Below are 57671 nucleotides of genomic sequence, written 5' to 3' on the forward strand. Positions count from 1 at the left end.
TCCTTTAAGCCTCTAAATCTTTGATTTAGTCAGGCGAACTTACTCATTCGAATGAATATGAGAAGGAGTTTCCTTTAAGCCTCTAAATCTTTGATTTAGTCAGGCGAACTTACTCATTCGAATGAATATGAGAAGGAGTTTCCTTTATATTTTAGGAATTACGGATGAAATTTATTTGTTTACTCAGTAAGTTTTACAAAGTAAAAGAGCTAATTTGGAATATAAATAGGAAACTAAGCAAGCTGAGTAAGTTCGATTAGCCAAATGTAAAATTTGGAATGGAAATAGGAAACTAAGCAAGCTGAGTAAGTTCGATTAGCCAAATGTAAAATTTGGAATCTCACTTAAGTTGACGAGGTTGGGGAGTATCGATACTTCGGCGGGTGCCCCACGGTATTGCACACTACCGTTAACGGCTAATAAAACTGTGAAGTGATTTGCAGGACAAGATTAGCTTGGTGTTAAAGCCTTCAAGGTGCTATCACACAATTTAGAATTAATAATTAAAATGTAGAATTAAGGAATAAACTTTGGAAAGAGTCTTTAAAATATATACATTATAAATTTAATTTAAAAGGTTTGTGATAGTTCTAAATTAAAATCAGAATAATATATGAAAAAAGGAAGGAAGAAAAAATATGTGCGGAATAGTTGGATTCGTAGGAAAAAAAGAAGCATCTCCAATATTAGTTGAGGGATTATCAAAACTTGAATATAGAGGATATGACTCAGCAGGAGTAGCTGTATTAGAAGATGGAGAAATAAAGGTTAGAAAATATAAAGGACGTTTAAAGAATTTAGAAGATAATTTAAAACAGAGTCCTTTAAATGGAAATATAGGAATAGGACACACTAGATGGGCAACTCATGGAGAACCATCTGATATAAATTCACATCCTCATACAAATGGGAATGCTACAATAAGTGTTGTTCATAATGGAATTATAGAAAATTATATGAAGCTAAAGGAATGGCTTAAGGGAAAGGGATATGAATTCTACTCAGAAACTGATACTGAAGTTATTCCTAACTTAGTAGATTATTATTATAAAGGTGACTTATTTGATGCTGTTGTAAAAGCAACTTCTAAAATGGAAGGAAGCTATGCTATAGGAGTTATCTGCAAGAATGAACCAGATAAAATAGTAGCAGTAAGAAAAGATAGCCCATTAATAGTTGGACTTGGAGAAAATGAATACTTTATAGCTTCAGATATACCAGCAGTTCTTAATCATACTAGAGAAGTTTATTTATTAGAAGATAAAGAGTTTGTAATAATGACTAATGAAGGTATAGAAATTAAAACTGAAGATGGTGAAGTAGTAAATAAGGAAATTTATCATGTTACTTGGGATGTTGATGCAGCAGAAAAGGGTGGATATGAAGATTTCATGTTAAAAGAAATCCATGAACAACCAAAGGCTATAAAAGATACACTAACATCTAGAGTATTAAAGAACTCAAAGGTTCAATTAGATGATATAAATATTACAAAAGAAGAATTAGAATCTTTTGATAGAGTATTTATAGTAGCTTGTGGAACAGCTTATCATGCAGGATTAGTTGGAAAAACTATAATAGAAAAATTAGCAAAAATACCAGTTGAAGTAGATATTGCTTCAGAATTTAGATATAGAGATCCATTAATAACAGATAAATCATTATTAATAGTTGTAAGCCAATCAGGAGAAACAGCAGATACATTAGCTGTTTTAAGGGATGCAAAGAGAATAGGAGCAAAAGTTTTAGCAATAACAAATGTTGTTGGAAGCTCAGCATCAAGAGAAGCACACCATGTACTTTATACTTGGGCAGGTCCAGAAATAGCAGTTGCTTCAACAAAGGCTTATGAAACACAATTAATAGCAATGTATATTTTAGGAATATATCTTGGAGAAGTTAAGGGAACAATTAGTAATGAAGATGCAGAAGCTCTTAAAGAAGAGTTAATGAACTTACCAGAAAAGGTAAATGAAATATTAGTTAAGAAAGAAGACTTACAAAAGTTTGCATCTAAAAACTATATGGATAAGGATCTATTCTTCTTAGGAAGAGGATTAGACTATGCTGTTGCATTAGAAGGATCATTAAAATTAAAAGAAATATCATATATTCACTCAGAAGCATATGCTGGAGGAGAACTTAAGCATGGTCCAATAGCTTTAATAGAACAAGGAACTCCTGTAATAGCATTACTAACAGAAGACAGATTAAAAGATAAGATGATAAGTAACATTAGAGAAGTAGTTACAAGAGGAGCAAGAGTGCTAGCAATAGCAAATGAAGGTGATGAAGATGCTAAAGAAGTTTGTGATGATGTAGTATACATTCCAAGAACACATTCATTATTAACACCAGTACTTTCAGTAGTTCCACTACAATTAATATCATATTATATGGCTAAACAAAAGGGTTGTGATGTTGATAAGCCACGTAATTTAGCAAAATCAGTTACTGTTGAGTAAGCTAAGATTTGAGGAGAGAATAATTGTAGATTTACAATAAAGTTTGAACCTTTACAACAAAGTTTGAACTTTTACAACAAAGATTGAACCTTTACAATAAAGTCTGATGTAATTGTCTAAAAAATAAATTATATTAGAATAGACTTTGCCAAAAAGTCCTGAACTAAATAATATATGGGATGAATAGATAATACTATATTTTAAAATAAGATGCTGAGTCATAAAATAAAAAGAAGGTTATATGGAGTTGATATATATGAATGAAGAATTAATAAAGACATTAATAGATGAATATAAAGAAACAGAAAAGGCATTAGAACTTGGAATTGATTGGTTAAATGAAAAGGACTATGCTAAAGGAAAATTAGACTTAGTTAAAGTGATAATAGCTGATTTGCAAGAATTAGCAGAGAAGACTATTAATTAAAAAAATTATGCACTCTTACATTTTTATGTAGGAGTGTATTTTTATATAAATAATATCACAAGAGAGAACTGTAGTCGCGAAAAGCTTATAGCTATGCTTAGGAAAAGTAGAACCTCCAAGTTATTATAATAGTAGGCTTTCATACGAAAATCTAATAAGCGTAGGTATATCAACAGCAGATAATAGTAGTTTATCTATTTTCTTATATAAAGTGTAATCAATTATTTCTTTAGAATGAATGTGAAGAAATGAGGCTAAATAACATTAAAAATATTTGATAGTATTATATAGAATATCTCCTATTCGATTTTCATTTTTGGGGTTTAATAATAAAATTTGTTTACTACTTTAAAAAATTGTGGGGATCTTTAAGATCATAAGATTATTTTAAGTTTAAGACTTTTTTAGATAACTAAATTTGAATCTCAATAAAGTTGAAATCATTTATAAAAAATCATATATAATATTATTAGTGTATGATATACTTTAATTAAAAAATATGATATAACATATTTTTTGATATAGAGAATTAAATATTTTTAACTGATATTTTATATCAGCAGTAGGAAAAATTTTTTTTGTATGAAATCTTCAAAGTTTAATATGCTTTGGGGATTTTTTTATTTTTTTGAAGCATAATAAAGTAATATTAGTAAAAATGTGTAAATGGTCTTATGAAGTTAGGAATTGAGATATATTTTTATAATAAGGATTGATTGAATATGGCAAAGAGAGTTAGAATGCAAAATTATGAAAAAAGAATAAAGCAAGGGAAAGGAATTGGTAAAGGAAGTGAATATAAGCCTTGGATAACTATTCAAGATGTCTCTTCTAAAGGTAGGGTGACAAGAGTTAATGGGATACTCACTGGAAGACAACACGAATTTTTATCAGATATGGAGAAAAATTATTTTTATATAGTAGAATTTTCAGACAACGTTATAGATATTAGAGAACAATATCCATTATTGCCTATCGAAGATACTATTTTAATAGCAAAGGAATTGGGGATTAAACATCCTAAACATCCTAAAACTGGAGAAGATATTGTAATGACTACAGACTTTTTAGTCACAGTATCTACTGGAGATGAAATTAAAGAAATGGCTAGAACAATAAAAAGCAAAGATGATTTATCCAATAAACGAGTATTAGAGAAGTTTGAAATAGAACGTGTATTTTGGCAGAAAAGAGGTGTAGATTGGGGAATTGTAACAGAAGAAGAAATAGATAAAACTATCTCATTCAACATAAGTTCTATTCATAGTTATAAGGATATAACAAGTATAGATAGCTTAAATGATATGAATTCTTTACATATTAAAGATTTAATATACGAATTTATAAGTAGAATAGTTGATGACAAAAGGAGTATGAGAGACATTTGTTTTGAATTTGATAGTGATATGTTATTAGACAATGGAACTGCAATAGCGATATTTAAACATTTATTAATAAATAAAATTATACAAATAGAAATGAAAGAAAGAATTGATATTAATAAACATATAGTAATCAAAACTATATATGAGAATAATATGAAAAAGGTAGATTTTATATGATTACTGTTAATTCTGTGTACAAATACATGGAAAATGAAGAAAGAATAAGAATTATAGAGATTGATAAAGAGAATGTATATATTGTGAATATTGATACAAATATGTCTATGCCTAAAATTGAAAAGATGGATAGATTACAAGAAGAAATAGAGTCGAATAGGTTAATTTTAATTAAAGATCCCTTCTTTAGAGTTGTTGAGGATAAAAATCTTACCCAAGTTCAAATAAAAAAAAGAGATGCTGATTGGAATTTAATAAATATATATTATGTTGACAATAAATTAAAATTGTTAGAAAAATCTTATAGAAATAAAATATTTAATATGATTAGTGAGGAAAGTAACATAAGTTTAGCAACTGTAAAAAGACTATTTGGTAGGTATTGGCAGAAAGGAATGAATAAAAATTCATTATTACCAGATTACTTTAAGTCAGGAGCTAAGGGAAAAGAAAGAAATTTATCTAAGATTAAAGTTGGTAGACGTAGGAATCCTACTTACTATGGAGAGGTAGTTGAAGGAATAAATATAACACATGATGTAAAAAAACATTTTGAGTTTACTATTAATAAATATTATAGGAATAAGAAAAAAATAAGTCTTAAAGAAACTTATACATTAATGTTGCGTGATTTTTATTCAGATATATATATAGAAAATGGTGAAAAGGTATATGTAGTTTGGGATAAATGCAAAATACCTACTTATAGACAATTTACATATTGGTATTCTAAGACAGAAAATATACAAAAGGATATTTATCTAAGAGAAAGCGAAAAAGAATATAATCTAAAACATAGAGAGTTATTAAGCAATTCAAAACAGGAGACTGATGGACCAGGTACAAGGTTTCAGGTTGATGCAACAATAGCAGATATTTACTTAGTAAGTTCTTTAAATAGAAATAGGATAATAGGTAGACCTATTATTTATGCAATTATAGATGTTTATTCAAGAATGATTACTGGAGTTTATGTAGGATTAGAAGGACCATCATGGACTGGAGCTATGATGGCTTTAGATAATATGATTTTGGATAAGGTTGAATATTGTAATAAGTACGGTATTGAAATAACAGAAGAACAATGGCCATGTAAACATCTGCCTGAAATTATTATTGCTGATAGAGGAGAATTTGAAGGATATTCAGTTGAAAATTTAATTAATAATCTAAATATTAGAATAGAGAATACTTCTCCTTATAGGGGAGACTTAAAGGGTATCGTAGAAAGGAATTTTAGAACTACGAATGAAAAAATAAAACACAAAACACCAGGTGCTATTCAGAAAGAATATAGAACACGTGGAGATAGAGACTATAGATTAGATGCAACATTAACCTTAGAGGAATTTACCAAAATATATATAAATATTGTTTTACATCATAATAATAAAATAATAGATAAATATCCTATGGAAAAAGAAATGATAGAAGATGAGATAGTTCCAACTCCAATTAACCTTTGGAATTGGGGAATAAAAAATAGAAAAGGAAGATTAAGGGTTATTGATAGAGAAATTTTTAGGCTAAATGTATTGCCAAAAGGGAAAGCGGGTATATCAAGGGCTGGGATAAGATTTAAGGGCTTATACTATAGCTCAGACAAAGCTATTAGAGAACAGTGGTTTATAAAACAGAAAGTAAGAAATATTGAGGTAGTTTATGATCCGAGGAACATGAACAAAATATATATTCCTTTTAATAATGGTAGAGATTATGATGAATTTTATTTAATTGATGTGAGTTTACAATATAAGAATTCTTTATTAGAAGAAATAATTTTTCAGAGAGAGTTAGAATCAGAATTAGCAAAAGAGTCTTTAAAGGAAAAAAATCAAAATGATATAAATTTAGAAAATGAAATAGAAAATATTGTTAAACAAGCAGAAAAAGCTAAAGAAAAAGAAATTGAATATAATAAATCATCTAGACAAAGGATTAAGGGAATTAAAAATAATAGATTTATAGAAAAGGAGCTTAACAGAGAAGAAGAAGCATTTATATTAGGTGAAGAATCAAAAAAAATCACTAAAACTTCAGAGATTATCGAATTACCTAGTTTCCACCAAGACAAAAAGAAAAGTACAAATAGCAAGTTAATGGAGAAGATAAAAAAAGTAAGGAGAAATATTTATGAATAATAATATAAGAATGACAATTCTTATAGGCGATGTTATAGAAGCTGATTATAAGAAACAAGAGCTTGATGAATATTCCAATAACCCTTTAATAGAGGCTTTGCCAGATATAGTAGGAGATGATGAAATTATTAATAGATTTACTGTATCACCAGAAATTACAGATAATGATCGAAATAAATCTGAAACGTTAAGATATCATATTATTAAAAGAACTAAAAATTTTATACAACCATTACCTGAACATCTTCTCTTAGGAAGAAGATTAGGCATTCTTATAAGAAGGGGCTATTTATGTAGAAATCCGTTGAGTAAGGAATTTTTAAAGAGAATAAGAGTTATTAATCAACTTAATGATAATTCAATTAAAAAAAATGATATGGAAGATTATTTATCTGATATTAGAACTACTGCAGATAGCATATCTGTTGTGGGGATTTCTGGAATAGGAAAAACTACAGCCATTGAAAGACTGTTACTTATGTATCCGCAGGTAATAAGGCATTCGAAATATAAAAATCAAAATCTTACAAGAACGCAGATTGTTTGGTTGAAAATAGATTGCCCTTATGATGGAAGTTTGTCAACATTATGTAAAAGTTTTTTTAAGGCAATTGATGATATATTAGGAACTAGATATTTGGAAAAGTTTGGATACTCAAATCGTGTTGCGTCAAATATGCTAATTAATATGAGTAAATTAGCATGGATATATGGCATAGGAGTATTAGTTATAGATGAAATACAAAATTTATTAAATTCAAGAAATGACGAACAAGAGATGCTTAATTTCTTTGTAACTTTGACTAATACAGTAGGAATACCAACTGTTTTGATTGGTACTAGTAAGGCACAAAAAATTTTTGATGCGAATTTTAGACAAGCAAGAAGAGCTGCTAGCGAGGGTTCTATTATATGGGATAGGATGAAAAAAGAAAGTGATGAATGGAATTATTTTATTGAAAGTATGTGGAGAATTCAAGGCTTAAATAAAATAGCTAAATTAACAGATGAAATTAAGAATGCACTTTATGATGAATGTCAAGGTATTACAGCAATAGCAGTTAATTTATTTATTTTGTCTCAGGAAAGAGCCTTACAAGAAGAAGAAGAAGAATTAACAGTAAGAGTAATAAGAGAGACTGCTAAAGAGGATTTACATATGATTCAACCAATGATTAAAGCATTAAAAAACAATAATTTATCAGAAATAATGAAATATGAAGACATATCAATAAATTTTGAGGAAATTAGCAATTTATATCAAAGAAATATAGAATTTAAAGGTATATTGAGAGAGATTTATAAGGAAAAGAGCAATAGTGTAGAATTAAAGAGAAAAAGTAGAATAGAAAATTTGATATTAGAACTTACGGAAATTATGGATATATTTAATAATTTAAAGCTGATTGATATAAGAAAAATTTGTGAAAAAATAGTTGAAACGTCTGATACTAATGAAGATTATACTAATCATAAAAAGGAAGCGTTAAAGAAAGCAATAGAACTTAATGAGAGATTAGAATCCCAAAAATCTAATAAGACTAGTGAAAAATTAGGTAGCGGATTAATGAAAATATATAATTTTGCTATAGATAGAAAAGTACATCCATACGAATTGTTAAAAAATAATGGATACATAAAAAATCCTATAGACGAATTTTTTAAATTAGGTTGAATTTTATATAAAATAGTAATGCTGATTAGGAGATAATATTTTGATAGATTTTTTTACTGATCCGTATAAAGATGAATTAATTTATTCTGCTATAGCTAGATTTCATTTTTATTCAGGAAATATTGATTTTAAAGATACAATAGAAGAATGTTTTGGAAAAAGAACGATGATACCAACGTTGGAATTTGGTGGGAGGTTAGAATATCTAGCAAATGAACTAGGAGGAACATATACAGCTGATGACATAATAAATAAAAATACTATATTTCCATATTATGCTCCATTTATAGATTACAAAAGAAGAGATGAAATATTAAGAGATATTAAATTTAACGGAAGTGGTACAATTTATACAAAGTTAGGAATAATAGCTGGTTCAATATGTAAGAAAAATTATATATACTATTGTCCTATATGTGCAATGAAAGATATTCAGCAGTATGGTGAAGCCTATATACATAGAGAACATCAACTACAAGGAATAATGATATGTGCTCATGACGGTAATGTACTAAAAAGATATTCAATTAGAAAATTAGATTCAAGTAGAATTAAATATATAAAATTAGATAAAGAATTATTAAGTCTAGAAATAGGTAGTGAAAAAGTAAATAATTATGAAAAACATCTGAAGTTAGCTAAGGATGCACATTATTTATTTACAGAAGATTTAAATGAAATAAATAAAAATAATATATCAAGTAGATATAAATTTTTTCTATTTAGTAAAGGGCTTGCTAGAAGAAATGGTACTATTAAGCAGAGAAGACTGTATGAAGAATTTATAGATTATTATGGTGTGGGGTTTTTAGAATCATTAGAATCATATATAGACTTTGATGATGAATATAATTGGTTAAAGATAGTAACTAGAAATTCAGAAAGAGTTACTCATCCAATAAGACATCTGCTTTTAATAGGATTCTTGTGCAATAATATAGAAGAATTTTTTAAAACTAAGATAATATGGATAGATAAAAAGGTTGAGAATAGTAAGTATAATATTGAAAATGCTAATTTGAATAAACTATCAGAATATAAGAGGAATTTTATTAAGATAATTGATGAAAATAAGGGGATGAATAGAACCACTTTAAGAGAGCAGCTTAAAAAAGAATATATATATCTTTATAGATATGATAGAGAATGGTTATTTAGTAACTTGCCTAAGAAAATTAAAGAAGAAAAGCAAATAATAAGAATTGATTGGGAAAAAAGAGATAAACTTTATTTTGAGATACTACAGAAAAAATATATAGAGATAAAATCATTAGAAAAGCCTGTGCGGATAACTAGAACTTCTTTGGCTAAGTCTTTAGGTATATTAGATAATATTGAAAAGAAAATAGAAAAATTACCGCTTACAAGGAATTTTTTAGAGAAAGTATTTGAAAGCACTAAAGATTTCCAATTAAGAAGGTGTAAAGTTATAATTGATAACCTTATTCAAAATAATGAAGAAATTAAATTATGGAAGATACAAAGAACTGCTGCTATTAGAACAAACCAATTTAACGATATTAAAGATTGCTTGATTCAATATATTGAAATAAAAAGTGATTGTATAGAAAAAATTATATAAAGATAACTTAAGATAAGTTAAGGGAGAAATTAATGTTAACATTTTTTACTGATCCATATCCTGATGAAAGTATAAGACATATATATGCAAGATATCATTTTTATTCAGGAAATTACAAGAATGAGGATACAATTGAAGAACTTTCAGGAAGAAGAAGTAAGCTTGTAGCAAAGCTTTTCCCAGCAGGATTAAATTATTTAGAACTTCAATTAAATAATGAAGAGTACACCTCTGAATATTTTATTTTTAATCATACTGTATTTATAGCATATGCACTATTTTGTTCTGAAAAAATACAAAAAGAAGTAATAAGCTATATGAAATATAAGGGAAATGATAAGATATATACAAAATTTTCAATTAATAAAAGTAAGTTGAGAGATTATATAAAGGATAGATATTGTCCATTATGTGCTAAAGAGGATTTCCATAAGTTTGGTGAAGCGTATTTTCACAGAATACATCAGTTTGAAGGATATTTAATATGTTCAAAACATAAATGTAAATTAAATTTTTATCCAATTAAAATAGATGAAGAAAATAAATTTATTACGCTTAAATATGAAGAAATAAAAAGTGAAGATATTTCTTACTATGAAAGTGATTTGGAAGAAAAGTTAATAAAGGTTTCCAATGGAATAGAATATATTATGAATATTAATAATTTGAAATATAATAAAGAAACTATTATAGAAAGATATTATGATATTCTAAGAATTAGAGGTTATACAACAGAAAAGGAATATATAAAGGAAAAAAAACTAATAAATGATTTTAATATTTTTTATGGGAATAGTTTTTTAAAAATATTTTTTTCTGAATCAGATTGTGAGGATTATTCTAACTGGATTAAGGGAATATTTAGAAAAAAGCTCAATTCTATTAACAGTATAAAGAGTATTTTATTAATGATATTCTTATCAGGAGAAGTTGAAGAGTTTTTTAAATATAAAAGGAATAAAAAAGTTTTTGGAGATGGACCATGGCCATGTTTAAACCCTATATGTATTAATTATAGAAAATTGGTTGTTAAAGAATACCAAATACGAAATTCATATAGAAGTGTGTTAATGAATGGAATATTTAAATGTAAGGAATGTGGTTATACATATAGAAGAAAAGAAGGCTTTAATGGAAAAGATAATATTTATAGCAAGGATAAAGTAATAGATTTTGGTAATGCATGGAGACATGAATTTATAAAATTGATAAATTTAGGATATAGTAATAATTATATAGGAAAGAGATTAGGAGTTAAATATGAAGTTGTAGATTATTATAAAAAACATAATAAGTTCAAAGATAAACCTAAGTATAGCATCGAAAAAAGGAGAGATTTTTTTAGTGTTTATACAAGCGATATTCTTGCATTTATTAAGAATAATCCGGAATGTTTAAGAAGTGATATTTCTAAAAAATTTAAAAAACAATATTCATGGCTAATGAAAAATAATAAAGAATGGTTAAGTGAAAATTTACCAAAGGCTAAAGCTAATAAGATGCATGTAAAAGGGATTGATTTTAAGGAACAAGATAAAATAATTTTAGAAAAAATAAAGGTTGCTTACGAAGAAATAATTAATGAGAATAAACCTATTAAGATTACTTTCAGATCTATAGAAAAAAGAATTGAACAGAGAATAAGATTTAAAATAGATAAGTTGCCAAAATCAAAAAAATATTTACTTAATATAATTGAGAGTGTTGATGAGTTTAGAATAAGAAGGGTCAGAAATTTTTGTGAAAATGATGATAATATAAGAAAAAATTTTTCAAGGGCAGCAATTCTGAGAAATAATAATATAAATATTAATAAAATATCTATAGGAATAAAAGATGAGATAGAGAATATTATAATAATATATCGAGAAGAAGTTGATAGAACTTAAAATGAATTTAATTAATACGATTCTAATAAAAATAAGCAATAATACTGAATATTTAGTATTATTGCTTATTTTTCATTAAAAAGTTCTTCAATTTCTACATCTAGTGCCTTTGCTATCTTAAATGCTTCATAATCATAAACTTCTCTTTGTTTCAATTCAATTCTAGTAAGCATTGGTCTATCAATATCTAATCCTACTGTTTGAAGTTTAGCAGTAAGTTCTTCTTGTGTAAGTTTTTGTTGTTTTCTTAATCTTCTAACATTATCACCAATAATATTTCTTTTTTCCATAATATCAGTCCTAATTCATTTTTTATGTATTAATTGTAATAAAATGAACAAAATAAAATGTGTGGTAACCACACATTTTGAAAATTTTATTTGAGGTGATATAAATGGAAGTCTATAGACCGTTAGTTAAGGATATATCTTTATTTCAAGAAATAGTTAAAAATTTAATAGATCCATTAGAAGTAACTAGAGAAGCAATAAGTAATTCAGTAGATGCAGAAGCAAAGAATATAAATATTGAAATCTATAGGGATTTAGATGGAGTATTTTGTATATCTTTTACTGACGATGGGTGTGGAATGAATAAAAATGAATTAGAAAGTTTCTTTAATTTAGGTGATTCAAGGAAAGATAAAAGAAATATAGGAGAAAAGGGATTAGGAACTAAGATATTTTTCAAAAGTAGAAAAATAACGGTAATAACACAAAAAAATAATTCAAAAAGACTGATAGCAGAAATGAAGGAACCTTGGTTTTTCCTAATCAATAACGAAATTCCTACATATACAATCGAGACTGAAGATTCCATAATTGGAAAGGATGGTACTAAAATAATTATTGAAGGATATTTGGTTGATAATCCAGAAAAATACTATAATTTAGAAACAATAAAAGATTATATTCTTTGGTTTACTGCAGGGGGAAGTTTCAAGAATATATTCGCTACATATCCTGAATTAAACTGCTATGTAAAGAACATGCAAGTTGCTCCAAGAATATTTATAAATGATTGCATTCTTGATATTAGAGAAGAAATCGCTGGTGCGCATCAATTTTTTCCTCCCCAAGAAAATCCATTAGTAGATAATAATGAAAAGATATATGAAAGATCTGTAAACTATTGTAGACATTTTGGACCCTATCATAGGAGTACAAATATAAATGGAGAATATGTTTCTTTTCAGATGTATGGTACTGTGTCAGGAGTCAATTGTAGAAAATCAATATGTAAGTTAAGACAAAGTGAAAGATTAAAAGGAAGATTTGGAATATATTTGGCAAAGGATTTTATTCCATTTACTAAAAAATCAAGTCTTATATCGGATCCGAATTATCATCATTTTCATATATTAGTTAACTCACAAAATTTTGAGCTTACTGCAGATAGAAATAATGTAAGTAATGACGATGATCCTAAAGTAAAATGGATTTATTTAATGGTTAAAGAAATAATAAATAATGATATTTTACCAAGTACACAATCAACATATTTTAAGATGAGAAAACAAGAAGAAATAAATTTTACTATTAAAGAAAAAAGTATAAATCTAAAACAAAGAATTAAAGACTTTAGTAAGTTAGAAAATTTAAATTTAGAAAATATATCTATAAAACGTATTCCAGATAATGAAGCTCAAGTAGCTTTGTTATTGTCAGCATTATTAAGTAATCCTAAGTTTAAAAGATATATAAATATAATTGATTCTATTGCACATTATTCACTTCAATCTACTACTGATTTGATATGTTTAAATAATGAAGGTGAAACTTTACTTGTTGAAATAGAATATCTTTTAAGTAATTTATTTAAACATGAGCATCCTTACATGACATTTGATTGTATTGTATGTTGGAAAGTTGATTTGGAAATAAATGACAGAAAAACATTAGTTGATGGGATTGAACTAAAATTATGTTTCGAAAAGGGACAATGGCTATTAAAATATGGAACGGAAAAAATAATACCTATTATAGAATTATCAAGTGTTATTAATTTCTTAATAAATGATAAAAATAAGCAAATTAATTAATTATGTATTATAATTAGTTTCAGAAACGTTCATGTATATTTTATTTTTACAATTGTAAGCTAAGATATCATAAGCGTTTCTATTTAATTTAAATACAAATGTTTTTATTTATAGTGTTATAGCTTATTGAAATGTATGATAAAATTATTTTAAAGGATGGTGCGAATTTTATATGAATAATAAAGAATATAGTGCAAAACTAACTGGAGAATCATTTTTATTATATGAATTTAAAATTATAGCAAAATTAAAAAGAGAAGGTTTTTCTGATAAAGATATAAGAAAAATAGTTTTAGAAGAAAATTTATTTCAATATAAATTTAAATCTAGCATAACTAGAAGATTAACTCCATTATTACAACGAGTAAATGTATTAGACAACACGTTAATTGATATACTAATTGATGATCCTTTAGTGGATGGAGTTGTAATAAATTTATATGCAATTATGAAGAATGATAGACTTTTCTTTGAATTTATGAATGAAGTGGTAAAAGAAAAGTTACAAAATAATTCTGAAATAATAGAAAAAAAGGATATAAATATTTATTTTGAACATAAGGCTGAACAAAATGAAGAGATCACAAAGTGGTCTGATGCAACTATTCAAAAATTGAAGCAAGTAATTAAAAAAATATTAAGTGAGGCGAAGATTCTTAATTTAAAAACAGGAGAAGTACATAAATTAATTATGTCACAAGGGTTAAAGGAATACCTAGTAAAGAAAGGCGATGCAAAATATGTATTAGCCATGGGAGAAAACCTATAGATTAGGGAGGGACAGCTTTTGAAATTGGATGATAGATTTAAGGAAGTTCGGGAAAAACTTAAAGATGATAAATTTCTAAATGGAAGGGGTACTGGAAATGACTTAAGTTTTTATGTTTTTGATTATAATCCTAAGGATGAAATTAAAGTTAGATATTATAAGGATCTAATAATAAAGGATTTTAATAGAGCAGATGATAATTATATAAAAGAGTATGATTTGTATAAAATGTTTATACAGTTTTTAAATGAACAGGATATATTTGAACAGATAATGGATATGGAAAAAACAGATGATAAGGATTATATATTTAGGGCTATAACTTCATTTATTAGTCAAGAAATGTATGTAAATAAGATAAAAGAAGATTTTGATTCATATAAAGTAATATTTATTACTGGAGTAGGTAAAATATATCCATTTATGCGTTCACATAACATTTTAAACAGATTACATTCAGTATTAGGGAAAAAACCGTTAGTCATGTTTTATCCAGGGGAATATACTGGGCAGGATTTAACTTTGTTTAATAAATTTATGGACGACAATTATTATAGAGCATTTCCAATAACTGATTAGGTATATAGGGGGATTAAATAATGAAAATAGAAAATATGTTTTTAAGAGACATTAAAAGAGATATTGATGGAGTTATAAAAGTAGATTTTACAGATAAAATAGATAATGAACTTGAAGAGTATGTTGTAACTAAAGAAATAGCAAAGCATTTATCTAAGTTTTACAATAATTATGCCAAGGGAGTAGATGGAGATACTACTAAGATGGGCGTGTGGATATCAGGTTTCTTTGGAAGTGGTAAATCACATTTTTTAAAGATTTTATCATACCTTTTATCTAATAAATCTGTAGGTGAGAAAAAAGCTATTGATTACTTCAAAAGTAAGATAGAAGATCCAATGTTACTTGCAGAAATACAAAGGATTAGTAAAATAGAAACTGAAACTATATTATTTAATATAGATTCAAAATCACCAGTAGATAATAAGGGTAAGGAAAATGCTATTTTAAAAGTATTTATAAAAGTATTCGATGAACATAGAGGTTTATGTGATACTATTCCAGGTGTTGCTAATATGGAAAGAACCCTTATAAAGGATGGTGTATATGATAAGTTTAAGCTTGAATTTGAAAGAATAAGAGGATTTAAGTGGATAGATAGGAGAAATGGTTTTTTCTTAGATAAAAAGTATGTAGCAGAAGCTATAGCAGTTTCAATGAATATACCGAATGAAGATGCTATTGAATACTTAGAAAATTCTGTAGTTAACTATTCTGTTGATATAGAAACATTTGCAAAAGAAGTTAAAGAATATTTAGATACTAAAGGTGATAATTTTCATTTGATATTTTTAGCAGATGAAATTGGTCAGTATATTGGTAATAATGGAAGTTTAATGTTAAACCTTCAAACTATTACTGAGAAATTAAGTAGTGAATGTAAAGGAAAAGCATGGGTTATAGTAACATCACAAGAAAAAATTGATGCTGTATGTACTAATGTAAAAGAAGATGACTTCTCAAAAATACAAGGAAGATTTGACACTAAGCTATCTATGTCTTCAATGAGTGTTGATGAAGTTATAAAAAAGAGAATTCTAGAAAAAACAGAAAATACTAAAATGCTGTTAAGTAATATTTACAGAGAAGAAAATACAACATTAAGGAATATTATAAGCTTTGACGGAGCAAGAAAGGATTTGTTAAGTTATTCAGATGAAAATGATTTTATTGAAACATATCCATTTGTACCATATCAATTTAAAGTTTTACAAAGCGTATTTGAGCAAGTAAGAAAGCATGGTAACTCTGGTAAGCATTTATCAGAGGGAGAACGTTCAATGCTATCAGCTTTTAAGGAATCAGTTCAAATTTATAGTAATAGTGATGAAGGTTTATTAATACCATTTGATATATTCTATGAAAGTATAGTTGAATTTTTAAATCCAACAATAACAAGAGTTATTGATAGAGCAGCAACAAAGAATGTATATTTGAAAGATGATAAATTTAATATAAGAGTATTAAAGCTTTTATTTATGCTTAAATATCTAAATGATGAATTACCAGCTAATTTAGAAAATATAACAACGTTAATGATTGATAATATAAATGTTGATAAGCAAGGCTTAAGGCTAAAAGTAGAAAAAGCATTAAAAAAGATCGAAGATGAAAACCTTATCCAAAAAAGTGGAGATGTTTATGTATTCTTAACTGATGACGAACAAGATGTTAATAGAGATATTGCTTTAGAAAAGGTAGAGGATATCAAAGTAAGTAAGGAGCTTAGTGACTATATATTTAAGCAAATATACGATCAAAAGAAATTTAGATTTATAACAAATAATAAGCTTAAATATGATAAAGATTATAATAAGAAAATGGATGGAATACCAAGCGGAAACAATGTACACGAGTTTGGAGTAAGTATATTATCAAGACTTGCAGATAACTATTTTAAAAGTGATGAAGCACTAAAAATGGATTCCTATAACAATAAGGAAGTTATTATTAAGTTAAAAGATGGTGAGTATATTGATGAGTTAACTCAAGCTATGAAAATAGAGTCATATATAGATAAAACTAATATAGATAACTTACCAACTAATAAGCAAAAGATTATTGCAGATAAGAAAGATGAAAGAAGACAAAGAAGAACTACTTGCTTGTCAAAATTAGAAAATGCAATAATGGAAGCGGAGTTTTATATTTATGGTGAAAAAGTAGATATAAAAGGTGCTTCAGCAGCAGATAAGATTAAGAATGCATTAAGTAATCTTTGTAAGTTTGTTTATTTAAATATTGATTATATTAAAACTAAAACTGAAAGTATAGATGATATTATATATATATTAAAAACAAGTGAAGAACAAACAACATTAGGATCAGTAGAATCGTATAATAATGAAATAGCAGAAAAAGAAGTTGATGATTTTATAAAGCTTACAGAATCAATGGAGCAAGTTAGAGTAAAATCTTTAGTTAACAGATTTACAACACAGCCATATGGTTGGGATTCATTAGATGTTGCAGGGGTTTTAGCTAAATTATTAGTTGATGAAAAGATTAGATGTAAGTTAAATGGCGAATTCTTAACTGTTGATGAACCAAGAAAGACAGCAGAAGCTTTAACACAAACTTCTAATATAGATAGAGTTATTGTGAATAAAAAAGTTAAAGTTGATGAAAGAATAGTAAATCAAGTTAAAAACATATCAATGGAGCTTTTTAAAGAAACGTCAGATAGTAGAAATGAAGATGAGATAGCTAAGGAATTAAGAAAAAGTATAGAAAGAAAGCTGGAGAATATTGAAAGTAACTTACAACTATACACTAACAAAAAGTATCCAGGAAAATCATTATTTGAAAAAGGTAGAAAGTTATTTAATGAATCAAAGGAATTTAGGGAGAATATATCACTATTTAATTGGTTAATTAATAATGAACTTGAACTTTTAGAATGGGTTCAGGATGTAGAATTACCTATAGATTTCTTTAATAATCAAAGAGAGATATTTGATAAAGGGTTATTAACATCAGAAAAGTGCCAAAATAACAAAGATTATTTAACTGAGGATATATTAATCAATTTAGAAAAGCTAAATAAAATATTAAACAATCCAATTCCTTATAAAGATATAAGAAAAATAATATCATTTGTAGATGAAATTGAAGCCGAATTAGAGAAAAAGCTTGAAGAAAAGAGAGAAGAAGCAATAAGCTCTGTAAATTCTGATTATGAATTCTTAAAACTTCAATCAAATCAATATGGGGTTTCTTATAGTACGAAGGATAGATTAATAAGTGAATATGATTTATTAATATCAGAAGTAAGAGAACAAAAAGATATTTATAGAATTGATGCTAAAATAACTCAAAGTAGTAGAAAAAGGGAAAACTTTGAGAAGATAATAGCTAAAGATATTAAAGCGACAGAGGAAAGGGATAAGCAGTTACAAACTAAATCTTTAAATACTACTAATACAGCCACAATTTGTAATGTTCCTGTTGAAAGACCTAAGAAAGTAATAGAAAAAGTTAAAGTATCAAGTTTGTTAAATGTTAAATCTATTAAAACCGAGCAAGAAGTTGATGTTTATATAAGAGAATTATCAATGCAGCTTAAAAAGATTATAAGAAGCAATAAAGAGATTGAAATAGAAGATTAAAAGATTATAGGAGGGAAGAGTATCATCTCCTTACTTATAAATATTGGAGGATAATATGAGCGAGACTTTAAACAAAGCTTTACTTAAAAAGTTTGCTGTTGATGCAAGAAATGAGTTAAGAGATAAAATATCATTAAAAGCATCTTTATATGGTATAACAAAAGATATTTCCGATAAAGACAGGGAAACTAAAGGAGATAAAACCTTTATAAAAAATGAAGATGTTATAATAGAGTTTAATAATCAAAAAAGAACTTTATCTAAAGAGGAAGCAAGTCAAAGAACTGCATTAATTGATAAAATTCAAAAGATAAATAAAGAAGATAGAGACGGATTTAATGAAGTAATAGAAGAAGTTGCTTATACTTGGTTTAATAGATTTGTTGCATTAAGATATATGGAGGTAAACGGGTATCTTCAAAGTAGGGTGAATGTTTTAGCTTCAAGGGATGGAAGTAATACTCCAGAAATTATAACAGAAGCGATGAATGTTAATTTACCAATTGATAAAAATTTAGTTTATGAGTTAAAGGTTGCTAATAAAAATGAAGAACTATATAGTTATTTAGTTGAACTTCAATGTAGTGAATTAAATAAATCATTACCATTTATGTTTGAAAAAATAGGACATTATGCAGAATTATTATTTCCTACAGGTGTTATAAGTAGCAAATTCTTTAAGACTTTAATAGATATTGAAAGTATAACAGAAGATGATTGGAGTAATGTTGAAATAATAGGATGGTTATATCAATATTATATCTCAGAAGAAAAAGATAGGGTTATTAAGGCCAAAAAAAAATATAAAAAGAATGAAATACCATTTGCAACTCAATTATTTACACCAGATTGGATTGTAAGATATATGGTTCAAAATACACTTGGTAGATATTGGATAGAATCGCATAAAGAAGATGAGGATTTAAAAGAAAATTGGGAATTTTATTTAGAAAATCCTGAAAAAGAACCAAATTTTGATGAAAAAATAGCACCTTATTTAAATAAAGAATTAGAAGTTGAAGATATTAAATGTTTTGATCCAGCTTGTGGCTCTGGGCATATACTTGTTTATATGTTTGATGTTCTTTATGAGATATATAGTAGATGTGGATACTCAAGAGGAGATATACCAATGCATATTATAGAGAAAAATCTATATGGACTTGATATAGATAGAAGAGCTTATCAGTTAGCTTGTTTCTCTGTAATAATGAAAGGTATGTCATATGATAAACTTCTTTTGAGAAAAATAGAAAGAACGGTTGATAGAGACGGAAAATACATTAAATTAAATGTAGCTTGTATACAAGAAACTAATATTTTATATGAAGATGAGAATTCATCATTACATGATAATATAGCTTTCTTAGCTGGTGAAGAAAGTGGAGAAAATTATGATAATTTAAAAGCATTTGTAGAGAGCTTGAAAAATGCAAATACATTTGGTTCTTTGACTAAAATAGAGGGGTTTGATAGAGAATTTTTAGAAAAAAGATTAGAAGAAATAAAAGAAGAATCGCAGTTGGATGGGTTTGACAATGAAATTAACAAAAATATTGAAATAGTAGATATTTGGGGAGAAAATACTAAAAAGAATTGGATAGGTATATTAGAAGAATTGATAAAACAATCTAATATAATGGAGAAAACATATGATATTTTAGTTACTAATCCACCATATATGGCGAGTAAATATATGAACCCTATATTATCAAATTATATAAATAAAAAATACGAAAATACGAAATCAGATTTGTTTTCAGCGTTTATGGAGCATTGTTTTAGAAAAGTTAGTACAAATGGACAATTAGGATTTCTAACACCATATACATGGATGTTTATAACATCGTATACTGAGTTAAGAGAGTTTGTAATTGATAATTTGGAAATTTCTACTTTGATTCAATTAGAATATAATGCATTTCCAGAAGCTTGTGTGCAAGTATGTACATTTACTACTAGAAAGTATAAAACTGACACTTTGGGTGAATATATTAAGTTATCAGATTTTAGAGGAGCAGACAACCAACCTAAAAAAGTATTAGAAGCAATAAAAAATCCAAAAGTAAGCTATAGATATAGCACAAATAGTAATAGCTTCAGAAATATACCTGGAAGTCCAATAGCTTTTTGGGCAAGTAGCAAGATTAATGAAATATTTAAAAATAATAAAAAACTTTCAGATATTACACTAGCAAGAAGAGGATTAGAAACTGGTGATAATAAAAGATTTTTAAAGTTTTGGTTTGAAGTATCAAATAAAAATATAGGATTTGATATAGTTGATACGGAAATGAGCAAGTTATCGAAATTAAAATGGTTCCCATATAATAAGGGAGGTGCATTTAGAAGGTGGTATGGAAATAATGAGCTTATTGTAAATTTTTATAAAAATGGTGAGGAAATCAAAGATACAGGAGTTCTTAATGGTTATGATAAATATTTTAATAAAGGTATAACTTGGACTGGGCTTACTGCAGGTTTAAATTCGTTTAGATATAGCAAAAAAGGATTTTTATTTGATTCTAATAAGGGGCCTATGATGTTTCCTAAAGAAGAAAATATGTTTTTTATTCTTGGTTTGACAAATTCAAAAGTTATTCAAAAATTCTTAGATATGCTTAATCCAACTATTTCTGTCCAAAATAAAGATATTAATAATCTACCATATATTAATGAAGAAAGAATAAGTGAAAATACTAAAATTACTATTAAAGATTTAGTTGAACAGAATGTAAAAATAAGTATAAATGATTGGGATTCTTTTGAAACATCATGGGATTTTAAGAAGCATTTTTTATTGATATATAAAAGTAATGGGAAGATAGAAGAAGCTTTTAATAATTGGAGTAAAATCACTGAAAATGAATTTTATATTATAAAGAATAATGAGGAAGTTTTAAATAAAATATTTATAGAAATATATGGTCTTGAAAAAGATATAACCCCAGAAGTGGAAGAGAAGCATATAACAATAAGAAGAGCAGATGTTGATACAGATATAAAATCACTTTTATCATATTTTATAGGTTGTGTATTTGGAAGATATTCACAAGATAAAGATGGACTCATTTTCGCAGGTGGGAAATTTGATCTTAGTAAGTATAACAAATTTATGCCAGATGAAGATAACATAATTCCAGTTTTAAATAGTGAAACTAAATATTTTGAAGATGATGTTATGTTTAGATTTGAAGAATTTTTAAAAGTTACATTTGGTGATGAATATTTTTCAGAAAATATAGATTTTATTGCTGAATCTATTGGAAAGAAATCTAATGAAAGTTCAAAAGAAGCTATAAGAAGATATTTTGCTAATGAATTCTTTACCGAGCATTGTAAAATGTATAAGAAACGTCCTATATATTGGCTATTTACTTCTGGTAAGAATAAAGCCTTTAATTGCTTAGTTTATATGCATAGAATAGATAAAAATTTATTATCTAAAATGAGAATTGATTATGTTCAACCTCTCCAAAATAAATTAGAAGTAGAGCAAAAAGATTTAATGGATACTTTAAATAGCGACGCAACTATTAAGGATAAAAAGGATGCTAAGAAAAAGCTTGGAATTGTAGAAAAACAAATTGATGAACTTAAGGTATTCCATGAAAAATTACGTCATATGGCAGATAAGCAAATTCAAATTGATTTAGATGATGGGGTTATTTATAACCATGGATTATTTGGTGATTTAGTGAGTAAAATAAAATAGAGCAATAAGAGAAGGGGCTTTTTGGCTCTTTTTCTTTGTATTTGTTAATACATTCTATATAATATTAAGTAGTGATGTTGGATAAAATATGAAAAGGAATTATTATAATGGGAGGAAATAATGAGTGAACTAAATAATATTGTTAAGGCTTTAAAAGAAGAATTTTCAAAGCCTCCAGAGTATTGGGAAACAAGAAAAATAATCATTTGGTATGATTATGATAAAGATTTTTTAGATATTATAGATAAAGTTGTTATAGATAATGTGAAAATTCATAAGTTATCAGATGATAATTACTTTTATACAAAGTATCTTTTAGAAGAAGAAGATACAGAAAGTAATTACTTAATATATATTAATAAACTTGAAGAAGAAAATAATAACTGGATTACTGATATAACATTATATAGTCAGAGCTTTTATGCTGATAAAACTTCTATGATTATGAGAGATTTAAATATAGAAGATAATTTAAGGCATGTATTTTCAAAATATAAAGGATTTTTCTCAATAGATAAAAACTGTAGTAATTTTGGAAAGTTAGTAAGTAGTGTAAATGAAAATAAAACTTTAGAGCTAGGAATACTAGCATCTATAAGTAAAGTTAAAATATTAGATTTTGAAGAGATAGTTAAATCAATACTTTGTGAAGGAATAAACGAAAAAGAAAACCCTATGTATAATGATATTAAGAACTATGGAGTAGAAGAATTATTCTGGGATTATTGTAAGTTATACTATGGATATAACCTTAAGGGTAATTGCTTAAGTAAATTATTTAACTTAATAGTTACTACGGCTTTAAGCAGTTTCATAAAAGAAGAAAAATTAAGTAGTTTAAAAAGCTATATAGGAAGTAGTAAACCTAATTGTATAGTATTTATAGATCATTGGATAAATCATAAATCACAATCATACTATTATATTGAATATGCTGATAACTATGAAAAAGATTTAAATATATCTAGTGTTATAGAAAAGCTCGATATAGAAGAATTTAAAGATATAGATATATTGAAAATTTTTGATAGAGAAATAATAAAATATATCCTTTCTGGTCTTGAAGATGAAAGAGAAGATTATGAATATTTCATTAGTTTAATAGGTTCAAGAAGAACTAAAAATTTCTATGATGACTATAAAAATATTTATGAAGCGTTGTTGAGCTACTTGGAAATGGCAAGACTTAAAAGAGAATATAAAAATGGCATTATTCAAAAGAAAGCAGTTGAATTAGTTAAGGAATATTCAGAGAAGTTATATATATTTGATTATTATTATAGAAAGTTTTATTTAAACTATGATATAAGACCTGAAAGTGAAATAATGAACAGACTTAAAGGCCTTGTTGAAAACATTTATGTAAATTGGTATTTATCAGAATTATTGACTGCTTGGAATTATGAACTTACTGATGAATACACGAATTACTGGGGAGTTCCAGGGGTAATTAATCAAAGAGATTTCTATAAAGAAAAAATAAATAAAATGCTTGATGATGGTAATAAGGTATTTGTTATAATATCAGATGCTTTAAGATATGAAATAGGAACAGAGATTAATGATAGGTTTAATCAAATAGTAGTCGGTTCAAGTGAAATTCAACCAATGATAACTTCAATTCCATCCATAACTAAGATAGGAATGGCATCACTTTTACCTAATAAAGATATATCTATAACAGATACAGGGAGAGTATTTGTTGACGGAAATGACAGTGCAGGTTTGGAAAATAGAAAGAATATATTAACTAATAACTTTAAAAATAGTATAGCAATAGAATTTAATAATATTCCTAAGAATAAAGTAGATTTTAATGAATTACTAAAAGGTTACAAATTAGTATATATATATCATAATATTATAGATGCTACTGGTGATAAGGCTAATACAGAGAAAGATACTTTTATTGCAGCAGAGAGAGCTATAGAGGAAATACTTTGGCTAAGAGAAAAGATAACAGGATGGCTTGGAGGAGTAAATATATTTGTTACTTCAGACCATGGATTCTTATATCAAAGAAGTCCTTTAGAGGAGTCAAGTAAAATAAGTAAAGAAAAAATTAATATTATAGATAGAAATAGGCGTAGTATTATAACAAAAGAGAATATAGATATGGATGGTTTATTCAAAATAAGACTTGATTATTTGGGGAAGGAAAATAAAGGAATGTTTGCTTATATTCCTAAATCAGATATAAGATTTAAAACTCAAGGTGGAGGATCTAATTATGTTCATGGAGGAACTACACTACAAGAAGTTATAGTGCCACTTATTTTCTATAAACATAAGAGATCAACATATAAAAATTATAAAGAGTCAAAAGATGTTACTTTAAAATTATTAAGTACTAGAAATAGGATTACTACACCAGAGTTTGGATTAACATTTTTTCAAGTAGAACAGGTATCTGAAGAATTTATATCAGCAACATATGAAGTTTATATGGTTGATGCTGATGATAATATAATATCAAATAAAGAAAAAATTATAGCTGATAGTAAGAATGATAGACCAGATGAGAGAAATCACATTGTAAGGATGAAACTTAAACAAAAAAATTATAGCAAGAGAGAGAATTATAGATTAGTAGTTAGAAACTTAGATAAAGATATTATTGTAAATGAAATAGCATTTATTATTGATATAGCAATAGCTGATGATTTCTTTTAAAAAAGGGGGGAGTAGTAAATGGAAGAACAAGGTGTTGAATTTGATTTGGATAAAAAAGTAAACAAATATTTTTTAGGGAGAACAGTTAGAAAAGACTTAACTAAATCTATGAAACAGGGATTCAATGTCCCTGTTTATGTTCTTGAATATTTACTTGGAATGTATTGTGCAACTGATGATAAAGATACAATAGAACTTGGAATAGAGAGAGTTAAAAGCATACTAAGTGATAATTATGTAAGACCAGATGAAGCTGAGAAGATAAAATCAAAGATAAGAGAACTAGGACAATATAGTGTTATTGATAAAATAACAGTTAAATTAAATGAGAAAAAGGATATTTATGAAGCAGAATTTTCAAATTTAGGTTTAAATGGAGTACCAATATCACCTCATTATGTAAAAGAATATGACAAGCTGCTTCAAGGTGGTATATGGTGTATTTTAAAAATGGATTATTACTTTGATGAAGAAGCTAAAAATATGAGCCCATTTAGCATATCAAACTTAAAGCCTATTCAAATGCCTAATATGGATATTGAAGAGATATTTGAAGGTAGAAAAGGTTTATCTAAGAAAGAATGGATTGATTTACTTATAAGATCAACAGGAATGGAGCCAACTCAATTAGAGGAAAATGTAAAGTGGCACATATTATTAAGGCTTGTTCCTTTAGTGGAGAATAACTATAATATGTGTGAACTTGGACCAAGAGGTACAGGAAAATCTCATATATATAAAGAGCTTTCTCCAAATTCTATACTTGTATCTGGTGGGCAAAGTACGGTAGCTAATTTATTCTATAATATGTCTACAAGAAAAGTAGGACTTGTTGGAATGTGGGATACAGTAGCTTTTGATGAAGTTGCTGGTATAAGGTTTAAAGATAAAGATGGCATTCAAATAATGAAGGATTATATGGCATCAGGATCATTTGCGAGAGGAAAGGAAGAAAAAAATGCTTCAGCATCAATGGTTTTTGTAGGTAATATTAATCAAAGTGTAGATACATTAATAAAAACCTCTCATTTATTTGCACCATTTCCAGAAGAAATGTCTAGTGATTCCGCTTTTTTTGATAGAATTCATTTTTATTTGCCAGGATGGGAAATACCAAAGATGAGGCCAGAACTACTTACAGACAAATATGGATTTATTTCAGACTATATATCTGAATTTTTTAGAGAAATGAGAAAACGTACATTTACAGATACATTAGATAAATACTTTAAATTGGGTAATAATTTAAATCAAAGAGATGTAATTGCTGTTAAAAAAACCGTATCAGGATTAATAAAACTCATATATCCTAATGGTGAATTTAATAAGGAGGATATAGAAGAAATATTAAAGTACGCTTTAGTAGGTAGAAGAAGAGTTAAGGAACAGCTAAAGAAAATTGGTGGTATGGAATTTTATGATGTGAATTTTTCCTATATAGATAGAGAAACTATGCAAGAGGAATATGTATCTGTGCCAGAACAAGGTGGAGGAAAATTAATTCCAGAAGGATTAGGAAAGCCAGGACATATATATACAGTAGGACATTCAAATAATGGAATGATAGGTGTCTACAAAATAGAAAATCAAGTAGTATCAGGATGTGGTAAGTTTGAAAAATCAGGGGTTGGATCTGATAGAGAAGCCAAAGAAAGTCTTGATACAGCTTTTAGATATTTTACTGCCAATAGTAAAGGCGTTAGTGCGTCAATTTCTATTAAAACTAAAGATTATTTAATGCACATAAGTGACTTACAGGGGATAGGGCTTACTGCTGAACTTGCAGTAGCACAATTTATAGGATTGTGTTCGGCTTCTTTAGAAAGAGCAGTCCAAGAATCTTTAATTGTATTGGGTAATATGAACTATGGTGGAACCTTAATGAAGGTAGCTGAATTTGCCAATTGTATACAGGTATGCGTAGATGCAGGAGCAAAAAAAGTATTAATTCCAGCAGGTTCCATTACTGATTTTCAAACTGTTCCAGCAGAATTATTAATAAAAATACAACCTATATTCTATTCAGATCCAATTGATGCTGTATTTAAAGCATTAGGAGTTAACTAGTATTTATATCGATAATAAGTGAGATTATGAAAAGTAGTTTATATAAGTATTTAAAAATATTATTTCGATTTAATAATTTAGTATTGTTGTAATTATAAAATATAAGTATAACTATGAAGTTGAAATAAGCTATAATATCAAGTATTTCGTATTATAGCTTATTTTTATTAAAAATTTTTTCGTCTGGAATATTCAATGCATTTTCGATTCCACTTATTTAAGAGTAAAAGAGTTATTAGACATATAGATAAACTTAATGAAAATAAAGAAGTAATTATTAAAAATATTTGTAGTATGAAAAATAATACTTTATAAATAACTATAAAAGGAAAATTACTAGAGAAATTTTAAGAAGATGAATCAGTACAATTCTTTTAGAAAAATTGCAGAAGAAATGGGAAAATTAATTAAAGAAAAAATATTACTAAAGATGATTAAAGTGTTAAGATTAAAATAATAAGAGTGGGTGAGTATTATATATGATTAATGTATATGGTGAAGTTTCAAAAAGCATTTTAAATAAAGTTAATGAAAATATTTATTTAATATTAGAGTTATTTACTGAATCTTGTAAAGCGATGGACTTTGAAACTTTTTTAGCAGAAATATTTCCAAAACATTATCTAAGAAAGAATATTAATAGGTGCATAGAAACAGTAGAAGAGCTTATGGAGTATACAACTGATACATATAAACATGATTTAACACCATTGCAAGAATATGCTTTATTTCATCTGTTAGAATGGTGGATAGACGTTTCCGATTTTGAGTTTGATCAGGCAGTTGGTGAGAAAGAGATTATAACAGATGATGATAAGTACATTTCAGATAATATTAATAATGTTGAAGAATATAAGAGTTTTATGTTTAGTGATTGGGATTTTTTAGATGAATTTCTAGCAAGCTATGTAGAAGCCTACAAAAGTTATGGACCAATGATTAAGGAACTTTATGATAATGATTTAGATGATTATGTTGAGTTGTTACCTGATGATAAAAAGAAAGAATACTACATGGCTAAAGGGAGATTTGAATTATTAAGTAAAGAAGATGAGAATTTTAATAACGAACAATTAGTTATAAAGCAAATATATAATGCTCTTAAAGCAAGAGAAAAGTATCCTAAGAGATTACAAGACACATCGGAAACTGAATTAAGTGATGATATTGCAGATATAGTTAGAGAAAATCTACATAGCAATAACTTAATTATAACAAGAGAAATGCCTAATGGATTTGCTAAGAAATGTATAGGAGAATGTGATTTTTATATTTATACTTATATAGATGGAGTTTATAAAATTATTTCAATTGGTGAAAATAAAGAATGGGGTAAGTATGAGAAACAATTGAAACAATTGATAGGCTATATGACAAATGATGTTCAGTTTGGATTTACTATTCTATTTAATAAAAGTGTCCAACCTAATACGGCTTTGGCTAAGAGAATAGAAATATTAAAGGATTTTTCAGTAGAGGTCAATGGTGAAAAATGTTTTGGGGTGGTAGGAGGTATTTTGGAATCAAAAGTTATGAATAATGTTTTGTTGACGAAGCATGAGAACCCTGAAAAAAAGGGATCATATTTTAGAATATATCATTTTATCATTAATTCTCATTTAGAAGAAAGACAGAAGAGTGCAATAGATGCAAGATAAAAAGGAGTAATTAAACATTGAGATAGTACAGCAAGAATTTCTGAATTGATTTATATTTTTTATTCTAAAAGGAAATTTAAATTATATGAAGTTTGATCAAACTTTATTGTAAAAAATAATTATGAAGAAAGATAAAAAGAATAATATTTAGTTCAAACTTTGTTTTAAAATATAATTTTTTATTTTACATAAAAATAAGGTTTATGGTAAGTATTTAGTTCAAACTTTATTGTAAACCTACAATAATATGAGAGAAGAATTAATAAAAACTTTATTAAATGAATATAAAGAAACTCAAAAAGCTTTGGAATTAGGAATAGATTGGCTTAATGAAAAAGATTATGCTAAAGGAAAATTAGATTTAGTTAAAGTAATAATAGCGGATTTAGAAAAGTTATCTAAAGAAGCTTAAGAATAATATAAGCTGCACATTTATACAATTATTGTATAAGTGTGCAGTTTTTATTTAATTGAAAATTATTTTCAATAATTATCTTGACTTCAAGATAATTTAGGGTTATAATTATCTTGAAATAAAGATAATGTAGGTGAATGTATGAATGATGTAAATTTAAAGCTAGTTATTGCAATGGCAAGAACTTATGATGATTTGTTTTTTCAAATAGAGAAAAATGTCCAAGAATTTGGATTAAATATTAGTGAATTCGGTGTTTTAGAAATGCTATATCATAAAGGTGATCAGCCAGTACAAAAGGTAGCCGAAAAAATTCTTGTAACTAGTGGAACTATTACTTACGTAATAAATAAACTAGAAAAAAAGGGCTTTGTTATTAGAAGAAAATGTGATAAAGATAAAAGAGTTTTTTATGTATCTTTAACTGAAAAGGGAAGAGAATTTATTCATCATATATTTCCTAAACATAAAGAATTTATAAGTAACTTATTTAAGGATTTAGATGAAGAAAATAAAATACAGCTTTTAGAAAATCTAATTAAGTTAAGAAAAGTATTAAAATAATTTATAAAAATAAAAAATATATAAAGGTAATTTATATATAAAAGGAGAGGTTATAAAATGAGTAAAAATTTTATTGAAGCTATAAAAGAAAGAAGAAGCATTTATGCTATAAGCAAGGAGTCACCAATATCAGATGAAAAAATTGTAGAAATAGTAGAGGATGTTGTAAAACATGTACCATCAGCTTTTAATTCTCAAACAACAAGAACTGTTGTATTATTAGGAGAACATCATGATAAGCTTTGGGATATAACTATGGAAGCTTTAAGAAAGATAGTTCCTGAGAAGGATTTTGGATCAACTGAAGAAAAAATTAATTCTTTTAAGGCTGGATATGGAACAGTATTATTCTTTGAAGATTTTGCAGTAGTTGAATCCTTACAAAAACAATTTGAATTGTATAAGGATAATTTCCCAGTATGGGCATTGCAAACTTCAGGTATGATGCAATTTTCAGTTTGGACTGCTTTTGCAACAGAAGGTATTGGAGGAAGTTTACAACACTATACTGAATTAATAGATGCAGAAGTTAAGAAGGAATTTAATATACCAGAAAGTTGGAAGATGTTAGCTCAAATGCCTTTTGGAAAGATTGTAAAAGGAGCAGGAGAAAAAGCTTTTAATCCAATAGAAGACAGAGTTAAGGTTTTAAGATAGGAGAAAATTTATGTTAAGAAAATTAGATCATAGAAATATGGGGAAAAGTGATTTAGGATGGCTAAGAAGTACATTTCATTTCTCTTTTGCAGAATATTTCAATATAGATAATATGAACTTTGGAGTTTTAAGAGTAATAAATGATGATCTAATAGCAGGAGGAACAGGATTTGATTTTCATCCACATAAGGATATGGAAATTGTATCTTATGTTGTTAGAGGTGGATTAAGCCATAGTGATACTATGGGAAATAAAAACACTGTATATAGAGGCGAAGTTCAATATATGAGTGCCGGAACAGGAGTTTATCATAGTGAGGAAAACCTTAGTGATGAAACTATAAGATTACTTCAAATTTGGGTAGTTCCAGATAAGAAGGGATATAAGCCAGCTTATGGAGATTATAGATTTAATTGGGATGATAGAATAAATAAATGGCTTAATATAGTATCAAGTAAAGAAGGAAATGCACCTATAAAGATTAATCAAGATGCAAACTTCTATGTAGTTGAATTAGAGGAAGGAAAAGAAATAGATTTCCAAGTTGGTTCTAATAGACAGGCTTATTTAGTTCAAATAGAAGGAGACTCTACTATTAATAATATTAGTCTTAATGAAAGAGATGCACTTGAAATAGTTGAAGAAGATATTTTAATAAAAGCAGATAAAAAGTCACATATACTCGTGATTGAAATGAAAAAAGAATTAAAGTGGTAGATTTTAAATATACAGTAAGAGGCTATTTTAAATAGTCTCTTTTATTTTGGTTAAAATCATAATTATTATTTTAAAATAACTATTATCTTTTAAACTCAAGAAAAATTTGGTATAGTAAATTTACGTTATACTTCTATATAAAATATTAATTGCATAATAGAAGATAGCAATGCAAATACTTAAAATATTAAAGTTTTTTTATATAAATAATTTTATAACTAGAAAATTCAAAGGAGGAATAATAAGTATGAGAAGAACAAAAACCATGGATGGAAATACTGCAGCAGCTTATGTCTCTTATGCCTTAACAGAAGTAAGCTCTATTTATCCAATAACACCTTCTTCACCTATGGCTGAGCATGTAGATGAATGGGTTGCAAAGGGAAGAAAAAATATATTTGGTAAGCCTGTAAAGGTAGTTGAAATGCAATCAGAGGCAGGAGCAGCGGGTGCACTTCATGGTACTCTTCAAGCTGGAGCTTTAGGAACAACTTTTACAGCTTCACAAGGTTTATTACTTATGGTTCCAAATATGTATAAGATGGTAGGTGAAAGGCTTCCAGCAGTTATACATGTAGCTGCAAGAGCAATAGCAACTTCATCTTTAAGTATATTTGGTGATCATCAAGATGTTATGGCAGCAAGGCAAACTGGTTTTGCAATGCTTTCAGAAGGATCCGTTCAAGAAGTTATGGATTTATCAGCAGTTGCACATTTAACTGCTATTAAGGCAAGAATGCCTTTTGTAAATTTCTTTGATGGATTTAGAATATCTCATGAAATACAAAAAATTGAGCTTTTAGAATATGATGAGCTTGCAAAGCTTGTTGATTATGAAGCTTTAGATAATTTTAGAAAAAATGCATTAAACCCGGATCATCCAGTTATAAGAGGAACAGCTCAAAATCCAGATGTGTACTTCCAATTAACTGAATCATTAAATAAATACTATGAAGATATTCCTGATATTGTAGAAGAGTATATGTCAAAGATAACTGAACTTACTGGAAGAGAATATCATTGTTTTGATTATTATGGAGATCAAGATGCAGATAGAATATTAGTAGCTATGGGCTCAGTGATAGAAGTTGCTGAAGAAACTATAGACTATTTAAGAAGTAAAGGTGAGAAAGTAGGACTTGTAAAGGTAAGACTTTATAGACCATTTTCAATAGAAAAATTATTAAAAGTTATACCAAAGAGTGTAAAGAAGATAGCTGTATTAGATAGGACTAAAGAGCCTGGATCTATTGGCGAGCCTTTATATTTAGATATAGTTAGAGCTGTTAATGAAATGGAAAATCCACCAAAGGTATATGGTGGTAGATTTGGGCTTGGTTCAAAAGATCCATATCCATCAGATATAGCAGCAGTTTTTGATAACTTAAAAGAAGAAAAGCCTAAAAATAGGTTTACTATAGGAATTGAAGATGATGTAACTTATCTTTCATTAGAACCTAAAAAAGAAATAGATGCTACTCCAGAGGGAATAACAGCATGTAAGTTCTGGGGATTAGGTTCAGATGGTACAGTTGGAGCGAATAAAAGTGCTATTAAGATAATCGGTGACCATACTAATATGTATGCACAAGGTTATTTTGCTTATGACTCTAAAAAATCAGGAGGAATTACAGTTTCTCACTTAAGATTTGGTAAGACACCAATAAAGTCACACTATGAAATAGATCAAGCAGATTTTGTAGCATGTCATAATCAATCCTATGTTTATAATTATGATATATTAAAAGGTCTTAAGAAAAATGGAGTATTTGTTTTAAATACTATTTGGAGCGAAGAAGAATTAAATAAGAGACTTCCAGCTAAGATAAAGAGATACATAGCAGAAAATAATATACAATTCTATATTATTAATGCAATTAAAATAGCGCAAGAAATAGGACTTGGCGGAAGAATTAATATGATAATGCAAGCAGCTTTCTTTAAGTTAGCAAACATTATTCCTATTGAAGATGCTGTTAAGTATTTAAAAGAAGCAGTAGTTACATCCTATGGTAAAAAGGGTGAAAAAGTAGTTAATATGAACTACGAAGCTATTGATAAAGGCTTAGAATCATTAGTTAAAGTAACTCCTGCTGATGATTGGAAAAATGCAGAAGATGATATGTTAGAAGAAAAAATTAGTGTTCCTAAGTTTGTTGAGGAAATTTGTATTCCAATAAATAAATTAGAAGGAAGCAATTTACCTGTATCAACTTTTGTAGATTTAGGAGCTTCTGATGGTACTTTTATGGCTGGAACAACTGCCTTTGAAAAGAGAGGTATAGCTGTTAATGTTCCTGAATGGCTTCCAGATAAGTGTATTCAATGTAATCAATGTTCATTTGTATGTCCTCATGCAGTTATTAGACCATTTTTAGCAACTAATAAGGAAGTTGAAAATGCTCCAGATAGCTACAAGAGTGTAAAAGCAAATGGAGTTAAAGGAAATACAGAATATAACTACACTATAGGTATTACACCTTTAGATTGTACTGGATGTGGAAACTGTGCTCAAATTTGTCCAGCACCAGGTAAGGCTTTAGTTATGAAGCCTATGGATACTCAAAGTGAACAAATTGAAGCATGGAACTATGCTGTTGAAAAGCTTACTCCAAAGGAAAATCCTATGAGTAAGACTACAGTTAAGGGTAGCCAATTTGAAGAACCATTACTTGAATTCTCAGGAGCTTGTGCAGGATGTGGGGAAACTCCATATGCTAAGCTTGTTACTCAATTATTTGGTGATAGAATGATGATTGCAAATGCAACAGGATGTTCATCAATTTGGGCATCATCAGGAGCTGCTATGGCATATAGACCTAATCATAATGGTCATGGTCCAGCTTGGGCTAATTCATTATTTGAAGATAATGCAGAATATGGTCTTGGAATGTTCTTAGGTGTTAAAACTATTAGAGAAAGAATTGCGGACAATATAAGAATAGCTTTAAAAGAAGGCAATATGTCTGAAGAAGCTAAGGTTGTATTACAAGATTGGCTAGATAATGTAGATAATGGAGAAGGAACAAGACAAAGAGCAGAAAACTTAAGAAGAGTTTTAGAAGAAGATAATTCAGAAATAGCAAAAGAAATATTAAGGGATAAAGAATTCTTTGTTAAGAGATCTCAATGGATATTTGGTGGAGACGGTTGGGCTTACGATATTGGATATGGTGGCTTAGATCATGTATTAGCATCTGGAGAAGATATAAATGTTTTAGTATTTGATACTGAAATTTACTCTAATACTGGTGGTCAATCATCTAAATCAACACCAGAAGCTGCAGTGGCTAAGTTTGCTGCAAATGGAAAGAGAACTAAGAAGAAGGATTTAGGATTAATGGCTATGACATATGGCTATGTATATGTAGCACAAGTATGTATGGGAGCTAATTTAAACCAAACTCTTAAAGCAATTGCAGAAGCAGAGGCTTATAAAGGACCTTCATTAATAATAGCTTATGCTACTTGTATATCACATGGAATTAAGATAGGTATGTCTAATACTCCATATGAAGAAAAGCGAGCTGTTGATTCAGGATACTGGCATTTATATAGATACAATCCGGATTTAAAAATTAATAGTAAGAATCCATTTAATTTAGATTCTAAAGCACCAACTGCTAGCTTAAGAGATTTCTTAATGGGTGAAGTTAGATATGCTTCATTAGCTAAGGCATTCCCAGAACTTGCAGAAGATTTATTTGCAAAAACAGAAGAAAATGCTAAGGAAAGATACGAAAGGTATAAGAGCTTAGCAGAAAATACAATATTATAATAAAAAATTAAAAAAATATTAATTTAAAAGCTCAACCTTGAGATTTGTTATTTTATATTGTACAGTTAAAATAAATACTGTATAAAGAATAACTTCACTTAGGTTGAGTTTTCTTTATTTAGATAATGATAATATATTAGTGTAGTAACATTAACTATGAAAAGGATGATTACATGTTTAAAAAAGTTGGTAAGAAAATTTTAAGAGAGAAATTAATAAATGAAGAAATATTAGAAATAATACAAAGAAATATGATGCCTATGAATGAGTTAATGGCTTATTACCGTTGTGCAATTATGGAAGTTGAAACAAAATTTAAGGTGTTAAATGAAGAATTTTCATTACAATATGATAGAAATCCTATAGAAAATATAAAGTCTAGATTAAAATCTACAGATGGTATTATAAGAAAGCTTAATAGAAAAGAATTACCTTTTTCATTAGAATCTATAGAAGAAAATATAAATGATGTGGCAGGGGTAAGAGTAATTTGTTCATTCCCAGAAGATATTTATATGCTAGCAGAATGTTTATTAAGCCAAGATGATATTAAATTAATTGAGAAAAAAGATTATATAAAAAATCCAAAAGAAAGTGGATATAGAAGTTTACACTTAATTATAGAAGTGCCAATTTTCTTAAAAAATGAAAAGAAAAGCATGAAAGTAGAAGTTCAACTTAGAACAATAGCAATGGATTTTTGGGCAAGTTTAGAACATAAATTAAGATATAAAAAAAGTATTGATCCAGAAGAAGCTGAAATTATAAGCAAAGAATTAATCGAATGCTCAGAGATTAGTGCATCCTTAGATAAGCGTATGGAAGAGATAAGAAATAGAATTGAAAAGAAATGTTAATATAAAAATAAAGTTAATTACACATTCTCTAATGTAATTAACTTTATTTAGTTTTTATAAATTATTAACAGCTTCGTTTAAAACTTTTCCAATAGAATCATGTATAACTAAATTAGCTTTACTATCAGCAGAGGTAGAGCTTTTATTTATTAAAACTAAATTCTTTCCTCTAAAGTAATTTATAAGTCCAGCAGCAGGATAAACTACAAGAGAAGTACCACCAATAATTAAAGTATCTGCTTTAGAAATTGCATCAACAGCACCTTGAATTGTAGCATCATCAAGACCTTCTTCATATAAAACCACATCAGGTTTAACTCTTCCACCACATTTAGTACAAGTAGGTACTCCTTTAGATTCTAAAATAAAATTTTCATCATAAAATTCATTACAACTGACACAATAATTCCTTAATACAGAACCATGAAGCTCAAAAACATTTTTACTTCCAGCAGCTTGATGAAGTCCATCTATATTTTGAGTTATAACAGCTTTTAATTTTCCTAGTTTCTCAAGTTTAGCTAAAGCAATATGGGCATTATTAGGTTTAGCTTCTGGATATATAAGCTTAGCTTTATAAAAATTAAAAAATTCTTCAGGATATCGTATATAAAAGCTATGAGATACTAACTGCTCAGGAGTAAAAGTAATATTAAGCTTTTCATTAAATAAACCATTAGAACTCCTAAAGTCTGGAATCCCAGATTCTGTGCTGACTCCAGCGCCACCAAAGAATACTATGTTGTTACTTTCTTTAAGGATTTGAATTAGTTTATCTATCTTATTTTCCATTAAATCATCTCCGATATTATTTTTATTTATTATAGCATAAAATATTTAGAGAGATAATTTAAATCCATAAGTATTTGAGTTAATTTATCTACTCTATTTTTTAATTATCCATAAATATAATCCATATTTTATTATTTTGCACCTTAATGGAAAAGTGAATTTCCAAGTATATGCAAATTATCCTTGTAATTTTTTTAACAATGTTATAATATTTATTTAGAAAATTCAACTAAAGGAAACAAAAGGATGAAATTAAAAAATAAAATTACCTTAATGACATTAATAATTATAATATTAATAGTTTCTTTATTATCAGCTTTTTCGCTAAATACAGAAATACGTGAAATTAGAAAACGATTAGAAATAGATTTAGTTAGAATGTCTATCATATTAGCTAGTAATCCAATAATTCAACATAATATAGGACAAGAAAAGGGGCATGAGATTATAAATGTTTATGCTGAGGTTATGAGGCAAAAAACAGAAGTTGATTTTATAGTTGTTACTGATATGAATGCAATTAGATATTCTCACACTAATGCTGAGAAGCTAGGTAAACCATTTTCAAATTCTAGTATTAATAGAGCTATAAATCATGGGGATACATATGTAGAAGAAAGTAAAGGGGTTAAGGGTGTTACTATAAAGGCATTTACTCCAGTTATTTCAGGAGGAAATCAGGTTGGAGTTGTATGTGTTGGTGTTAAAAAGGATTATATTGCAAAGGCATATAAAAATTTTATTATAAAAATGATTCCTTTTATACTAGTAGTAGTTGCGATAGGCTTTATTGCAGCTATAGTATTAGCAAGAAATATAAAAAAGCAAATATATGGCTTAGAGCCAGAAGAAATAGCTCAATTACTAAAGGAAAGAGAAGTAATTATAGATGGTATTACAGATGGGTTAATTGCAATAAGTAAATTGGGGAAAATAACTTTAGTAAATGAGAAGGCAAAAGAGCTATTAGGAATAGATGATTCTTGTATTAATAAAGATATAAGTAATTTACATCACAAAATATTGAATAAATTTAACGAAGTAATAGAAAGTAAAAGTCCAATAATAAATTTAGAACAAAAGCTAAATGATAAGGTAACTATTGTTAGCAATTACTCTTTACTTGAGAACAATGGTGCTATATTAGGTGCCATAATGACCTTTAAAAGGATGGATGATGTTTCAGTATTAATTGAAATGCTAGCAGGAGTAGAAAAATTAAATTGGGATCTAAGAGCTCAAAATCATGAATTTATGAATAAGCTACAAACAATATCTGGATTAATTCAATTAGATAGGTATAAGGAAGCTTTAGAGTATATACATATAACAACAATTAAAAGAAATGAAATAATAAAAACCTTAGATAATATAAAGGTTGTTTCGATTGCAGCCTTATTATTAGCAAAGCTAGAAAAAGCAGAAGAGGCTAAAATTTCTATGAATATAGATAGTGAAAGTAATTTAAAAACTTTACCTAAAGGTATAAATGAAATAGAGTTAGGCTGTATAATAGGTAATTTATTGGAAAACTCTATAGAAGCATTAAAAGGTAAAAAGGATGGAGAAATAAAAATAAAAATAGATCAAGAAGATAAATTAAAGATAATAGTAAGCAATAATGGTGAAGAAATTAGTAAAGAAACTAGGGCAAAGATATTTCTTAGAGGTTATAGCACCAAAGGAGATAATAGAGGTTTAGGTTTATCCAATATATGTGAAATAATATACGGAGCTTCTGGGGAACTAAGCCTAAATTCTACTAGTGAAAAAACAGAATGGATAGTTGAAATATAGAGGTGGGGTAAGAGATATGATGAAAATTATGATTATAGAAGATGATCCTATGGTAAGAATGATACTTGAAGCTTTTATTGGAAAGGTTGGTAATTTTAATATCGTTTCACAAGTTTCAGATATAGATGAGGCACAGGATTTTTTGGAAGATAATGAAGTAGATTTGATTCTTTTAGATGTCTTTTTACCATTGGGTTCTGGAATAGATTTGCTTAAATGGATAAGAGAAAAAGATATAGCAGTAGATGCTATCTTAATTACAGCTGAAAATACAAAAACATCAATAAAGGAAGCCTTTAGATTTGGGGCAATAGATTATATAGTCAAGCCTTTTGTATTTGAAAGATTTAAAGAATCCTTAGATAATTTCATTTTTAGACATAAAGGATTAGTTGGACAAGATGATATAAATCAAGAAGTGATTGATAAATACATAAAAGGAATAAAGGCAGAAGAGAATACTAATATGCTCTGTGATGCATCCAATTTAGCTAAAGGATTAAATATAAATACATATAATACAGTTTATAATTTTATGACGGGACAAAATGATGAAGTTACTGCTGATTTTGTTGCAAATGAAGTTGGTTTAGCTAGAGTTACAGTTCGTAGATATTTAGATTATATGGTTAAAGAAGATAAAATTAGTTTAATTCAATCCTATGGTAAAATCGGAAGACCTACTCATTTTTATAAAAGAAAATAAAGCATAAAAAAATTGAAAGACTAAATTATTGTTAGATCATATAGAGGTTTAACAATAATTTTTTTGTTTTTTTTGCGATTATAAAAATATTACCCTGTGAATAATATTTTTATAATTATCTTTCTTCAGTTTGCAGAGAGATAAACATTGTATGACGGTGACTTGGAGCGTATGCGACGGAACAAGAAATATAATGTTTATCTCTTTTTACCAAAAAGACCAAAAAGATATAAAAGACCAAAAGATTGATTTATTTTTAACAATCTAATATTATGGATTTGTTATTAGAAACTAATTAAAATTAAGATTAATTCGGGGGAAAAAATGAAGAAGAGAAGTATTGCATTAACTTTAGCTACAATAATAGTTTCATCATTTACACTTGTATCTTGTGGAACTAAGAAAGAAGCAACAGATATTGTTATCATAGGAGCTGGTGGAGCAGGTCTTGCAGCAGCAGTTCAAGCAAAGCAGGCAGGTGCTGAAAACATTATCGTTTTAGAAAAGATGCCAATGACTGGTGGAAATACTAATAAGGCTACTGGGGGAATGAATGCCGCAGAATCTACACCACAAAAAAATGCTGGTATAGAGGATAGTATTGAAACTATGATAGCTGATACTATGAAGGGTGGAAAGAACTTAAATGATCCTGAGCTAGTAGAAGTATTAGCTAATGAAGCAAAAGACGGAATAGATTGGTTAATTGATTTAGGAGCAGACTTAAATGAAGTTGCTAGAGCTGGTGGAGCTACAAATGATAGAATCCATAGACCAGTAGGTGGAGCAGCAGTTGGTCCAACAATTGTAAAGACTTTAGATTCAACAGCTAAGGAATTAGGCGTTGATATAAGAACTTGGAACGAAGTTACTGAAATATTAACTGATAAAGAAGGTAAGGTTTCAGGAGTTAAGGTTAAAGATAAAGAAGATAAAGAATATGTAATAAATTCTAAAGCTGTAGTTGTTGCAGCAGGTGGATTTGGTGCAAATAAAGAAATGATAGCTAAATATAGAGAAGAAATTAAAGATTTTGCTACAACTAATCATCCAGGAGCAACTGGTGATGGTATTATAATGGCTGAAAAGCTTGGAGCAGCATTAACTGATATAGAACAAATTCAAATTCATCCAACGGGTGTTCCAGAATTAGGTCTTTTAATCACAGAAGGGGTTAGAGGCGATGGTGCTATATTAGTTAATAAAAGTGGTAAGAGATTTTATAATGAGTTAGAAACTAGAGATAATGTAGCAGCAGCTATCTTAAAAGAAGAGGATGGAGAAGCATTTTTAATATTTGAAGATAACGTTAGAGAAGGCTTACATGCTATTGAAGAATATGTAAATGCAGGTGTTGTTGTTGAAGCTGAATCAGTTGAAGCTTTAGCTGAAAAAATTGGTGTTGATGGAGCTACATTAAAGACAACAATTGATGAATACAATACAGCTATAGATAATCAATTAGATCCTCTTGGAAGAACAAGCTTAGTAAAGAAGTTAAATAAAGGAAATTTCTATGCTATAAAAATATCTCCAATTATTCACCATACAATGGGTGGGTTAAAAATAAACACTAACACTGAAGTTATTGATACTAATGGAAATGTAATACCAGGATTATTTGCAGCTGGTGAAGTTACAGGTGGAGTACATGGTGCAAACAGACTTGGTGGAAATGCAGTTGCAGATATTATAGTGTTTGGAAGAAGAGCTGGTACAATGGCAGCTGAATTTGTAAAGTAAGCTACAATTGAATGTTATAACTAAGATTTAGTATTAATAAGTAAAAAGTATGTATATGAAATAATAAAAAATACTGATAGTTATAGTAAAAAGTTTCAGTAAGTATATAAAATTAAGGAATATAGGGGGAAATAAAAATGAAAAAGTTAGCAGTACTGTTAGCAACAGTTACTTTAGGAACAACATTATTAGTAGGATGTGGAGGCTCTAAAGCTTCATATAAAGATGGTACATACACTGGAGTAAGTGCTGGATTAAAAGGTGATATAACTGTAGAAGTTACTATAGAAGGCGGAGAAATAAAAGACGTAGTTATACCAGAAAATAATGAAACAGAAACTATATTTGCTTCAATAAGAGAATATTTAGTTCCTGATATAATTAAGGCTAACTCAGCTGATGTTGAAACAGTTTCAGGAGCAACAACTTCAAGTAAAGGTGTTTTAGAAGCTGTAGAAAAAGCTTTAGAGCAAGCTAAATAATCCCCTTTATTGGATATTTAAAGTCCAGTAAATTTTCAATTACAAAAAGCGCCTAATATCTAGGCGCTTTTAATTTAGGCAAAAAAGGTATTATATTAAAATTAAAAATATAAATTTTTGTGAGATTAATAGATAGAAATGTAGAATTATATTTTACATTTCTTTTTTTGTTAGAAAATTAAAGCTATAGTAAATAATCATTTATTTGGGGTGAAAAATTATAGAAGAAGATTTATCAGTATTAGATTTAAATGTTTCTGATAACAATATTGAAAGAGTGTTTAAGAAACTAGAATTAGAAAATGAATTTAAAAGTCTACTAGAAATATAATATTTTTCATAAATATGCAATATATAGATAAAAATAGATAATATAATAGTATAATTATTTTAAATATAATAAAGGGGAGAAATTTATGAATGATAATAAAAACAGGTTGTTAGCTTTATCATGTTTTTTAGGTGGAGTTGTTGTAGGATTTTTAATTGCACCAATTAAAAAGGGAATGTATTTTGGAAATAATTGTGGAAATAATCTTTCAAAGATGGATGATTTAAAGAATTTTGAAGAGGACTTAGAGAAGTATCCAATAAACGATTAAAATAGATATAAAATTTATTTTAAAATAAACAAAGGGGGAGAAAAAAATTGAAGAGGGTAATAATTATAGGTTGTGGAGGAAGTGGAAAGTCTACATTAGCGAGAGAATTAGCTAAGAAAGTGAATTTACCAGTAGTACATTTAGATAAATTATTTTGGAAGGAGAGTTGGGTAAATATATCCGTAGAAGAATTCGATAATTTACTTAATAAAGAATTAAAAAAAGAAAAGTGGATAATAGACGGAAACTATCAAAGAACATTAAAAGAAAGATTAAAATACTGTGATACAGTAATATATCTAGATTATCCAAGAAGGACATGCTTATACGGAGTGATAAAAAGAGTTTTAAGCAATTACGGAAGAGTAAGATTAGATATGGCAGATGGCTGTCTTTAAAGATTCGATTTAGAGTTTATGAAATGGATATGGAACTTTAATAAGACACATAGAGATAATTTTTATAAGATACTAAAAGAAGAAAAAGATAAAGAAATACATATATTTAGAAAGAGAAAAGAATGTAATGAATTTATAAAAAGCTTATAAGTAGTTAATATTTTTAGAAAGAGGATTTTTATATGATAGATGGTTTTACATTTATATTAATACTAGGAGCACTAGCTGTTTTATATTACTTAATAAAATCAGCAGTAGAACAAGGAGTTTTAAATGCATTAAGAAAATACGATAAAGAAAAAAAGTAAATTATAAGAAAAAAAACTTGAAAGATATTAATGCGTAGAGCGACTTGGAGCAAATCGAAGCAGATAATATATTATAATAGGAATTATACAGCAGTTTGTATTTAGAAAACTCGGCTTTATGCTGAGTTTTTTCATTAAGTTTGGATTTTACGACATATAAATTGTACAATAAAAACCTAGATATAGTTTATACGTATGTCGACTTGGAGCTTGCGACGGAGACACTAGTATAACTATATCTAGGTTTGTTAACAGTTTATTTAGAGCTTAGCATGTAGTTTTTCCAATCACCATTTTCTATATAAATAGCTTCATCTTGGAACTTTTCATCTATATCCTTATTATAAAAATAAGAATAACATTCTTCATAGCTTTCATCATCAGTTAATTTAACTTTTACAAGTTTTCTTGTGTATTCATTATTAGGGTTTCCTTCGCCTAAGAAACCTTCCATTTTGTCCATTGCTTTAAGTGTTGAATCATAATTAGAATCTTCTATTTCAACAACTTCACCTATTATGGTATTATTTCCAGGCAATACTGCTGGATAACCTTTATAAGGCATGTGGTATAATTCAAATCCATTTATTTCAGCAGTTTTTATTGATTTAACTTTGCCTTTTAAATAAAGATCATAGTTAAAAAAGCCTTCTCTTAAACTACCATAAACAAAAAGATTTATATTTTTACTCATTAGCAGATAGTTCCACCTACAGTTTTTATATCTGATGAATTTTCTATTACTGCTTTTATGCTAAGTTCTAGACCTTTTGCTATATCATCAATAGACATAGATGGTGTATTAGGTTTTGTAGTTACTTGAGATGGGATGTATGGTACATGTATAAATCCACCTCTTATATTAGGATATTTTTTATCTATTAAGTATAAGATTCCGTACATAACATGGTTACATACAAATGTTCCAGCTGTGTTTGAAACAGAAGCAGGAATTCCATTATCATTCATTTCTTTAACCATTGCCTTTATTGGTAGATTAGAGAAATAAGCATTTTCACCATCTTCATAGATAGAAATATCTATAGGTTGGTTACCTTCATTATCCTTAATTCTTGCATCATCTATATTTATAGCAACTCTTTCAGGAGTAACGCCAAATCTTCCGCCAGCTTGGCCTACAGATATTACTACATCTGGATTATGCTTTTGTATATTTTCTTCAATTTTTTCTAAAGATTTTCTAAATACAGTTGGTATTTCTATCTTTATTATTTCTTGTCCTAAAATTGTATCAGGTAATTTTTTTACAGCTTCTAAAGCTGGATTTATACTTTCTCCACCAAATGGATCAAAACCAGTTATTAATATTTTCATATATAAGCCTCCTTTAAAATTAGAATGCTAAGAAGTACATAAGTGGAATATGTAATGCAAGTAAAATAAGTGCAAATACAGCTTGGACTTTTATTACAGCATTTTTATCCTTAGTTTCCAATAATGCCACTGGTAAAATGTTGAAGTTGGCAGCCATTGGAGTTAATAAGGTTCCGCAGAATCCTGCTGTCATAGCTAGTGCAGATGCAACTATTGGATCTCCACCTTGTGCAAAAACAAAAGGAACTCCAATACCAACAGTAATAACTGAAAATGCAGCAAAAGCATTACCCATAATAGCAGTAAATATAGCCATTCCTAAGCAATAAGCAGTTACACCTATTAATACATTTCCTTCAGGAATAACACTTGAAATTAAATTAGATATAATATCACCAACACCAGCAGCAGTAAATAATGCACCTAATGCAGCTAATAATTGAGGTAATATTGCAGTTGCTCCAACAGATTGGAACATTCTATTACTATCTTCTATAAACTCACTAGGTTTAGCTTTAGTTATTAAGAATGTAGCTATTAAAGCAATTATAGAAGAAATACCTATAGCAGCTACTCCAGAAATAGGTGTAAATTGAGCAATAAGTAATGCTACTAAAGCAATAATTAATGATGGAAGAAATATTTTTAGTCCAATTTTATCTGCTTTCAAACTAGCAAAAGTTTCATCTAATTGCTTAATAGTTCCTAGATTAATTTGATTAAATGCAGCTAAAAGACCAATTACAACTATTAAGAAACCAGAAATAACAGATGGAATAGCTTCCCCTAGTATAAATATAACTCCAAGAATACCCCAAAATAGAGCAGTACCATATTTAGTTTTATGATTTTTATCTTTTAAAGTAAACATCATAGTAAGAATAAAGAATAATCCAACCATAATGTAGAATATTTGTAATAGTATATTTGAGATTACTTTAATGTCCATACTTTATTCTCCTATTTTTTATATTTTCTAGAAAGTTTCTTATCTAATAAATAATTTTGGATAAATCCTAAAGCAAATGCTATCAATGCTACAGGAATAGAAGCCTTAGCTATTTGCAATGTATCAACATTGTATCCAAGAGTTTCTAAAGTTCCAGCTATAAGTAGAACTCCAGAGTTTGCTAAAAATACATTTTGTCCAAAAAAGTTACCATAATTATCAGCTGCTGCTGATGTAGCTTTAATTAAATCTTCATCTTCTTCATCAATTTTGTCATAATTTAAAGTTGCAGCTCCTTGGGCCATTGGATTAATAAGAGGTCTTACAAATTGAGGATGACCACTTAATCTAATTCCCATAGATGCAGATACTTGTCTAATAAATAGATAACCAGATATTAATTTACCTGTAGATAAACCTTTTACTTTCTTTATTAACATAATGGCTTTTTCTTTAAAACCGTATCTTTCACATAAACCTATTACCGGTAAAGTTAGAAGAAATAAGCTCATTTCTCTTTTCTGTACAAATGTTTCTCCTAAAGTTTTTAATATTTCAGAAATGCTCATATCAGCTATTAAGCCAGTTACAATACCAGAAACAATTACAACTGCTATTGTATTAAATTTTAATGCAAATCCTACTATGATTATTAGTATTCCTATTAATGCCATACTTATCAAATCCTTTCGAATTTTGTTTTTTTGAATATATTTATAATTATACATTCTATTTTTTGAAAAATCTATAGAAATTTTTGATAATTAATAAGTAAAAACATCGTATTTATGAAAAATATGAAATTATTAGTCGAAAAAAGTTGCATTTTGATATGAATATTGGAATAATTATTCAAAAATTTTATTATAAAGCTAATTTCAAAATTATAATAAAAAGAAGAAGTTCATTTTTTAATTTAAAGTATATTATAAGTAATAAAAGAGACCATAAAAAATTATTATCTTAATAGTAATTTTTATGGTCTCTTTTATATTTAAAGTAAATTTATTGATTAAAATTATTTAAAAATCTTGTTTAATTTTAAATCCATTTCGGCCATTACGCTTAACTTCATAAAGTATTTTATCAGCTTCATGATATAATCTATCAAAATCAGTAGATTTATTTGTAATAATAGCTCCAATACTAAGAGATATTTTTTGAGTATCATTATTTAGACTTATTTCTTTATCCATTAGACAACGAAGATTTTCTAATTTTTCCTCAATGATATTGAGATTATCTGTATTTATATCTTTCATAAATACAATGAACTCATCTCCACCTAAACGTCCTATGATATCCTTATGTGAAAAAATTTCTTTTAATAATTGACTAAAATCTTTTAATAATATATCTCCAGTTTGATGACCAAATTTATCATTAACCTGCTTAAAGTGGTCTATATCTATGATAATAAATGAGGAATAATATGATGAATTATTTGTATTTAAATATGTTTTAATTAAATCCTCACAAGCATTACGATTATAAAGTCCGCTTAAGTAATCTATTTGTGATTTAGCAAGTAATATGTGTTTTTCTTTTTTAAATTTCAGTTTAATAATGATTACAATCAACAATATAATAGTCACAACTATTATGGATATTATTGTTAAACATAAAGCTAAATTACTTAAGAAAAAGCTTTTAATAGTAATAGGAGATTTAAAATTAGTTGAATTACTATAAATAATGTTTTTAATCTCAGCATCAGATATAGATGCAATAGCTTTATTAATAATATTAAAAAATGTTCGATTAGCATTTTCTGATAATGCAGATGATCCTTGAATAGAATAAGAGGAATCACGAACTATTGAGAGATTAGAAAAATAATTATTACTTATATAACTAGAAATACTATAATAATTTCCATATGTTAAAGAAGCCTTATTATTTTCTACTGCATTTAAGCAATCATCCAAAGTATCATAATATTCTATTTTATATCCAGAATTCAAATCGGAATAACCATATCCATAAGGTAAGGCCAAAATTTGATCTTCTTTATTAGATGGAGCTTTTTTAGAATAAACTTTTACAATATCTAAATCTAAATAAGATTTAGTATAAATTATATTATTTAGTCTAGCACTTGAATAATAAATAGGTACTCCAATTATTATATAATCGCTATTTTCTTGTAATAATTTATAAGCATCAGCATAACTATCGGCTCTAATTAATTCTAAAGGAAGACCTAAATTTTTAGCCATCATTTTACCAACATCTACAATAATACCTTTCGGTTCACCACTAGCTTTATCATAGAATTGAACAGGTTTAAAATCATCTACATATATAGCTTTTAAAGTATCTAAATTAGATAAATACTCTTTTTCTTCTTCATTAAAAATAATAGAGGTATCTCTTTTATTATCAAAATACTTTAAATAAAGTTCTGCTGTAAAATTAGGTGAATAGAAATTTATGCTATGAATTGCATTATCTAATCCTTCTACTAGTTCAGTATTTCCTTTAGTTGTAGCAAAATAATAAGGAGATGAAGAATATTTTGCTAAAATTTTCAATCCAATATTAAATGTTAACTCTCCAGTTGTAATAGCATCAACTTCTTTATTATTTAAAGCAGTTATTAGTGCTTTAGAATCGTTAGATGGATAGGATTTATAGGAAACATTAGTTATATTATTATTATCAAAAAATGTTTTTAAATTTTTTAAATTTTCTTCATATTTATCAAAATAACCTACTGTTATTCCATTTAAAGTATGATAATCAGAACGACTAATATTATTATTGTTTTCTAGTGTGGCTAATATTGCATATGTATAACCAGAGTTTGAATTTGGAAAATCGAATAATTCAGATGTTTTTTCATTTTTTATCATACCAGCAACTATATCAATTTCGCCATCTTTTAATTTATTTAATGCATCATTTAATCCCATTTCGATAAATTCATATTGCCAACCAGTATATTTAGAGATTTCCATTAAGTATTCAAAAGCATAACCACTATAAATTTCATCTTTAATTTCAGTAAAACCTTCAACAATTGGATAACCAACTTTAATAACTTTATTTTCTTCAGCTTTTACATGCTTTGGGAAGAAATTAAAAGATATAAGAATTATACTTAGTATAAGAATAATTTTATTCAGTTTTTTTATGTTATTAGGAAAAAGATATTTCATTGAAATCCTCCTATTTCTTTAAAAATTACAATAAAACCCCAATTATAAAATAATACTACTAACTAAAATTATACAAAATTTTCTTTAATTTTCAATATGGTTTTTACAATTATTATGATATTTTACTATATTTAAATTATAGTAATTGGTATAAAAAAATATTTGCATTTTAAATATTTTATGATATTATAAGAACGTAATTAAATAAGTAGTGTGTTACTGGTAAAGCAGGCAAGGACTAAAAAGGTTATAGATATGGGTATATCTATAAAATTTTGGTCCTTTTTTTATTTTTTTAGCAATGTAATAACTTTTAGAACATTTGCAAATAATAAACCAGAATTAACAAAACTACTGGAGGAATTAATTTTTTATTTATAAAATTTATTTTAAGGAGGAATTATAAATGCTACAACAATTACAAAGAATTGGTAAAGCTATCATGCTTCCAATAGCAGCATTACCAATAGCAGGTATTTTATTAGGTCTTGGTGGAGCTTTATTAGGAATATCAGGTTTATCCAACCCACCAGCTGTTTATCAACCATTAATAGCTTTTGTTAATATTCCAGTTGTTACAGCTATATTAACAATAATGAAAAATATAGGGAATATTATATTTGGAAACCTACCACTATTATTTGCAGTAGGTGTTGCAGTAGGTCTTGCTAAGAAAGATAAGGGAACTGCAGGATTAGCATCGATATTTGGATTTATAGTAATGAATGAAGTTATATCTTCAATGCTTGCATTAGGATTAACTCAATTAGGAGTAGTTACTCCAGATTCAATTGGTGAGTATGGAACTTATGTTACAACAAACTTAGGTATCTTTACTTTAAATATGTCAGTTTTTGGCGGTATTATCACAGGTATAGTTACAGCAGTATTACATAATAAATATCATACAATACAATTACCACAAGTTATAGGATTCTTCTCAGGATCAAGATTTGTACCAATAGTTACAGCAGTAGCTATGGCAATAGTTGGTGCTATATTAGCATTTATTTGGCCTGTAGTTCAAAATGGTATAGGTGTACTTTCTGAATTAGTTAGAAATGCTGGTGCTATAGGAACATTCTTCTATGGACTTATAGAAAGAGCATTAATTCCATTTGGATTACATCACGTATTCTACACTCCATTCTGGTATGGATCATTTGTTGAAGGAAATATATTAGTTGATGGAACTTGGCAAACAGTTGCAGGAGCTAATACAGCTTACTTTGCTCAATTATCAAGCATGAGTAGCTTAATTGGAGCTTCATCAGCAGATATGTCAACAATAGTTGAAGGAACAACAAGATTTATGGCTGGTAAATTCCCATTCATGATGTTTGGTCTTCCAGCAGCAGCTTTAGCTATGTATCATACAGCAGCTCCATCTAAGAAGAAAGTTGTTGGTTCATTATTAGCATCAGCTGCATTAACAGCATTACTTACAGGTATAACTGAACCTTTAGAATTTACATTCTTATTCGTTGCACCAGCATTATATGCAGTTCACTGTGTATTAGCAGGTTTATCATATATGTTAATGGGTGTACTTAATGTATTTATAGGTATGACATTCTCAGGTGGTTTAATAGACTTTACATTATTCGGTTTATTACCATCAGGAGCAGGAGTTCCAACTCACTGGGTAAGATTAATCTTAGTTGGTATAGTTTATGCAGTAGTTTACTATTTCTTATTCTTATTCTTAATTAAGAAATTTAACTTAAAAACTCCAGGTAGAGATGAAAGTGAAGAAGAAGTTAAACTTTATTCTAAATCAGACTATCAAGCAAAAGCTGGAATTCCACAAGCTGATATAAATGAAAAATCAGCAAATGCTGCTACAAAGGGAAATGAAATTCAAGAAAAAGCACCAGCTGTATTAGCTGCATTAGGTGGAGAAGAAAATATAGTTAGTGTTGATGCTTGTATTACAAGATTAAGAGTAGAAGTTAAAGATAAAGCAAATGTTAATAAAGACGAATTAAAGGCTTTAGGAGCAGCAGGAGTAGTTGAAGTAGGAAATGGAATACAAGCTATTTTTGGTGCAAAAGCAGATGCTTACAAAAATGAAATTAAAAATATATTAGATATAGACTAATTTAATAAGAAGCTCAGGAAAAAATCCTGAGCTTTTTTTGTTCATGTATAGGAAATTATAAAAAGTAATGAAGGCGAAATTTTACTGAAAAACTATTGGATAATAACTGTTTAATTAGTAAAATATAGATAAGGGAGAGGTATAAGCTATTAAAATATAAAAACTAAATAATATAAAGTTTAGAAAGGAGAAAGTAATGAAAAAGACAAAAATGATCATTTTAATTACAATTTTTATTTTATTAGCAGCCTCAATAGTGTATATAAATAAGGATAAGTTTTCTTATAATAAAGATGTAGTAGGAGTAGAAACTACAACAAATTCAGATGTTGCATTTTCGGTTTTTGGAGATGTTCACGAGAATATAAATCATTTTCAAGCTGCAATAGATGATTTTTATAAAATAAATCCTAATATGGATGCATTAATTTTAAATGGAGATGTTGTTGATCAAGGAATAGATGAACAATATGATTCTGTACAGAAAACCTTAGAGAAAAATAAGGATTTATTGCCTAAAATAATTATAAAGAACATAGGAAATCATGAATTTTTTGACTATGATATTGAAAAAAATTCAAAGGAGCAAGTTCAAGGTTTCATTAATAAATACTTAGAGTTTTCAGGTGAAGAAAAAGTATATCATGATAAGTGGATAAAAGGCTATCATTTTATTTCATTAGGTTCTGAAGATGGTAATTCTGAAACTATTAATTCTATAACAGCATTTATATCAGAGGAACAACTAGAGTGGTTTAAAGAAAAGTTAGATGAAAAATATGAGAAAGGAAAACCTATTTTTGTATTTTTACATCAACAATTAGAATATCCAAATAGTAGATGGATTGGAGTGGAGCAGGAAGAAGAATTGAGAGAAATATTATCAAAGTACCCTGAGGTAATATTATTTTCTTCTCATACTCATAGAGATATATCAGATAATAGCATATCTCTAGATCAGCCATTTACCATAGTTAATACAGGCGCTGTTCATTATACTTTAGTAATCGATCCAAGTGAAGAAAATGGGCTAAGAAGAGAAGATGATTATATTAGTGGAATTTATGTTGAAGCAGAAGGTAATATTGTTAGAATTAAGGCTAGAGATGTAAAAGAAAAAGAATGGAAATATAGTGTGGAAGTATCAAAATAATTATTAGTGTATATGGGGGCATTATGGATATAGGGATTATAGGTTTTGGTGGTGTTGCAAAGTCTTTCATAAAGTTATTGATAGAAAAAGAAGAGAATCTTAAAAAAAGAGGTTTAAATTTAAAGATTAAATATATTATTAAGAGTGATGGTGGAATCTATAATAATGAAGGAATAAATCTTAAAGATATAGTAAAAGAAAATTATAATCTAAAGAATTTTAGTTTTAGAGAAGATATAAATATAAATACTATTATTAAAAATAAAGATATAGATACATTAGTAGAGCTTACAAATACAAATATAGAAACTGGAGAACCAGGGTTAACTCATATTAAATTAGCATTAGAAAATAAAATCAATGTAGTTACAGGAAATAAGGGGCCTATAGTATTACAATATAGATATTTAAAAAAACTAGCTGATAAAAACAATTTAAATTTAGGAATAGGATGTACAACTGGAGGGGCATTACCTTCTATAAATGTAGGAAGTTTTGATATAGCAGGAGCTGATATATTATCTATTGAAGGCGTATTAAATGGAACTAGCAATTTTATTTTATCTAAAATGTATGAAGAAGAAATAGAATATGATGATGCACTTAATGATGCCATTTGTTTAGGTATTGCTGAGGCTGATTATAGATTGGATATAGAAGGATTTGATACAGCAGTAAAAATATTGATTTTAACCAATGTACTAATGAATTCCAATTTAACATTAAAAGATATAGAAATAGAAGGAATAAATAATTTAAAAAAAGAAAATGTATTAGATGAAAAGTACAAAGGAAATAAAATTAAATTAATAGGTAAAGTATACAGAGAAAATAATAAAATAAAGGCTTATGTAAAGCCAGAAGTATTAAGATATAATCATCCATTGTATTTTGTAGATGATAAAAATAAAGGTGTATATTATAGAACTGATACACTTGGAGATATAAGTATAATAGGCGGAGCCTCAGGAAACATAAATGCAGCAGCAGCTATATTAAGAGATTTAATTAATATGACTTAGTGTAGGGAGGTAGTATGAATAAGGAATATAAAAAGATTTTAAGAAATAAAATATTATCAAGAAGAGATTCATTGAATATTAAAGAAAAAGAGAGTATTGATAATAGTATATTTAATAAGTTAATAAGTACAGATTTATATAAAAAGTCAAAAAGTATATTTATTTATCTAAGTTTTGATACTGAAATAGACACTAAGAAAATTATTAATAGGGCATTGCAAGATAAAAAGGAAGTATATATACCGAAAATATACAAGAAAGATAAATCTATGAAGGCTATAAGGTTAAATTCTTTTGAAGATTTAAATAAAAATTCAATGGGAATATTAGAGCCTATTGATGATAGTGACTATATAAATAAAGAAGAAATAGATTTAATTATAGTTCCAGGAGTAGTTTTTGATTTAAATGGAAATAGAATAGGTTATGGAGGAGGGTACTACGACAGATATTTAGAAGATATAAAAAAAGTAAGTAATAAAGTAGCACTAGCTTATGATTTACAAATTGTTGATTTTATAGACCCTGAAGCACATGATATTAGTGTTGACTATATAATAACTAATACAAAAGTTAGAAAAAATTTAAAATAGAACTTTAAAATACTATATTAGAAGTTTTATAAAGCTATTATTTTACATATATAAGTAAGGTAATAGCTTTTTTTATTATTTAGGAAATTATATCTATAGACAAATGGTAGATAATTTTATAAGAGTAGTAAAATTCGTAGTGTGAGAATTAGCGGCTTAATAATTTTCTTCCTTCAGTTTGCAAAGAGATAAACATTGTATGACGGTGACTTGGAGCGCATGCGACGGAACAAGGAATATAATGTTTATCTCTTTTTTTGTATAATAAGGACAAAATATTTATTTATATAAAGACATTTAAGAAATATAAATCGTGGAAAAATAATGAATACTTGAAAAATATATCTAAAAGTTGTAAAATAAATAAATTAATAACTACTAATAATGAATAAAAATTAGAATTAATTAATATAGGAAAATAGATAATATTCTATTTATAAAGGAGGTAAAATACAATGAATATTTTAATAGGAATTATGATACCATTCTTAGGCACATCTTTAGGTGCAGCTGGTGTTTATGCAATGAAGAAAGAATTAAATAAAAAAATTAATAAAACACTTTTAGGATTTGCGTCGGGAGTTATGATAGCAGCATCAGTATGGTCATTAATTATTCCTTCTATCGATATGTCTCATGAAATGGGTAAGTTATCATTTATTCCAGCAGCAGTTGGAATACTTGTTGGGATTATGTTTTTATATTCGTTAGATAAAATTATTCCACATATGCACATTGACAGTAAACATGAAGAAGGAACAAAGAAATATAAATTAAGCAAAACTACAAAACTTGTATTATCAGTAGTGATTCATAATATTCCAGAGGGAATGGCTATAGGAATTGTCTTTGCATCAGTTATGAATGAGGGGAATGCAATAACATTTGCATCAGCTCTTGCTCTTTCTATAGGAATAGCAATTCAGAACTTTCCAGAAGGTGCAATAATATCAATGCCGCTTAAAAGTGAGGGATTAAGTAAGAATAAAGCTTTTATTTATGGGGTTTTATCAGGAATAGTAGAACCTATAGCAGCAGTAATTACAATAATGTTTTCTAAAATTATTACACCAACAATGCCATATCTTCTTGCATTTGCAGCAGGAGCTATGATTTTTGTTGTAGTAGAAGAATTAATACCAGAGGCAGCAGAAGATAATTTCTCTGATATTAGTGCAATAGCATTTGCAATAGGCTTTGTAATTATGATGATATTAGATGTAGCATTATCATAATCTAAGAAATGGACAAGGATGCTATATTTAATTGCAAAGAAACTCTTTATAAAATATAATATAGAATGATAATTAGAACTTAAGAAACTAATTTGCATTAAAATAAGGAGTGTATTTATGTTTAATAAAGAAGAACTTCAAATTATTAATGAAGCTATTAAGATGTATGAAGAAAAAACTACAAAACTTTTGGAAGCTAATACTAATAATAAGGATAAAATGGTTGCTTATAATAGAAAGCAAAAGAAAGTTTGGTTACTTCAAAATAAGATATCTAAACTTCTGAAAGAAGATTAGACATGTAAAATTTATAATGAATAATGTAGAACTTAGATTGAAACTCGCTTAGGCGAGTTTCTTTAATTTTTTTATAAGTTAATTATATAAAGTTAATATTGTAAAAGTTTTAATTTTATTCTAAATATAGTATAATTATACTTGTCAGCAAAATTTGGTGTATTATTTATAGAAAAAGGGAGTTGATTTTATGTCTAATTTGTATAAGAAAGAATTAGATATAATAAATAATATATATGGAGCAATATTATATTGTAAATATGATGAGTTTTCTACAATACTTTATGCTAATCAATACTTTTATGATTTAATAGGGTATACAAAAGAAGAAATAGAAACAAAGTTTAATAATCGTTTTGCAGACTTGGTAATTGATGATGTATCAGAAATTCTTATTAAAATAGAAGATAAAATATCTAAAGGGGAAAACTTAGATTATGAATATAGGCTAAGAAGAAAAGACAATAGCATAATATGGGTACATGATACTGCTGTTTATAATAAAGAAGATAATGCTTTTTATGTAACTCTTATGGATATAACCTATATGAAAAGTGTAGAGTATCAAAAGAAAAGATTTAATAATTATTTAAATAATATTACGAATAAAATAATAATAACAGATATTGATGGAAAAATTGAATATAAAAATAATGAGGCAAAAAATAATTACTTCTATCCTGAAATTGGTGGAAATATAAATGAGTATATTTTTAGTAATATAATTGGTTATTATGAAGATGATTTATGGGAAAAAGTTAAAAGTGGTAGCAAGGTTGAATATGAAACTAGAGTTAAGATTGATAATAAATTTGTAAGTCATAATAAAAATCAACTTATTCCTATAAAAGATGAATTAGGTGAAGTTCTTAATATTATGCAAATAAGTGAAAATATAATGAACAAGGGTGATACATTAACTCAATTTCCAACTAGATATTTGTTTGAAGAGTATTATGAAAAAGTAAAGCTTCATATAGAAGATAATTTACATATATATATGGTGTTATTGGATATAGATAATTTTAAAAAGATAAATGATGCTTATGGACATATAATAGGTGATAAGGTAATATTAGAAACTGCAACTAAAATATCTGATATTATATATAAAAGGGATTATGTGTGTAGATATGGAGGGGATGAGTTTATTTTATTATTAATAGATGAAAATGATGAGAATATTATTGATAGATTAATTAAAATAAGTGAATATCCAGCAATCAGTAAAGAGTTAGCCGAAATAGATGTAACTTATAGCATTGGAGTAGCTAAATTGGAAAATATGGAAATAAATTATTTTAACTTATTGGATTTAGCAGATAAAGCTTTATATAATGTAAAAAGAAATGGAAGAAATAATATATGCTTTGCTAGTGATTTTAAATTAGTAAAATAATATTTATAATATAAGTTGTATTATTTAAAATATAAAAATAAAGAAAACTCAGCCTAAACTGAGTTTTCTTTATTTTATGAAGTGTGAAATATAATATTGCTTGTTCGTCTCAAGTTCCAAGTAACCGCAATATTATATTCACACTTTTTTAGTTTTCTTTATTAGCTATTTCTAATATTAATCTGTTCTTTAATTCAGAAACTGGAATTGCACCTTCTTCTCCGTTCTTTCTGCTTCTTACAGAAATTGCATTGCTTTCAGCTTCTTTTTCACCAACAACTAGGATATAAGGTATTCTTTCAAGTCTTGCTTCTCTGATTTTATAACCAATCTTTTCAGCTCTGTAGTCTCCAGAAATTCTTATTCCTGCATTTTTAAATTCTTTAACTATTGATTCAGCATAGTCATTGTACTTATCAGAGATAGGTAAAACTATTGCTTGAGTTGGAGATAACCAAGTTGGGAATGCACCAGCATATTTTTCAATAAGCATAGCTAAAGTTCTTTCATAACATCCAATTGAAGATCTGTGGATTATAAATGGACGTTTCTTATTTCCGTCTTTGTCTATATAAGTCATATCAAATCTTTCTGCAAGAGCAAAGTCAATTTGGATAGTTATTATTGTATCTTCTTTTCCATGAACATTCTTGAATTGGATATCAAGTTTTGGTCCGTAGAATGCTGCTTCACCTTCAGCTTCAACATAATCAATTTCAAGGTGATCTAAGATACCTTTCATTAATACTTGAGTTTCTTCCCAAGCTTCTGGATTATTTATATATTTTTCAGTATTGTTTGGATCCCATTTAGAGAATCTATATGAAATATCTCCATCAATACCTAAAGTAGACATAATATATTTTATTAATTCAAGAGAACCTTTAAATTCTTCTTCAATTTGGTCAGGTCTACAAATTATATGACCTTCAGCTAAAGTGAATTGTCTAACTCTTATTAATCCATGCATTTCACCTGATGCTTCATTTCTAAATAAAGTAGAAGTTTCACCATATCTTATTGGAAGTTCTCTATAGCTGTGTTGATCAGCATTGTACACAGTAAATTGGAATGGACAAGTCATAGGTCTTAAAGCCATAACTTCTGAATCTTTTTCTTCATCTCCTAAAACGAACATACCATCTTTATAGTGATCCCAGTGTCCTGAAACTTTATATAAATCATTTTTAGCCATAAATGGAGTTTTAGTTAAAACATAACCTCTTTTTTCTTCTTCATCTTCAATCCATCTTTGAAGCAGTTGAAGTATTTTAGCTCCTTTTGGCATTAATAGAGGTAGACCTTGACCTATTCTTTCATCAGTAGTGAATAGTTTAAGTTCTCTTCCTAATCTGTTATGATCTCTCTTTTTAGCTTCTTCTAAAGCTTCTAAATGAGCATCTAAGTCTGCTTTCTTTAAGAATGCAGTTCCATATATTCTTGAAAGCATCTTATTCTTTTCGTCACCTTTCCAGTAAGCCCCAGCGCTTCTAAGAAGTTTAATAGCTTTAACTGGTTTTAAAGACATTAAGTGAGGACCAGCACATAAATCTACAAAGTCACCCATTTTATAGAATGATATAACTTCATCTTCTCCTAAGTCATTTATTAATTCAACTTTATATGATTCGTTAGCATCTTCCATAAGTTTTATAGCTTCAGCTCTTGGTAACTCAAATCTTTCAATAGAAGGATTTTCTTTTATTATTTTTCTCATTTCATCTTCAATTTTTACTAAATCATCAGCACTAAAAGCAT

43 protein-coding genes (1 of these 43 running past the window's edge) are annotated in these 57671 nt (G+C 27.4%); 35 read left to right on the forward strand and 8 right to left on the reverse strand.

The features are described from left to right. Nucleotides 1-638 precede the first annotated feature (638 nt). The 7 genes from glmS to H9660_RS02140 all read left to right on the forward strand — a co-directional run bounded on the left by glmS (nucleotide 639) and on the right by H9660_RS02140 (nucleotide 11741). Entirely contained in the window at nucleotides 639-2465 is a 1827-nt protein-coding gene (gene glmS, locus H9660_RS02110; protein ID WP_191748076.1) for a glutamine--fructose-6-phosphate transaminase (isomerizing), read from the forward strand. A 256-nt stretch (nucleotides 2466-2721) separates the two neighbouring features. Continuing rightward, the gene (locus H9660_RS02115; RefSeq protein WP_191748078.1) at nucleotides 2722-2892 is read left to right on the forward strand and encodes a hypothetical protein; all 171 of its coding nucleotides are present in this window, start codon (nucleotides 2722-2724) and stop codon (nucleotides 2890-2892) included. A gap of 722 nt (nucleotides 2893-3614) precedes the next feature. Beyond that, a complete protein-coding gene (locus tag H9660_RS02120; RefSeq protein WP_191748080.1) occupies nucleotides 3615-4454 on the forward strand; it encodes a TnsA endonuclease N-terminal domain-containing protein in 840 nt (279 codons plus the stop codon). Continuing rightward, nucleotides 4451-6595, forward strand: a complete 2145-nt coding sequence (locus H9660_RS02125; protein WP_191748082.1) for a Mu transposase C-terminal domain-containing protein — start codon at nucleotides 4451-4453, stop codon at nucleotides 6593-6595. Before H9660_RS02120 ends, H9660_RS02125 begins: the two co-directional genes overlap by 4 nt. After that, on the forward strand, nucleotides 6588-8270 hold the full coding sequence (locus H9660_RS02130) for an ATP-binding protein (protein ID WP_191748084.1): 1683 nt from the start codon (nucleotides 6588-6590) through the stop codon (nucleotides 8268-8270). Before H9660_RS02125 ends, H9660_RS02130 begins: the two co-directional genes overlap by 8 nt. A 40-nt stretch (nucleotides 8271-8310) precedes the next feature. Continuing rightward, nucleotides 8311-9852, forward strand: a complete 1542-nt coding sequence (locus tag H9660_RS02135; protein ID WP_191748086.1) for a TnsD family Tn7-like transposition protein — start codon at nucleotides 8311-8313, stop codon at nucleotides 9850-9852. Between the two features lie 32 nt (nucleotides 9853-9884). Then, nucleotides 9885-11741: a TnsD family Tn7-like transposition protein gene (locus H9660_RS02140; protein WP_191748088.1), complete on the forward strand. Its 1857-nt coding sequence runs from the start codon at nucleotides 9885-9887 to the stop codon at nucleotides 11739-11741. A gap of 65 nt (nucleotides 11742-11806) precedes the next feature. Here the strand turns inward: H9660_RS02140 and H9660_RS02145 are convergent, their stop codons facing one another. Beyond that, nucleotides 11807-12031: a helix-turn-helix domain-containing protein gene (locus H9660_RS02145; protein ID WP_191748090.1), complete on the reverse strand. Its 225-nt coding sequence runs from the start codon at nucleotides 12029-12031 to the stop codon at nucleotides 11807-11809. A 104-nt stretch (nucleotides 12032-12135) separates the two neighbouring features. Between H9660_RS02145 and H9660_RS02150 the strand changes: the two genes are divergently transcribed. The 14 genes from H9660_RS02150 to H9660_RS02215 all read left to right on the forward strand — a co-directional run bounded on the left by H9660_RS02150 (nucleotide 12136) and on the right by H9660_RS02215 (nucleotide 35840). Then, nucleotides 12136-13782, forward strand: coding sequence for an ATP-binding protein (locus H9660_RS02150; RefSeq protein ID WP_191748092.1), 1647 nt, complete (start codon nucleotides 12136-12138; stop codon nucleotides 13780-13782). 172 nt (nucleotides 13783-13954) lie between these two features. Next, nucleotides 13955-14551 carry a DUF1819 family protein gene (locus H9660_RS02155; protein WP_191748094.1) on the forward strand — a complete coding sequence of 199 codons (597 nt, stop codon included), beginning with the start codon at nucleotides 13955-13957 and terminating at the stop codon, nucleotides 14549-14551. Nucleotides 14552-14569: 18 nt separating this feature from the next. Further along, nucleotides 14570-15130, forward strand: a complete 561-nt coding sequence (locus H9660_RS02160; protein WP_207729389.1) for a DUF1788 domain-containing protein — start codon at nucleotides 14570-14572, stop codon at nucleotides 15128-15130. A gap of 20 nt (nucleotides 15131-15150) precedes the next feature. Then, nucleotides 15151-18738 (forward strand): BREX system P-loop protein BrxC, encoded by a 3588-nt coding sequence (gene brxC / locus H9660_RS02165; RefSeq protein ID WP_191748096.1) that lies wholly within the window; start codon nucleotides 15151-15153, stop codon nucleotides 18736-18738. 55 nt (nucleotides 18739-18793) lie between these two features. Continuing rightward, complete coding sequence (gene pglX / locus H9660_RS02170) at nucleotides 18794-22453, forward strand: BREX-1 system adenine-specific DNA-methyltransferase PglX (protein ID WP_191748098.1); 3660 nt, start codon at nucleotides 18794-18796, stop codon at nucleotides 22451-22453. A gap of 120 nt (nucleotides 22454-22573) precedes the next feature. Beyond that, nucleotides 22574-25126 (forward strand): BREX-1 system phosphatase PglZ type A, encoded by a 2553-nt coding sequence (gene pglZ / locus H9660_RS02175; protein WP_191748100.1) that lies wholly within the window; start codon nucleotides 22574-22576, stop codon nucleotides 25124-25126. An 18-nt stretch (nucleotides 25127-25144) separates the two neighbouring features. Further along, on the forward strand, nucleotides 25145-27193 hold the full coding sequence (gene brxL, locus H9660_RS02180; protein WP_191748102.1) for a protease Lon-related BREX system protein BrxL: 2049 nt from the start codon (nucleotides 25145-25147) through the stop codon (nucleotides 27191-27193). Nucleotides 27194-27672: 479 nt separating this feature from the next. Further along, nucleotides 27673-28851 carry a hypothetical protein gene (locus H9660_RS02185; protein ID WP_191748104.1) on the forward strand — a complete coding sequence of 393 codons (1179 nt, stop codon included), beginning with the start codon at nucleotides 27673-27675 and terminating at the stop codon, nucleotides 28849-28851. Between the two features lie 247 nt (nucleotides 28852-29098). Further along, nucleotides 29099-29263: a hypothetical protein gene (locus tag H9660_RS02190; RefSeq protein ID WP_191748106.1), complete on the forward strand. Its 165-nt coding sequence runs from the start codon at nucleotides 29099-29101 to the stop codon at nucleotides 29261-29263. Nucleotides 29264-29407: 144 nt separating this feature from the next. After that, the gene (locus tag H9660_RS02195) at nucleotides 29408-29830 is read left to right on the forward strand and encodes a MarR family winged helix-turn-helix transcriptional regulator (RefSeq protein ID WP_191748108.1); all 423 of its coding nucleotides are present in this window, start codon (nucleotides 29408-29410) and stop codon (nucleotides 29828-29830) included. A 57-nt stretch (nucleotides 29831-29887) separates the two neighbouring features. After that, the gene (locus H9660_RS02200) at nucleotides 29888-30487 is read left to right on the forward strand and encodes a nitroreductase family protein (RefSeq protein WP_191748110.1); all 600 of its coding nucleotides are present in this window, start codon (nucleotides 29888-29890) and stop codon (nucleotides 30485-30487) included. A gap of 10 nt (nucleotides 30488-30497) precedes the next feature. After that, nucleotides 30498-31205, forward strand: a complete 708-nt coding sequence (locus tag H9660_RS02205) for a pirin family protein (RefSeq protein ID WP_191748112.1) — start codon at nucleotides 30498-30500, stop codon at nucleotides 31203-31205. Between the two features lie 247 nt (nucleotides 31206-31452). Continuing rightward, complete coding sequence (gene nifJ, locus H9660_RS02210) at nucleotides 31453-34983, forward strand: pyruvate:ferredoxin (flavodoxin) oxidoreductase (protein ID WP_191748114.1); 3531 nt, start codon at nucleotides 31453-31455, stop codon at nucleotides 34981-34983. 173 nt (nucleotides 34984-35156) lie between these two features. Continuing rightward, nucleotides 35157-35840: a GTP pyrophosphokinase gene (locus tag H9660_RS02215; protein ID WP_191748117.1), complete on the forward strand. Its 684-nt coding sequence runs from the start codon at nucleotides 35157-35159 to the stop codon at nucleotides 35838-35840. A gap of 54 nt (nucleotides 35841-35894) precedes the next feature. On the opposite strand, the gene H9660_RS02220 is transcribed toward H9660_RS02215, so the two are convergent. Beyond that, complete coding sequence (locus tag H9660_RS02220; RefSeq protein ID WP_191748119.1) at nucleotides 35895-36632, reverse strand: NAD-dependent protein deacylase; 738 nt, start codon at nucleotides 36630-36632, stop codon at nucleotides 35895-35897. A gap of 246 nt (nucleotides 36633-36878) precedes the next feature. Between H9660_RS02220 and H9660_RS02225 the strand changes: the two genes are divergently transcribed. The 7 genes from H9660_RS02225 (at nucleotide 36879) to H9660_RS16440 (ending at nucleotide 42668) form a co-directional block, all read left to right on the forward strand. After that, entirely contained in the window at nucleotides 36879-38429 is a 1551-nt protein-coding gene (locus tag H9660_RS02225) for an ATP-binding protein (protein ID WP_191748121.1), read from the forward strand. 16 nt (nucleotides 38430-38445) lie between these two features. Further along, nucleotides 38446-39135 carry a response regulator gene (locus tag H9660_RS02230; RefSeq protein WP_191748123.1) on the forward strand — a complete coding sequence of 230 codons (690 nt, stop codon included), beginning with the start codon at nucleotides 38446-38448 and terminating at the stop codon, nucleotides 39133-39135. A 324-nt stretch (nucleotides 39136-39459) separates the two neighbouring features. Then, on the forward strand, nucleotides 39460-40878 hold the full coding sequence (locus tag H9660_RS02235; RefSeq protein ID WP_191748125.1) for a flavocytochrome c: 1419 nt from the start codon (nucleotides 39460-39462) through the stop codon (nucleotides 40876-40878). A gap of 137 nt (nucleotides 40879-41015) precedes the next feature. Further along, nucleotides 41016-41360: an FMN-binding protein gene (locus H9660_RS02240; protein ID WP_191748127.1), complete on the forward strand. Its 345-nt coding sequence runs from the start codon at nucleotides 41016-41018 to the stop codon at nucleotides 41358-41360. A 416-nt stretch (nucleotides 41361-41776) separates the two neighbouring features. Continuing rightward, nucleotides 41777-41962 (forward strand): hypothetical protein, encoded by a 186-nt coding sequence (locus H9660_RS02245; RefSeq protein ID WP_191748129.1) that lies wholly within the window; start codon nucleotides 41777-41779, stop codon nucleotides 41960-41962. A 47-nt stretch (nucleotides 41963-42009) separates the two neighbouring features. Then, nucleotides 42010-42360, forward strand: a complete 351-nt coding sequence (locus tag H9660_RS02250; RefSeq protein ID WP_243190583.1) for a shikimate kinase — start codon at nucleotides 42010-42012, stop codon at nucleotides 42358-42360. Between the two features lie 182 nt (nucleotides 42361-42542). Continuing rightward, entirely contained in the window at nucleotides 42543-42668 is a 126-nt protein-coding gene (locus H9660_RS16440) for a hypothetical protein (RefSeq protein ID WP_279289565.1), read from the forward strand. Nucleotides 42669-42924: 256 nt separating this feature from the next. Here H9660_RS16440 and H9660_RS02255 read toward each other — a convergent pair whose 3' ends face one another. The 5 genes from H9660_RS02255 to H9660_RS02275 form a co-directional block, all read right to left on the reverse strand. Continuing rightward, the gene (locus H9660_RS02255) at nucleotides 42925-43362 is read right to left on the reverse strand and encodes a gamma-glutamylcyclotransferase family protein (protein ID WP_191748131.1); all 438 of its coding nucleotides are present in this window, start codon (nucleotides 43360-43362) and stop codon (nucleotides 42925-42927) included. Further along, nucleotides 43362-44003, reverse strand: coding sequence for a pyroglutamyl-peptidase I (gene pcp / locus H9660_RS02260; protein WP_191748133.1), 642 nt, complete (start codon nucleotides 44001-44003; stop codon nucleotides 43362-43364). Before pcp ends, H9660_RS02255 begins: the two co-directional genes overlap by 1 nt. A gap of 19 nt (nucleotides 44004-44022) precedes the next feature. Then, the gene (locus tag H9660_RS02265; RefSeq protein WP_191748135.1) at nucleotides 44023-44952 is read right to left on the reverse strand and encodes a DUF979 domain-containing protein; all 930 of its coding nucleotides are present in this window, start codon (nucleotides 44950-44952) and stop codon (nucleotides 44023-44025) included. Between the two features lie 11 nt (nucleotides 44953-44963). Next, nucleotides 44964-45626 carry a DUF969 domain-containing protein gene (locus tag H9660_RS02270; RefSeq protein ID WP_191748137.1) on the reverse strand — a complete coding sequence of 221 codons (663 nt, stop codon included), beginning with the start codon at nucleotides 45624-45626 and terminating at the stop codon, nucleotides 44964-44966. Between the two features lie 348 nt (nucleotides 45627-45974). Further along, the gene (locus H9660_RS02275) at nucleotides 45975-48113 is read right to left on the reverse strand and encodes a GGDEF domain-containing protein (protein WP_191748144.1); all 2139 of its coding nucleotides are present in this window, start codon (nucleotides 48111-48113) and stop codon (nucleotides 45975-45977) included. A gap of 406 nt (nucleotides 48114-48519) precedes the next feature. Between H9660_RS02275 and H9660_RS02280 the strand changes: the two genes are divergently transcribed. The 7 genes from H9660_RS02280 to H9660_RS02310 all read left to right on the forward strand — a co-directional run bounded on the left by H9660_RS02280 (nucleotide 48520) and on the right by H9660_RS02310 (nucleotide 55913). Further along, nucleotides 48520-50214, forward strand: a complete 1695-nt coding sequence (locus H9660_RS02280) for a PTS transporter subunit EIIC (protein WP_191748146.1) — start codon at nucleotides 48520-48522, stop codon at nucleotides 50212-50214. Between the two features lie 196 nt (nucleotides 50215-50410). Beyond that, nucleotides 50411-51367 carry a metallophosphoesterase family protein gene (locus H9660_RS02285; RefSeq protein WP_191748148.1) on the forward strand — a complete coding sequence of 319 codons (957 nt, stop codon included), beginning with the start codon at nucleotides 50411-50413 and terminating at the stop codon, nucleotides 51365-51367. 23 nt (nucleotides 51368-51390) lie between these two features. After that, nucleotides 51391-52389 (forward strand): homoserine dehydrogenase, encoded by a 999-nt coding sequence (locus tag H9660_RS02290; protein ID WP_191748150.1) that lies wholly within the window; start codon nucleotides 51391-51393, stop codon nucleotides 52387-52389. A 14-nt stretch (nucleotides 52390-52403) separates the two neighbouring features. Next, a complete protein-coding gene (locus H9660_RS02295; RefSeq protein WP_191748152.1) occupies nucleotides 52404-52982 on the forward strand; it encodes a 5-formyltetrahydrofolate cyclo-ligase in 579 nt (192 codons plus the stop codon). Nucleotides 52983-53437: 455 nt separating this feature from the next. Next, complete coding sequence (locus H9660_RS02300) at nucleotides 53438-54217, forward strand: ZIP family metal transporter (RefSeq protein WP_191748154.1); 780 nt, start codon at nucleotides 53438-53440, stop codon at nucleotides 54215-54217. 117 nt (nucleotides 54218-54334) lie between these two features. Next, complete coding sequence (locus H9660_RS02305; protein ID WP_191748156.1) at nucleotides 54335-54514, forward strand: hypothetical protein; 180 nt, start codon at nucleotides 54335-54337, stop codon at nucleotides 54512-54514. A gap of 190 nt (nucleotides 54515-54704) precedes the next feature. Further along, nucleotides 54705-55913 carry a GGDEF domain-containing protein gene (locus tag H9660_RS02310; RefSeq protein WP_191748159.1) on the forward strand — a complete coding sequence of 403 codons (1209 nt, stop codon included), beginning with the start codon at nucleotides 54705-54707 and terminating at the stop codon, nucleotides 55911-55913. A 148-nt stretch (nucleotides 55914-56061) separates the two neighbouring features. Here H9660_RS02310 and thrS read toward each other — a convergent pair whose 3' ends face one another. Further along, nucleotides 56062-57671, reverse strand: the 3' portion of a protein-coding gene (gene thrS / locus H9660_RS02315) for a threonine--tRNA ligase (protein ID WP_191748161.1). It continues 328 nt past the right edge of the window; only the last 1610 of its 1938 coding nucleotides appear in the window; the start codon falls outside the window, past its right edge; it ends in the stop codon at nucleotides 56062-56064.

Source organism: Clostridium gallinarum (assembly GCF_014836325.1).
GTDB lineage: Bacteria > Bacillota > Clostridia > Clostridiales > Clostridiaceae > Clostridium > Clostridium gallinarum.

What these genes read in the sequence shown, in the direction of transcription:
- H9660_RS02150 (WP_191748092.1), top strand. Translation starts at nt 12,136, where the DNA reads ATGGAAGTCTATAGACCGTTAGTTAAGGATATATCTTTATTTCAAGAA.
- H9660_RS02240 (WP_191748127.1), top strand. Translation starts at nt 41,016, where the DNA reads ATGAAAAAGTTAGCAGTACTGTTAGCAACAGTTACTTTAGGAACAACA.
- H9660_RS02290 (WP_191748150.1), top strand. Translation starts at nt 51,391, where the DNA reads ATGGATATAGGGATTATAGGTTTTGGTGGTGTTGCAAAGTCTTTCATA.
- glmS (WP_191748076.1), top strand. Translation starts at nt 639, where the DNA reads ATGTGCGGAATAGTTGGATTCGTAGGAAAAAAAGAAGCATCTCCAATA.
- H9660_RS02300 (WP_191748154.1), top strand. Translation starts at nt 53,438, where the DNA reads ATGAATATTTTAATAGGAATTATGATACCATTCTTAGGCACATCTTTA.
- H9660_RS02230 (WP_191748123.1), top strand. Translation starts at nt 38,446, where the DNA reads ATGATGAAAATTATGATTATAGAAGATGATCCTATGGTAAGAATGATA.
- H9660_RS02295 (WP_191748152.1), top strand. Translation starts at nt 52,404, where the DNA reads ATGAATAAGGAATATAAAAAGATTTTAAGAAATAAAATATTATCAAGA.
- H9660_RS02200 (WP_191748110.1), top strand. Translation starts at nt 29,888, where the DNA reads ATGAGTAAAAATTTTATTGAAGCTATAAAAGAAAGAAGAAGCATTTAT.
- pcp (WP_191748133.1), bottom strand. Translation starts at nt 44,003, where the DNA reads ATGAAAATATTAATAACTGGTTTTGATCCATTTGGTGGAGAAAGTATA.
- H9660_RS02185 (WP_191748104.1), top strand. Translation starts at nt 27,673, where the DNA reads ATGATTAATGTATATGGTGAAGTTTCAAAAAGCATTTTAAATAAAGTT.
- H9660_RS02120 (WP_191748080.1), top strand. Translation starts at nt 3,615, where the DNA reads ATGGCAAAGAGAGTTAGAATGCAAAATTATGAAAAAAGAATAAAGCAA.
- H9660_RS02220 (WP_191748119.1), bottom strand. Translation starts at nt 36,632, where the DNA reads ATGGAAAATAAGATAGATAAACTAATTCAAATCCTTAAAGAAAGTAAC.
- pglX (WP_191748098.1), top strand. Translation starts at nt 18,794, where the DNA reads ATGAGCGAGACTTTAAACAAAGCTTTACTTAAAAAGTTTGCTGTTGAT.
- H9660_RS02190 (WP_191748106.1), top strand. Translation starts at nt 29,099, where the DNA reads ATGAGAGAAGAATTAATAAAAACTTTATTAAATGAATATAAAGAAACT.
- H9660_RS02280 (WP_191748146.1), top strand. Translation starts at nt 48,520, where the DNA reads ATGCTACAACAATTACAAAGAATTGGTAAAGCTATCATGCTTCCAATA.
- H9660_RS02155 (WP_191748094.1), top strand. Translation starts at nt 13,955, where the DNA reads ATGAATAATAAAGAATATAGTGCAAAACTAACTGGAGAATCATTTTTA.
- H9660_RS16440 (WP_279289565.1), top strand. Translation starts at nt 42,543, where the DNA reads ATGATAGATGGTTTTACATTTATATTAATACTAGGAGCACTAGCTGTT.
- pglZ (WP_191748100.1), top strand. Translation starts at nt 22,574, where the DNA reads ATGAGTGAACTAAATAATATTGTTAAGGCTTTAAAAGAAGAATTTTCA.
- H9660_RS02225 (WP_191748121.1), top strand. Translation starts at nt 36,879, where the DNA reads ATGAAATTAAAAAATAAAATTACCTTAATGACATTAATAATTATAATA.
- brxC (WP_191748096.1), top strand. Translation starts at nt 15,151, where the DNA reads ATGAAAATAGAAAATATGTTTTTAAGAGACATTAAAAGAGATATTGAT.
- H9660_RS02265 (WP_191748135.1), bottom strand. Translation starts at nt 44,952, where the DNA reads ATGGACATTAAAGTAATCTCAAATATACTATTACAAATATTCTACATT.
- H9660_RS02130 (WP_191748084.1), top strand. Translation starts at nt 6,588, where the DNA reads ATGAATAATAATATAAGAATGACAATTCTTATAGGCGATGTTATAGAA.
- nifJ (WP_191748114.1), top strand. Translation starts at nt 31,453, where the DNA reads ATGAGAAGAACAAAAACCATGGATGGAAATACTGCAGCAGCTTATGTC.
- H9660_RS02310 (WP_191748159.1), top strand. Translation starts at nt 54,705, where the DNA reads ATGTCTAATTTGTATAAGAAAGAATTAGATATAATAAATAATATATAT.
- H9660_RS02245 (WP_191748129.1), top strand. Translation starts at nt 41,777, where the DNA reads ATGAATGATAATAAAAACAGGTTGTTAGCTTTATCATGTTTTTTAGGT.
- H9660_RS02270 (WP_191748137.1), bottom strand. Translation starts at nt 45,626, where the DNA reads ATGGCATTAATAGGAATACTAATAATCATAGTAGGATTTGCATTAAAA.
- brxL (WP_191748102.1), top strand. Translation starts at nt 25,145, where the DNA reads ATGGAAGAACAAGGTGTTGAATTTGATTTGGATAAAAAAGTAAACAAA.
- H9660_RS02125 (WP_191748082.1), top strand. Translation starts at nt 4,451, where the DNA reads ATGATTACTGTTAATTCTGTGTACAAATACATGGAAAATGAAGAAAGA.
- H9660_RS02305 (WP_191748156.1), top strand. Translation starts at nt 54,335, where the DNA reads ATGTTTAATAAAGAAGAACTTCAAATTATTAATGAAGCTATTAAGATG.
- H9660_RS02215 (WP_191748117.1), top strand. Translation starts at nt 35,157, where the DNA reads ATGTTTAAAAAAGTTGGTAAGAAAATTTTAAGAGAGAAATTAATAAAT.
- H9660_RS02255 (WP_191748131.1), bottom strand. Translation starts at nt 43,362, where the DNA reads ATGAGTAAAAATATAAATCTTTTTGTTTATGGTAGTTTAAGAGAAGGC.
- H9660_RS02205 (WP_191748112.1), top strand. Translation starts at nt 30,498, where the DNA reads ATGTTAAGAAAATTAGATCATAGAAATATGGGGAAAAGTGATTTAGGA.
- H9660_RS02115 (WP_191748078.1), top strand. Translation starts at nt 2,722, where the DNA reads ATGAATGAAGAATTAATAAAGACATTAATAGATGAATATAAAGAAACA.
- H9660_RS02195 (WP_191748108.1), top strand. Translation starts at nt 29,408, where the DNA reads ATGAATGATGTAAATTTAAAGCTAGTTATTGCAATGGCAAGAACTTAT.
- H9660_RS02275 (WP_191748144.1), bottom strand. Translation starts at nt 48,113, where the DNA reads ATGAAATATCTTTTTCCTAATAACATAAAAAAACTGAATAAAATTATT.
- H9660_RS02285 (WP_191748148.1), top strand. Translation starts at nt 50,411, where the DNA reads ATGAAAAAGACAAAAATGATCATTTTAATTACAATTTTTATTTTATTA.
- H9660_RS02235 (WP_191748125.1), top strand. Translation starts at nt 39,460, where the DNA reads ATGAAGAAGAGAAGTATTGCATTAACTTTAGCTACAATAATAGTTTCA.
- H9660_RS02140 (WP_191748088.1), top strand. Translation starts at nt 9,885, where the DNA reads ATGTTAACATTTTTTACTGATCCATATCCTGATGAAAGTATAAGACAT.
- H9660_RS02145 (WP_191748090.1), bottom strand. Translation starts at nt 12,031, where the DNA reads ATGGAAAAAAGAAATATTATTGGTGATAATGTTAGAAGATTAAGAAAA.